The sequence below is a fragment of the Desulfonatronum parangueonense genome (assembly GCF_054656975.1).
The window spans coordinates 2,332,974-2,389,341 of record NZ_BAAHXH010000003.1 but is presented as its reverse complement, the minus strand read 5'-3'; the positions used below and the strand labels follow the sequence as shown (position 1 = coordinate 2,389,341).

Here is a 56,368-nt window from a genome sequence, read left to right as displayed (position 1 = left end):
CGCGAGATCCATCTTGTTCACGAAGAGGATCCGGTGGGATGTACCGCGTTTGGACGGGGCGTTCTTGAAAAGGCCGAGGGGATGGGTTGCCAGGCAAGCCAGGATATGGGCGTCAACTGGCCGGGCCTGCTCTGATTCGCATAAGATAGCCAGGCGTTCGCTGCGAAACACGTGTTCCTCGTCGACAGGTGCGCCTATGGCGTCCGCTCCGATAATTCCAATGACCAAGTCGCTTTTGGCGGGAATAACGGGCTCATGGTCCGCCGGCGCCTTGAGGGATCTGCCGCGTGCTCCGTCGGCCTCGACGAAAATGCGGTCCGCCAGTCCGGAAGCGGCCAGGAGATCCACGGTTTCGGGAGCAAGTCCGAGCAGCTTGCCCGTTGCCGGATCACGGTCCCGAACCAGGGTCAGATGTTTTTTGCGGAAGAGCAGTTCGCGAATGTCGGGCAGGGATGTTCCGGTTCCGTCCCAGAAAACAACATCGGTCGGTAAAATGCCATTCGGATCGAGAGCGGGGGACAGGATCTTCGTCGTGGTGGTGCTGATGACGGACTGCCCGGCAGCCACGGCATGTGCGGCCATGGCGGCCATGAGGCTGGTCTTGCCGCCGGCCCCGACAAGGGCCACGCGCCGGGCATCGGGCAGGTAGAGTTCGGCCGGAGAGGCGGGGATCAAGGCTTGTTTTCGGGTTCGGCCTGGAGGACTTGGCGCACGGCCTTGACAATGGTGTCGTATCCCGTGCAGCGGCAGAGATTGCCGGCGTGGCCGCGGCGGATCTCCTCGTCGGCGATCTCCCGACCGCGGTGCGTCTCCACGAAAGCAGTGCTGGTCATGACCAGGCCGGGAGTGCAGAAGCCGCACTGGACGGCGCCGGCGTCCACGTAGGCCTGCTGGACCGGGGAAAGCACGCCGTTTTTGACCTCGCCTTCCGCGGTCCGAATGCGCTTGCCGTCCGCTCTGACAGCTGGATAGATACAAGCGTTCACGGCCACGTCGTCCACCAGGACGGTGCAGGCACCGCATTCTCCTACCCCGCAGCCGTGCTTGACGCTGGTCGCTCCCAGGTCCCGGAGCATGTCCTGGAGGGAGGTTCGAGGATCGATGGTCATTTCATGGCGTTGACCGTTGATGGTGCAGGCAATCCTCAGCATGAAGCATTCCCCGTTCGTGCGGCCGCGGCCAGGATCATGCGCTTGGCCAGGGTGCGGATGATGTGCAGGCGGAAATCCGCCGCGGCCCTCCAGGACGTGCGGGGGCTGACGTCCTGGACCAGGGTTTCGCAGGCGGTCTCGACGGCCTGCTCCAGGGGCAGGCCGGTCGCGGCGGCCTCGGCCGCGGGACAGCGCACCGGAACCGGCGCGGCCACGGTAAAGGCCAGGCGCAGTTCCCGGACCGCACCGTCGCTGATGCGCACTCCCGCGCCGCAGCCGATGGTGGCGATGTCCATGGCCTGGCGCATGGAGTATTTGATATAGGACGTGCCCAGATTCCGGCACTCTTCCGTCTTGATGCGTATGGAGCGCAGGATCTCGCCCCGGCGCAGCTCCACTCGCCCCGGTCCGAGATGGAACCCGCGCAAGGGGATCAGCCGCTCTCCTTCCGGACCGATCAGATCCAGGTGGGCGTTCAGGACCAGCAAGGGGGCGGCGGAATCCGCGCAGACCGAGCCGTTGCAGATGTTGCCGCCGATGGTGGCCACGTTGCGGATCTGCGGCCCGGCCACCCAGCCCGCCGCCTCGATGAGCATGGGCGCGTGGCGGGCGGCCAGCGGCGAGGCCATGATGGAGGCAAAGGTCGTCCCCGCGCCGATGCGCAGCGCTCCCGCTTCTTCCGTAATCCCTTCCAGTTCCGACAGGCCGTGAATGTCCACGATGTCCGCATAGTCCTTGTGCCCCTCCCGCAACCGGACCAGGATGTCCGTGCCCCCGGCCATGGGCCGGGCAAAGGGATTGACCGCGAGCAGATCCAGGGCCTCGCTCAGGGTGCGGGCGCGATGGTAGGATTCGAAGGCGAACATAATTTATTCCTCGGCCTGGCAGTCGTTTTGTTCAGATCCATCTTCCAAAGCCATGAGCAGAGCAGCTTCTCGCAAATTTTCCTGCAGCTCCTCAATGGTTTCGCCCTGAGTCATGATCTCCGGATTGTCGCGAAGCGAGCCCAGCCAGAATTTTTCAGATTTCCAGCAGATCATGTTCATCGTGCGATTTCAAGCAGCCCGGCGTCCCGGAACAGGGGGAACAGGGCCTTGGGGGTGAGGGGGATGGCGTTGACTTTGACGCCGGTGGCGTCCCAGACCGCGTTGCGGATGGCCGGACCGGGGGAGAGCAGAGGCGGCTCGCCCAGGGATTTGTTGCCGAAGCCGCCGGAAGGTTCGAGTGTTTGCGCAAAAGCCACGTCCAGGTCGGGCAGGTCCGGGAAGGTGGGCATCTTGTAGTCCAGGAGGTTGTTGTTGCGCACCTGGCCGGATCGCGGATCAACCAGCAGTTCCTCGTACAAGGCCCAACCGATGGCCATGGCCATGCCACCCTGGACTTGTCCTCTGGCAGTGGCCGGGTTGATGACCACGCCGCAATCGTGAACGTTCAGGATGTCCGTAACCCGGACCCGGCACAGCGGAACGTCCACCTCCACTTCCACGAAGGTGCAGCCGAAGGAGGGAGCGTTGCTGCGGGTCTTCACGGAGCGTTCCGCCGTGAGCTGGCTGCCTCGTTCCTTATTGTAATAGGCATCCAGTGCCAGTTCTTCCAGACTCATGAATACCAGGGAAGCATCACGGCTCGAGACGATGAAGCCGGTCGTGAGATCCAGGGCGTGGGCCGGGAAGCCCGTCATCAGTGCGGCATGGTCCAGAATCCTGGAGCGCAGGTCCTCGGCCGCTGCTTTTACGGCCGGACCAGCCACATAGGTTTGTCGTGAGGCAAAGGCACCGGGATCAAAGGGCGCGACGTCCGTGTCCTGGGTGGAAACCACCCGTACGGCCTCCATGGGCAGGTCGAGCACGGAAGCAGCCATCTGGGCAAAGACCGTGTCCGCGCCCTGACCGATTTCCGTCGCCCCCACCTGGAGCAGGACGCAGCCGTCCTGGACCAGGGTCAGCCGCGCTCCGGACAACTCCACTCCCACGGGATACACGCCGGAATTGAAGCTGAAACAGGCCACGCCGACGCCGCGCCGGATGTCCGCTGCTTCATCGGTTCGGTTCTTATTCGCGGCTCGGCGTTCGTCCCAGCGAAAAAGCGCACGGCCCTTTTGCAGGCACTCGACCAGACCGTGGGTTTCTATGGGCCGCTTCGAGAGCGGATTCACGTCTCCCGGCCGCCCCGCATTTTGCAGCCGAAGATCCACGGGATCCATGCCCAGGGCCCTGGCTCCCTCTTCCATCAAGCACTCGAAGGCAAAGATGGTCTGAGGGGAGCCGTAGCCGCGCATGGCGCCGGCAATGGGCAGATTGGTATAGACCGTGGCGGCCTGGAAGTGCATGGCGCTGTGGGGATACATGCTGCAGAGCTTGCCGCCCCCGGCGGCGGCCACGGAATGGCCGTGGGAAGCGTAGGCCCCGGTGTTGGAGAGGACGTCCAGGCTTGCGGCCTGGAGGCGACCGTCCCGGGTAAAGCCCATTTTGGCGTGCATATGGAAGGCATGCCGGGTTCTGGTGATCATGGATTCTTCGCGGGTCAGGGCCAGACGCACGGGACGACCCAGCTTCCAGGCCAGAAAGGCGACCATGGGTTCGAGCACGACATCCTGCTTGGCTCCGAAGCCGCCGCCCACGCAGGGCTTGATGATTCGTACCCGGCTCCATGGAATGCCCAGAGCCTGCCCGACGATGCGTCGGCAGATGTGCGGGATCTGGGTGGATGTGACCACGGTGATGCGTTCCATGTCCTCCATGTAGGCGTGGGCCACCAGCGGTTCCATGTGGCAATGCTGGGCTATGGGCGTCTCATAATGGCCTTCCACGACCACGTCCGCGGCGGCTATGATTGCTTCGGCGTCTCCGCCCACATTGAATCCGCTGCGCTGGACGACGTTCCCTCCCGGATGGATGACCTTGGCTCGCGGGTCCATGGCCGCTACCGGCGTGGTCATGACCGGATATTCCTCGTATGCCACCTCCACAAGGGAAGCGGCTCGCCGCGCCGCAAGCTCGTCCCGGGCCACCACCACGCCGATCTGGTCGCCGTGAAAGCGGACATGCTCGGTCAGCAGCAGGGTGTCGGCCACGTCGGCATGTTCCGGATCCAGGGAATAGGGATGTCCGGCCGTGGCATAGAGTATCTTCGGAACATCGGCATGGGTGAAGACGGCTTCCACGCCGGGAACCTCCAAGGCGGCGCGAGTGTCCATGGAAACAACCCGGCCATGGGCCACTGTCCCGCGGATGTACACGGCGCTGAGCACGCCGGGAGGCAGCATATCCTCGGCATAGCGCGCCCGCCCCGTGACCTTGGCCTCGACATCCAGGCGCTTGACGGGCTGTCCGATGCTCATCCGGTCCTCCCGAGAGAGGCATGGGTGGCGAATTGTTCGGCGGGATGCGTCATGACGGCCAAGTCGGTAGGGCCTAATCGCATGAATTCGCCTGCCGCGAGTACGGCCTGAAGCACGCCCTGACCCACGATCAGGGCCTTGTCGGAAATGTGTCTGCAGCGCCAAGCCTCTCCTCTGGGGTCCACGTCGCCCAACTTTAATCCCTTGCGAACATGAAGACCGGAGCGCAGCAGCCCCCGGATCACTCCGCTGGTCCGGGCCGGCACCGGACAGGAGCCAACGCTGCCGACAACGTCGCCCTCTCGGACATGATCGCCGATGGAGCGGCAGGCCGTGAACAGTCCGTCCCCGGGCGCGCGCAACAGCCGCTCCAGGGTTTTGCCCGCCACCTCGCCGGGAATGCCGGTGTTCGGATAGGCTGCGCCGCTGAAGACAAGGTTGCCCATGCCGTGGCCGCGATGGGTTTCCACGACGCAGTGCACGTCTTGGCCGGCAACAAAGCCTGGCCCCAGGGCCACGACCAGGGGAGCCAGGCCGGGGTGAACGCCGTCATTGCGCTTGGCGATCAGGGCATCCACAAGCACCTGGGGCTTAAGTACTGCAAGGCAGGCCATGTCCGGGTCCACGATGACCGGGATTTCATCTCCGGCCCAGGCCGCTTCGGCCTGATCCACGGAATCGATCAGCATGGCCCGAACCCCCTCCACCTCGGTTCGGCCCAGGTACACGGCCTCGGAAAAACAGACCAGCCGGCGCACGGCCAGGGGCTGCTCTTGCTCCAGCAGCAACAGCCGCTTCAGCCCGGCCCTGAAGAGCACCAGCGCCACGCCGGTCGCCAGATCTCCGGCTCCGCGGATGAGGATGGTGGGTTGTGACGACTCAGTTATTGACATGGCACAGTAACGCTAGCCAGATTCTGTTCGATTATCAGTTTCTTCGGTGTCCACTCGGATGCCCTCACGCCGGGCGGACACGATGATGGTGCTGCCGTCGTCCGTTTCCCAGCGGTTCAATCCAACGGGAAGAGGTTCGATCCGACTGTCGGTTCTGGCCGCGGTGCGCCAGAGCAGATTGATGTCTTCTCTGCTGCATGAGGTATCATAGGCCTCGGATACGACGAGCACGTCAATGTCGCTCCATTGATGATAATCATCGCGAACATGAGAGCCGTACAGCATGCCAAAACTGACTGGAACCCCGAGATGGATCAGTTCCCTCAGGTACTTCATTACGGAGATTCGTGTTGAATCCTCAACCATGAGGCTCAAGGTTGATTTCATAAGTTTCCAGTATGTCTCCGAGAATCGTCACCAAAGAATATAGAGGATGTTCATTGTCATCACGGAAAACGTCAAAAAAGATGGTGAAGGATTTCAGTTGCTTGCTGATAGTCTTGTTCTGATTCGATATGCGCGATCGGAGCGACGGCCTGAACAGCTTGCCAGGCAGGAGCAAGTTTTTGCAGGTCTACCCGCATGTCCAGCGAGATCATCTCTGGGCTGTTTTCAGAAGATTCAAACGTTCAGCTACCCATACATTCACAAGGGTTTCCGGCAGCAGGCCTCGGGAGCGAGCGTTCGACTCAACCTGAGAGTATAGTTCCGGGTCCAAGGCAATGCGCCGAGTGCGATCCGTTCTCACTTCAAAATTCGCTTCCCTTGTCGTATCCCAATAGTCTGATAAACTGTGAGTATCCCAAAAAGATGCAATACCTTCCAGGGAACCAGCTTGAGATATGCTCGATTTGCCTGTTTGTTCATCTTTTTTCATAATATCTCCGTTCTTTCCTGTCCATGTCTCTCGCACTGATAATCAATGCAGCATGGTCTGGTTTGCATATAAAAAAGACTATCAAGTAGCGACCGGCATCTGTTTGTCCAAGGGCGGCATATACATCTTCGCCGGTTCTGTATCCATTCTCGACAAAACGGAACATGGGCGTATTAAAAAAGACACTTTCCACTTCGTCTTGCGAGACATGATGTTTAGCGAGAAGTTTTTCTACAATATCAGGCAGCCAGATAAAGTAGTCAAGATGCATGTCGTATAACCTCGCTTCCCTTTCGATGAAAACCAAGGGGAGCAGATTGACGGAAAATGATCAATATTGGATGTGCCACCCCAACATTATTCACTCTGAGAAGATTACCAAATAACTGCTCTGGAAATATTCATCAACCACACACTGACCACATTTTCATTGGTTTTTGAAGGGAAGAACAGCATGGTTACCGCATGCAGCCAAACGAAGGATTGAAGAGGACATGATCATGGTGTGGATCAAACCTGCTTCAAGTGCCGGTTCAAGGTCCGCATGGCTAATATTTTCCGCCAGATCAACCGTATGCGGATAAAGAGTCGCAGAGTCCAGGGTGAGGGTCAAGTTTTTGCTTTGATAGCGCAATCCGTCGATGGTTTTGGTCAGACTGGCGGGGATGCCGTTGCGCAGGATTTCCATCCGATCAGGGCTGGCCTGGAAATAGCCTTCCTTTTCGGCCTCGAAGCTGGCCCTGGTCAGGTGGATGCGGGGCTTGACCGCGAAGGGCGCGTCCGAGGACGGGCAGAAGGCGGCGCAATTGCCGCAGGCGTTGCAGAAGTCCGCCAGGATCACGATCTGGGTGCGGTCGGTCAAGGGGCGTTTTTGCGTGACCAGAATCTCGGGTCGGCCATCCGGGTTACGCTGGATTTGACCGGCGGCAAGGGGACCGGGGAAGGACGACAGGGTCGCAATGGCCCGGTTGGGACAGACCGTGACGCAGATTTCACACAGCGAGTCGCAGCGCAGGCAGCGGGAGGCTTCGCGAGCCATGGCCTGATCATCGGCATTCTTGCGGACGTTCAGATCAGGATCGGCGAATGGCCCGAAGTCGCGGAAGTGGCGGGACATGCGCAGCGCCGACACGTCCACATCGGGGCGTTGCGGCGCGGGAGGACTGGAAAAGCCTTGCTCCCGCAAATAGGCTTCCGCGGCCCGACGACCCTGATCCACGGCCCGGGGCAGGCTGCCGGAACCGGATGGCAGCGGAGCGTCAAAAGTGAAGACGTGTTCGAAGTCTCGTTGATTTTGACCGGAATGCTCCTGAACCAGCAGGCTCCCGGACGCTGAATCGTCCTCGGAATCGCTCCGGATGCACAAGGAGGCCAGATCCGCGATGTCCGCGAGCAGGGCGCTTCGGGCTGGAGAGGGAATGGTATCCTGATGCACGGCGTTATCCGGAACGAGCAGTGTCACGGGCACTCCTGCCAGGGCCAGGGTTCCGGCGCAGCTTGCAGTTCGGGCGTCCAGACCCTGCACCGCAACCCGGGCACCGGCTCCGGGACTGCCTGCGGCGCGAGTGGTAATCCGGGAATCTGCTCCCTCCGCCTTGCCCAGGCGGGCGGCAACGGCCTTGGCTTCCCGGATGCGCAAGGCGGAGTCCAGGTTGCTCCGGGTGCAGCGCGTGCGGCACCTGGCGTCGCAGGCCAGGCCCAGGTGGTGCGCCAAAGGATTCGTGTGCCGGATGGCGTCCAGGGCCGCCGGGGCATTGCTTCCGGCCAGATGTCCCAAATAGGCCGGGATGTCCTGGCCCGCGGCACAGGCCGCCATGCAGGGCGCGGTGAAGCAGTCCCGCCGGGGTAGCGGGCGGGGGATTTTGACGTCGGCATGCGTCTTGCGCGTCTTGGCGTAGCGGGAGCTTGCGGCCGTGATCTTGGCGTACTCCGCAAGGCTCAGCCCGTTGTTCCGGGCGTATTCCCGCCACTGCTCAAGGTTGCGGGCGCCGGCCGCGGACATGCGGTCGGACAAGACGTCCAGGTACTGGCGCAGCCTGGCATAGCCGCCGGGCTTGAGCAGATCGCTGCATGTAGTAACAGGCCCCAGTCCGGCGGCCAGCAGGTCCGGAGTATTGAAGGCGTCGGCCCCGGCGCAGAAGGAGATCGGGGGACAGCCAGGGGCGTCTTTCAAATTCTCGCGCAACAGCAGGGCAACATGCACGGCCAGCGGGTGCAGCGGCCGGCCACTGCAGTAGACCTGCTGCTCGGACCGGGGCAGGGCCGAACGGTTCACACAGGGCAGGGTGTTGGTCAGCTTGAGGTTGAACTCCACGCCATTCTTGCGGGCCGCGGTGGAAAGGTTGCGGATGATGGGCAAGGCCTGGTTCAGGGACAGGTCCTGGGTGAAAACCGCGTCCGGCACTTCCAGATCCCAGCCCAGCCCTTCGAGCAGGGCGCGCACTCGCTCCGGCCCAAGCAGGGTGGGGTTGAGTTTCAGGGTGGTGTGCAGGCCGCGGTCCTCGATGAAGTGCAGGGCGATGCGCTGCACCTCGTCCGGCGGGCAGCCGTGCATGGTGGAGATGGTCAGGCTGGTGCTGACCCCGTCGGGCAGGCTCACCTCATCGAGTTCAGGGCAGACGCGGGCGAGATTGCGGGCCGCTTCGGCCATCTCCTCGGGGCAGCGGGCCATGCGGTCCAAAAAGCGGGTCATGGCCGGACTGTTGATTCCGGCCAAATCATACCCCGCGCTCATGTTCAGGATGAAACCGGGGTCGCGTCCGTCCTCGCTGCCGGGGAAGCCCAGTCTGCGGCGCAGGGCCAGGATCAGCAGCAGACCGTTGAGGTACTCGGCAAAGGACTGCTCCAGCTTCAACTCCTGGGACCACTCGCAGTTGTACCCCTCGTCGCGCATGTCGATGCAAGGCCTGGGCAAAGTCAGTTCGTCCAGGATCTGGACGGTCTTCAACTCCAGGTACCGGCCGCCGCAGAGCCAGGCGGCCACGAGATTCCGGGCCAACTGGGTATGCGGCCCGGCAGCCGCGCCGACCGGTGTTTCCAGTCGCCGGTCATAGCGGGTCATGACGAAGGGATCAGCTGGGCTGGGAAGAAAGAAACAGGCCTTGGGAATGCCCAGGATCTGCCCATGTTCGAGTTCATCGAGCATGGAAACCAGAATTCGGTCGTGGGGGACGGGGTGAAAGCGGTCCATGATCATTTGTACGCGATTCCTTGACTTCGTGGCTCATGGGCTCAAAAAGAAGAGCCGACAATTCGGCAACCGGATAACCGCCATCGCTGACTTCATTGTTACGACATCATGCCTGTTCCCAGGCGAATCCGGCGATATTGCGCTCAATTGGTTCGAACTCCACGCCGATCAGAAAGATGCTTTTTCCCGAAGCCCGGTATTTGTCCGCATAGCCCCTGGACTTGATCTGTTCCAGTGCGGAACCGGGCCGGGCATCCTTGCCGAGCACCTTGAACTCGAAGATGAACACACGATCCTCCAGCTTGACCGTCATGTCGATGCGTCCCTGACTGGTGGCGTCCTCAGGGATGACTTCCAGTCCAAGAGCCGCGAAGTAGCAGTAGAAGATGGAGGCATAGTAGCCTTCGTAGCCGGCTATCTGGTTCTTGCGATACCAGTCCGAGGGGATGGAAGCAAAAAAGGACTGAAACACCTTTCGCAGTCCATCCAAATCCGTCGCGGCCAGGACGTCGTAGGCCGCGAATTTGGCCGCCTCCGAAGCGGCCAGCACGCCGGTCAGGTATGGCAGCAGCGCGTCGGTCAGGCTTTGCTTGACCTCCAGGTTGGGATAGTGCAGGTGGAAGCGTCTCGTCCCGGCCACCTGCTGCACGGTGTTGATGGTCAGGTAGCCGGTCTGGAAGAGCAACGTCTCCACCTCGATGCGATCCACGTCGAAGCTGCCCAGCATTTTTTCGCTGACAGCCAGCTCTTCCAGGGCGGGAATGTAATAATTTCCAGCCTGAAGCAGCTTGATCAAAAACGTCGGCGTGCCGGTCTCGAACCAATAAGGACGGAATTCTCTGGACTTCAAGTACAGCAGGATGTCGAAGGGGTTGTAGACCTCTTTGCCCAGCCAGTTGTAGCCGTTGTACCAGGTTTCGATTTCTTCCAGATCCAGCCCGTGCAGGCGCTCGGCAAAGACGGATTCCAGTTCGTCCTGGGTGTAGCCGCAAATACTCGAATACTCGGGATCGAGAGTGATGTCTTCCAGGTTGTTCAGGCCGCTGAACAGGGACACCTTGCTGAACTTGGACACGCCGGTGATGAAGACGAATTGCAGGTAGGGGTCCGCGTCCTTGATCACGGAATAGTAGTTCTTCAACTCGTCCCGGACCATCAGGGCCAACTCCGGTCTCTCAATATTGTCCAGGATCGGCTTGTCGTATTCGTCCACCAGAACGACCACTTTCTGGCCGTAGCGGTCATGCAGGGTCTGGATCAGTTCCGCGAATCGTCCCTTGCGGCTGTCCTTGGCGAATGACAGGTCATACGCCTTCTGATGGTCGTAGAGAATTTCGTCAAAGGAGACCTGCAATTCTTCGATGTCGCGAACGACGCCCGATCCGAAACTGACATGCACCACGGGATGGACGCTTTCCCAGTCCCAGTTGCTCTCCAGATACAGCCCCTGAAACAGTTCCCGCTTGCCCTGGAATGCGGCCTTGATGGTGCTCAGAAAAAGACTCTTGCCGAAGCGCCTGGGTCGGGACAGGAAGTAGTATTTTCCCCTGGACGCCAGGCTTGCCAGGTATGGGGTCTTATCCACGTAGCAGTACTGTTCCTGTATCAGATTCTGAAATGTCTGAATGCCTACAGGCAGCTTTTTCATAATGATTGCCTACGTTTTGCTTGAAACGCCCGGAGACAGCTTTCTACAAAATGACGAATCCAATCGGGAAAGGGGATTCGGCCAGTTCCCGCCCTTGAAGTTCGATGGGCTGACTAATATGACGCAACAGCGTTAGCAGACATCTGATAGACATTCTGATCAGTTTACTCAGGCTGCCTGCTTGGTAGCGGGAATCGACCGCGGATATACCACTACGGTTTCTGGACCAGCTTTCCGTCCAGGTACTTATGGACCAGGCTGGAAATGAAGGTCTGGTAAGGGATGCCTTCCTCCACGGCTTTGATCTGAATCCGATGGTAGTCCTTCTGTGAAAGGCGCAGGTTGATGCGTTTGTCTTTTCTCAACGTGTTTCGGGCGGTCAAACGGGCGGCGTTCAACTGCTTTTCCGAATCCGGAACGGACCGCCATTCCTCACGCTCCAAAGAATCCATCAGTTCCTTTTCCTCCTGGTCCAAAGGCTCGAAAGCCTTTTCGTCGAATCTGCTCATTCTTTTACCTGCAATCCATATTTTTTTGTAAAATTCCGGCTCGGGAAAGCGGTTTTCAGGAAGATTTTCCGGCTGTCTTCCACGAAAGGTACGATCACAGCGTATCCATCCATTTCCACTATATAGATTTTCTGATTCGGCCTGACCGGGTGCTCCTCAATGCCAAGCAGTCCCCCCATCTCAATGCACAAGACGATTTCCTCGAATGATAATCCGCGATCAGTCTTCAGGGTTTCATTTTTGACAGGAACCCAATCAAAATATTTCATAAAAAAATAGGCTGATGTCTGCCTTTCGTCAACAGGATGCCAGTGTGGCTGTCAGTAACTAATTCTATGACAAATGCATCGGAGAAATCGACTTGGCTAACGTAATCGATCCCATAATCGTGCGGCCTGTTCCCGGGCAAAGGCCAGGATTTCGGACTCGTCGCGGCTGACCAGGCGGCGGTTTTCGACCACGAGCCGGCCCTGGGCGATGACCGTGTGCACGTGGATGGCCTCCAGGCCGAACAGGAAATGGCCGAGCATGTTTTCCGGAGTCAGGGGGGTGGGGGAGTCGTAGTCCAGGATAACCAGGTTGTTGGCGCCGTCGCCGGGAGCGCCGATCTCCCGGATCAGTTCATGGGTGCGGCGCAGGCGGGCGTAGGCTTCCTGGAATCCGAGGCTTTCGGCGGACTGGCCGGCAATAAAGGCGGCCTTGAGCGCCCGGAGCATGTCCACGTGCATCCCGTCCGTGCCCAGGATCACCCGGGGGCCGAGATCGTCGTAGCGGCCCAGGCCGACGTTGTTGTTCAGGTTGGATTCGCTGGCCTGGGCCACATAGACCGGAGAATCGCGCAGCAGTTCGCGTTCGGCCTCGTCCAGGTGGACGCAGTGGGCCAGGAGGGTGTGCGGAGAGGCCAGGGCTCCGGCATCGGCCAGACGCTGGACGACCCGCTTGCCGTGGTGTTGCAGGCAGTGGTTCTGGTCGGCCATGTCTTCGGCCACATGCATGTGCAGGCCTGTGCCGTATCTGTCGGCCAGAGCCACGGCCCGGGCCAGCAAATCGTCGTCCACGGTGAAGGAGGCGTGCAGGCCCACTTGGCCGATGCGGCCGGAGGCGAGATAACGCTGCGTCTCCTCCAGCCCAGCTTCCTTGACCGCCTCTCCGTCCCGGCAGGACATTTCGTAGCAGAGCAGATGGCCCAGTCCTACGGATTCGAAGGCCTTGGCAATGGTTTCCAGACTGCCGGCCACGGCAAAGGGCGAGGCATGATGATCGATGACGAAGGTCACGCCGCGCTTGGCGCAGAGCAGGGCCGTGGCCAGGGCGCTGGCCTCGATCATGGGCAGATCCAGCCGCTTGTCCAGCCGCCACCAGATCAGGTCGAGGATTTCGGGGAAATTCGTGGGCGCTTGCGGCGGGGCGGGCATGCCCCGGGCAAAAGTGGAGTAAAGATGATGGTGTCCCAGGGCAAAAGAGCGGGTCACCAGCTTGCCCCCGCAGTCGATGACTCGGACCTGGGAACGGGTTTCGGATTCATCCCTGCCGTGAGCAGGCGGTGTATCGTGAAATTCCAGACAGGTCTCCGCATCCTCAAGATGACTGTTCTCGAGCTCTTTTTTTGGGCCCCCGTTAGGACTGGGCCGGACGCGCAGACACGTATCGCGGATGGTCAAATCATCCGGGTCAAGCCAGCGGGCGTTGGTCAGTAGCAGCTCCATATGGTGTCTCCTTCGGGGCTTTGGGCGGTTGCCCAATGCGTCGCGTACATGATCACATGGTGCGGGTTTTCGAGGTTGCAATGCGAAATAATTATGTCATGCAGACTCAAGATAGGCCAGAGATTTGCAATCACATTGAAATATAGGAATATATTTGTCATCGAGACAGAGCGGGATGTTTCCGAATAGGTAGGGTCGCATTGGGATATAATTTTCGGTACCCGGCGCGATATGGCTCGCTTGTCCAGAGAGCTTGGCAACTGCGTAGTACAGCAGTTCAGGGCCAAGCTTTTGATCGATCAGGCAAGTTAATTCATTGGTCAAAAGCAGTTGATCGTAACCAACCGTAAACTATTATGCTTTCACCATGAAAGCCTAATGATTGCTATTGTCCGCAAGTGCCACGGATGATTGATTATCAGCGGCCGCTCTCGCGCATAGATCTTGGACCCGGTTCAGACTTCCGTCCAGATTGTATTCACTCTGGCAATCCAAGTGAACAAAATTGTTTTCGGCGGTTCCCGTCAGCCCAAAAAGCTGATTCAACGAATCCACGGTTTCGGCATCCAACATCTGGTCACGCCTCCCACCATTGCCCATCGGAATGGGGTTCGACATTTTGAAACAGGTTTGCATACTGATCCGGGGCAAAGCTGTGTATCGGCACGACCCTGCGCGGGGACAAAGCCTCTACGAAAGCCTGCAATTCCGCGGTCCCGGCATGGCCGGAGGTGTGAATGTTTTGCTTGGCAATACCTTGGGACTCAAGCCAGGATTTGACATGATCGTACAGACCTCGCTCCCAGTATCCCTCCCACTGCGAGTAAATATAAGCCGCGCCGGAAAGACATTCAGCCCTGTCGAGGTCGCTCATGAACAGTGGGCGGAATAGTAGCGTGTATTCTTTCGGGTTCGCTTGGAGGTGTTGTCCATAGATTCGGTTCGCGGAGTGATGCTTGAGTTGGTCGAACCAAGCGTTCGTCTTGATCTGGATTCGCTGAGGCTGCGGAACGAACAGGGCAACGTCTTGCCAGTTGGATTGCGGGATGTTTGGATTCCCCGTGGCCTCAAGAATCGCCGCTGTGTAAAGGTCCATGACCATTTTCCTGCCGGTGCGTTTTGTCGCTCGCAGGATCGACACAATACGATCAATGTTCTGGCCCGAGACGTGGACCATGGCCAATCCATCGGTCGTGGCGAACACACTGGCAAGCTGCTCTTCAATCTCTGCTTCCGTAGGAAAGAGCTCAGCTTTCCCCAAACGTCCCAGCGAAGAACCTTCCAGCAACAGGACGTCGATATCTTGTGGTGGTCGGGTAAGGATGTTGTTGAAAAGTTTGGCCTTGCGGCCATGGCCGCGAAAATCGCCGCTGTAAAAAAGCCGCTTTCCGCCTGCCTCAATCAATAAGGCATAGGAGTCGTAGGCGGAGTGATCGACGAGATACGGAGTGATTCGGAACGGGCCGACCTCCAGGGCAGTCCATGCCTCATAGTCTTTTCCGGCTGGAAGATCGGGCCAGTTGCTGGGAAGAAAGGGTTTTGCGGCAGCAAGAATCCGACGCGCGGCAGGTCCCATGAAAACGGGAATCTTTGGAGAGACATGTTTGAGCAGTCCAAGGTGGTCAAGATGAGGGTGGGAAATGAAGATTCCCAGCAATGAGGGATCACCATTTATCAGGCAAGGCACGTCGGGCAGATACCCTGGTGTGTTGCTCTCAGCATCCAAAGGCAAACCGAGATCGACGAAGATGCGCTGCCCATCTTGTTCGATTTCCACGCAACTGCCGCCGATCTGGTTGCTGCCTCTGTGAATGCAGATGTTCATTTAGGGCTCCGATAGTAAAAAATGCTAGGTGACGATTCAGAAATTACATTACGGAAAAGTATGATATCGCTCTCAAGGTTTGGATGCTTGGACAAAAGGGTTTGGATATTGTTTTCAGCTAAACCTGAGTAGTGTCCTACAACTATTACACCTTCAACTTCATTTCCAATTTCGACTGCTTTTGGCCAAGTCTCATCACCAATAACACCTAATACTCGTTTTTGTTGATAATTTTTTTTATAACACTCTTTCATAGAATCAATATTGTTTTTTGCAAGAGAGATATAGCTTTCAATCTGATTAGCAACATTTCCAGATAATTCTGGATTGTTCCCAAGTTTAACTTCTAAAATAACAAATTTGTATATATTGTTGTGATTCCTTAGAGCAAGAAGGTCAATTTTTGACCTGTTGTTTCCTGGAAAACTAACTTGTCTATCTATTATAATGAAGTCTTTGTTTTTAGAATTATCAGTAATTAATGTTTGTTCAAAATACATTTCTTCGCTATAATTTGCATCTTTAATTTTTTTCATAATTTTTTGGATAACTTTAGATTGAAAAAATGCATAGATATATGATGATTCTACAACGGCAATATCAGATTTTCCATTTTCTGAAAAAATATTTTCTACAGGAAATCTTCTATCATTTAATCTTTCAATTATCGATTTGAGATGAAACTTTTTATCAACTTCAACCTTGTAGGAATTCTTAATTATATTTGGAGTTACTTTTGCGAGACTATTGCCTCTGTAATAAATATTGAAATAATTGTTCCTGATTTGAAAATCTAAATCTCCGCATGAGTTGCAAATTTTTGTAAAAAGAGATTGAAAATCTGATGCGACCATTTCAAGGTGTCTGTCTGAAAAAAAACGTGAGATGTTTTTGCCTTTTGTCACTTTGAACTCCTTTCGGATTGTTGAATGTTTACCCTGATATCATGTGTTAGGTTAGAAATGCTAGCTTCAAGCGAGGCAGTTCGTTCAAATGTCTCTTGAGATGGGATGCTAACCTCAACAACCCCTTCTTTCCATGAAAACCGTTTTGTACTTAAAGGCGTCTGAGGCTTGCACGAAGGGTACTTCTCACGCATGCGGAGCAGAACGTGCCAAAGCTCAGGAAAGGAGGCAAGTGACCCGCGAAAAATTGAAGTACACTTACCGCATATGCCTGTAAACCTATTAACACCGGATCCCGAAGAACCATGGGCATTAATGATGTATGCTTTTTCCCGGCACTCTGGACAAGTGGTTACCAACTTCTCCTCTTGCCAAAGCATGAGCAGGACTCCTAAAGGAATCTGCCAGTATAATCCAACTATGAGGCCGAGATATGCCGCATCAGAGGTAATGTTAAAATATTCAGGGCGAGAGAGAATGTATTCGGTATTTTCGATGAACAGCCCGAGGTTCTCCCTGATCAGTTCCAGATCACGTTCCCGGCTCTGAGCGATTTTTCGGCAATATTCGTCAAATTGGTGGTGTTGTCTTGTGTTGGACATGTTTTTGAATCCTCCACCTTGTGGGGGCAATAGTCGTTGAAGCGTTCGGATTAGATTTCCAGTGGAAGTTGAACAATAGGCAGTGCATTGTTGTTGCCGCCCGATTGTCCTGAGCTCCTCCGCCAGAACCTTCTGACATAGGGATGTGTCATATCTGGTCACAACACGAGATGGAGATGCGATGCGTGGAAAAGTTTTGCTGAATCTACTCAAGGCCATTGAGCTCCTGAGCAGGCCACAGGGGGCAACCATTCGTGAAATTGGGGAAAAACTCGAGTTGCAACGACGCAGCGTCTATAGGCTCCTGACCGCGATCCAGGATCTCGGTTTTCCCGTTTATGACGCCAAGGGTGAGAATGGTGCGACAAAGCAATGGAAAATGCTGGATGATTACATTGTCCGTCTGCCGAACATCACCTTGCCCAAGGTGGAACTGACGCCTTCTGAAGCCATGGCAATTCAGTTCATTGCCGCGGATAACCGGCTACCCAGGGCACCGTCACTACGTCGTAATCTGGAGCAAGCCCTGGCCAAACTCACGCTGCTCCTGCCTCGGAATGTTTCTCAGTCATTACGCAGAGTCGCGGAAACAAGTTTTGTTGTTTCGAAATTAACAAAGGATTACAGCCAGAAAGAAGAAGTCCTCGATGATCTGACGGAAGCCATGCTCACCTCAAAGACCTGCGAGGTAGACTATCATGCCTACAGCACCGGACAGATAAAGACCTATGCCGTGGAACCGCTCAGCATATGCGACCATGACGGCGGGCTTTATCTGTTCGTGCATATACCGCGGTACGAGGAAATCCGTCTGCTGGCGATGGAAAGGATTCGTGGTCTGCGCATCCTGGAATCATCGTTCGAATACCCTGGTGACTTTGATCCCCAAGAACGGCTGAAGACTGCCTTTGGTGTTTTTTTTGATGATCCGGTTGAGATCACGGTTCGATTCAGCTCTGCTGTCGCCAGATATGTAGAGGATCGCAACTGGTCGGTAGAACAGCGAATGACCAAACTAGATGATGGGCGTGTTGAACTGTGGATGCGCACGTCTGGAAAGACCGAGGTTCTGCGATGGGTCTTGGGCTTTGGACCGAACGCGGAGGTGCTGGCACCAGCGGAACTTCGAAGTGAAGTCAAGGCGATGCTTGAGCAAACTCTGCAACTGTACTGAACTATGCGCGAAATTGGTATTTCACTGGTGAGTCTGAAGGTCACGGTCACGCTGGGATGAGATATGCCATAATAATCAACATAAAAGATAAGTGGCATGGTTTGAAATGCAATTTGCTCAACAAGTCGAGGGTCTCTGAAAAGCAGCTTTCACAGGTAACCCAAAAACCGTGGCAGAACATTCAGCCTGCAGGTCAGTAGCAGCTCCATGTGGTGTCTCCTTCGGGACTTTGGGCGTCCTGGACGGGGACGCCCAGCGGTTCCAGGGGCAGGGTGCGGCGGGGGAGTCCGTCGAAGCGGTAGTAGGCAGCGGCAATGGCCGGTGCCGTGGGGATGGAGCCGATTTCGCCAACGCCTTTGGCGCCCAATGGGCCTTCCGGGTCCGCGTTGTCCACGGCGATGACCGTGATTTTGGGCATGGCATCGGCACGCAGCAGGCCCACGTCCCGGAATTTGTCTGAAGCAAGATAACCCTTTTCCAGGCGAAGCCGTTCGGAGACGGCCGCGCCCATGCCCATGAGCACTCCACCCTCGATCTGGCCTTCCAGCATCTGCCGGTTGACCACGGTTCCGGCGTCGTGGGCCGCCACCACTTCCTTAACTTTTCCGGCTTGATCCAGCAGCACCAGGTGGGCCGCGAAGCTGTAGGCCACGTGGCTACGGAACGTGCCCGGCTCGCCGCCCGGGGCGGTGTCCGTGCAGTGGTAGCGGCCTTCGTAGGTTCGCCCGGCCAGGGCCTCCAGGCTTCCGGCCTGCCGCAGGTCGGCCTTGATCCTGCTTGCGGCGTCCAGCACGGCCCGGCCCAGTTGGTAGGTGCCCCGGCTGGCCGTGGTGGCGCCGGCCACCGCGCCGTGGCGGGTGTCAGAGTCCACCTGGATTTGCGTCAGGTCGTCGATATTCAATTCATGGGCCAGGAACTGGGCGGCAACGGTATGGATGCCCTGGCCCATCTCGGACCAGCCGTGGTGCAGGACCAGGCGGCCGTTCTCGTGGATCTCGACCTTGGCCAAGCATTCTTCCACGAGGCCGTTGCCGATGCCGCAGTTCTTGATGCCGCAGGACAGGCCGGCCCGGCCGGACTTCTTCACCCGTTCCCAGGGCTCGCGTAGGGCCTCCAGACAGGCCCGCAGGCCGATGCCCGGCCCCAGGACCTGACCCGTGGCGACCATGCGGCCCTGATCCAGGGCGTTGTCATAGCGGAACTGCCAGGGATCGAATCCGCCGGCCCTGCAAAGCCGCTCCACCATGGCCTCCATGGCGAAGACGGCCTGGTTCACGCCAAAGCCGCGCATGGCGCCGTTGGGGATGTTGTTGGTGAACACGGCCCGGGATTCCACGTCCACCACCGGCACGTGGTACGCCCCTGTGGCATGGGTGGCGGCCCGGGCCATGACCGCCGCGCCCACCGAGGCATAGGCCCCGGTGTCGCCGAGAATGCGCGCCTTGAGGGCGATGAGCCGGCCCTGGTCGTCGCAGCCCGCCGCATACGCCAGGCGCATGGGGTGGCGCTTGGGGTGCATGCGCAGTGACTCAGGACGGGAGAGCTTCACCTTGACCGGGGCCCGGAGCAGCCAGGCCGCCAGGGCCGCGTGGTGCTGCACGGTCAGATCCTCCTTGCCGCCGAAGGCTCCGCCGCTGTCCACCATTGTCGCCCGGACCTGCTCCCTGGGCAGCCCCAGGACCCGGGCCACGTCGTCGCGGTCGTGGTAGAGGCCCTGTCCCTGGGTGTAGAAATGGATTCCGCCGGATTCCGGGTCCGGCAGGGCCATGGCGCATTCCGGCTCCAGGAAGCCGTGTTCGATGGGCGCCGTGCGGAAGGTCTCCGTGACCACGAAGGCCGATCGCCGCAGGGCCTCGTCTGCGTCTCCTCCGCGCTGGATGGTCTTGACGGCTAAGAGGTTGCCGGATTCGTGAACGAGGACATCGCTTGCCTCGGCCTGCTCCGGGTCGGTCAACGGCTCCAGAACCTCGTAGCTCACCTCGATCATGGCCGACGCGGCTCGGGCCTGCTCCATGGTGTCGGCCACAACGCAGGCCAGCACGTCGGCCACGGTGCGGGTGGTCTCTCCTTCGGCTACGTACATGGGCCAGTCCGGCACGATCATGCCCACATGACGTTCACCGGGGATGTCCGTGGCGGTGAGGATGCGCCTGACGCCCGGCGCGGCCAGGGCCTTGGATGTGTCGATGCGCAGCACCCGCGCCCTGGGATGGGCGCTGAAATGCAGCGCGCCGTGGAGCATCCCGGGGAGATGCATGTCGTCGGTGAAGATGTGCGAACCCACGGCGCGCTCGTAAGCACCGTAGCGGACGACGCTGGAACCGAGCCTGGGCGGGTCTGGACGAATGGAGGCCGCTTCCTCGCCGCGCAGAACGCGAGCCGCTTCCAGAATGGCGTCCACGATCTTCACGTAGCCCGTGCAGCGACACAGGTGCGGGCGCACGGCCTTGATCACTTCTTCGAGGGAGGGGGCGGCGTTTTGCTCCAGCAGAATCTTGGTCCGGGTCAAAAAGCCCGGCGTGCAGAATCCGCACTGCACCGCGCCCTTTTCGGCAAACGCCCGGCCCAGGGTGCGGCGCAAATCCTCGGGAAAGCCTTCCAGGGTCAGCACGCGCTTGCCGAGAAGCTTGCGCATGGGCGTGGAGCAGGCCAGGGCCGGTTTGCCGTCTATCTCCACCAGACACGCCCCACAGGCCGCCTGGCCGGAGCAGCCGTCCTTGGCCGCGGTCAACCTCCGGTCCTCCCGCAGCCAATTGAGCAGGGAGCGGTCAGGGTCGCCGTCGTAGATCACGGAGGTGTTGTTCAAGGTGAAGTTCATGGTGATGCCCCACTCTACAAAGGTTTTGAGCCGTTCATAGGTCCCGAAGACTGGTTTGGGAACAGCGCTGGAAACGTAAACCCCGGGAACGCGGGGCTCCGTACCCGCTCTTCAGGAACCGCGAGTGCAGAGCCTCGCGTTCCCAGCAAATGCCCGCCCATGACCCCGAAAGATTCTTCGATAAGTTCGAATATCGTGTTCCGTGGGCTTCTCGTCGAGCTTCAATCTTCAATTTCGTGTTTCAGCCCTCGGCGAGGTTCGGAATTGGCTTCGATGTCCTGTCGTCCGTAGGCGCCGGATGGTTCGTAGATGAGAGGGAAAATTCCAGGTTCCTTGATCGAATCCAGGGACAAATCAATATCGAGTTCAGGCCATCGCAAATGATCCCTTCCCTCTTCAATGACGCGAAAGATCTTCTGAACAGGTGCTTCCAGGAACCACGGAAATGCCTCGTAATCCAGAAAGTATTCCCTGCCCCCATACAAGATCCAGAGGCCGAACGGGGAAATATCGGTCACCTCAGGTCCTGAAGTGCTCGTCCCAGTGCTTGCGTATTTCATCGGCTTTTTCCTCTACGATCAGTTGCAATTCTCTCAATTTCCCCGAAGACTGGCCCATGAGCAACGCAGGAAACGCAAACCCCGGGAACGCGGGGCTCCGTACCCGCTCTTCAGGAACCGCGAGTGCAGAGCCTCGCGTTCCCAGCAAAGGCCAGCCCATGATCCCGAAATATTTCTTCGATACGTTCGAAATCAGTAGTGTTTCTTTGTCTCCCAGGCGTTTTCGCAGGTAAATCGAAGTTTCGCCGTAGCGTTAATCTCCATAGTAGGTCCTGGCTCTGATGACGAGTACGATCAACTCATCCTCAAGGATCGAGTACACGATTCGATCCTTGAATCCCAGGCGAACCGAGTAGTACCCCTTCAGGTTGCCCACAAGCGCCTTGCCCGAGTATGGATCAACGGCTAGGCGATTTCGAAGAATATCCTTTAATTTGTCCCGAAGTTTTGGAGTGAGCTTTTCAATGTCCTTGGCGGCCTTGCGAGTGAATCGAATCCGGTAGGTCACTGACTCTCCCCGAAGACTTCATCAAACGAAAGGGTCTCCCCTGTTTGGGCTTCCTGGCGGGCGGAGTTGAATTCCTCGCGAAAACCGGGAGTAGATAAAAGCTCCAGCGTCTCCTGGATGCTCTCATATTCATCTTGGGACATGAGAACCGCATCGCCGTTTCTGTGCCGGATATGATAGACCTCATGGCGTTCATTGACGCACTTGATCAGGTCGAAGAAATTCTTGCGGGCGTCCGTGGCGGTCATGGTGGTCATTTCTGTCTCCTTGTGTACATATTCTGGTACATGCTCAAGGTAGAATTTCCAGCACTCGATTGTCAAACAGCAACACGATTCTGTTGATTGCAACAGCGGTCAAGGGGGTAACTGTTTCAACGTATGAAAACGGGCGATTCGCCTTTCCACCGGATTCGGCTGGAAGAATTATTTCCCACCTTCCTGCTCTAGCTCGGCCAACAACCCCACACGCTCATTAAAAGCCTCGATCAATCGATCGATCTCCAGCAGTTGGCGGGGGATGCGATCCCAGTAGTCCTCGTCGTGCCACTGGGCCTGGATTTCCTCGAAGGTCTTGCCCTGCTGCTCGACCCAGGTGAAGTACTTCAGGTTGTGAACGCGCTTGCGGTCCCGGTGGTTCAGTTCAAGAAGGTTGTCCAGGCCCTGGCCCAGCAGGTGTCGTTCATGGGCCACGGCTGCGTTGACGGTCGTGAACGGCCCGCGTTCAGCGGTCAGTTCCTCCAGGCGGCTGTTGTACATTTCCATGGAGTCCGTGGCCACGGTGGCCACCACGTCCTTCGGACCCAGCTCGTACCATTTGGCGAACTTGGCTGCGGCAATGATATTCGACCAGCCGGAAATGCCGATCAGGTCCAGTTGTTCCACCAGGGAGGGAGCGACGCCCCGGGAGGACAGGTACTCGCGCCCGGCCTCTTCGTTGGCCAGACGGATCAACTGCATGGGGGCCTCGTCGTCGATGGCCAGGATCATGTCCGTATTTTTGACGTTGTGCACCCAGGGCACGTGCTTGTCCCCGATGCCCTCGATGCGGTGCTCGCCGAAGCCGTTGTAGAGCAGCGTCGGGCATTGGGCGGCCTCGCAGGCCGCGATTTTCAGGGACGGGAAGCGGGCTTTGAGGTAGTCGCCGGCGGCCAGGGTGCCGCCGGAGCCGGTGGCCAGGATCAGGCCGCGAATCCGGGAGGGCTTGTCCGTGAGGTCTGTCATGACCTCTTCCAGGGCCGGACCGGTGATTTCGTGGTGCCAGAGGTAGTTTCCGAACTCGTCGAACTGGTTGAAGATGACCACGTCGTCCCCGGAAGCGCGCAGTTCATGGCACTTGTCGAAAATTTCCTTGACATTGGATTCCGACCCCGGCGTCTTGATGATCTCTCCGGCCACTTTGGTCAGCCACTCGAAGCGCTCCCGGCTCATGCCCTCGGGCAGAATGGCGATGGAGGAGCAGCCCAGCAGGGCCGAATCGTACGCCCCGCCCCGGCAGTAGTTGCCCGTGGAGGGCCAGACAGCCTTCTGGGTGGTGGGGTCGAACTGGCCCGTGACCAGCCGGGGCACGAGGCAGCCGAATGCCGCGCCCACCTTGTGCGCGCCCGTGGGAAACCATTTGCCGATGAGCACCACGATCCGGCAGGGCGCTCCGGTCAGCTCCGGAGGCAGGACCAGATGATTGACCCCGCCGAACCCGCCGCCCGAAGGCGTGGGCGCATTGCGCCAGGTGATGCGGAAGAGGTTGGCCGGATCCAGATCCCAGAGCCCGAGCTGGGCCAGACGGCGCCGCATGGCCTGGGGGATGGATTCGGGGTCGCGCATCTGGGCGAAGGTGGGGATGATCACGCCCCGTTCACGGGCTCTTTCAACGGCCCGTGCAAGGCCGGCTTCATTGACGGTCAAATCTATGGCCGTGGACATGGCATTTCCTTTAGATGTGTTGGTTGGAGTTGAGTTTTTCTGGCTGGAGAGCAGTGCCGCTCGTTTGAGTGGCCGAATTTCCGGCCAGCCTGCCGGATGATGTATCAGGAGAAAGAACGTGCTTCAACCTCGGCTGGCTCGGCATTCGTACCTGCTCAGTAAAACAACAGGTTGCAGAGGTTCGACGTAAGTTCTCAAAAATTTGTGGCAATCAACGAGGTAAATAATGGAGCGCCGCACCCCAGTGCGGCAAAGGTGTAGCGAGCTCGGGCAAAGTTCCGGCTGGAGCATGAACCACGTGGCTTGGTCACGAAACTTCACATCAATGGGAATCCTTGCTCAGGAAACCTCATCACCCGATCTTTTTGAGCAGTTACGGTTCGAGGACGACGCAGTAAAATGGCTTTCTGAAGACATGCCACGAAGAGCACGAAGGACCCCGAGGACAGGTCCTGGTGGAAACCGGAACCTATTGATGAAAAACGGACGGCAGTCATTCGCAACTTCACAACAGCCGCTCGGTCATGTACATCCGGACCCTCGAAGTGAAACGGAAGCATGGGCTGTTCATGGTCCGTGCCATGCTCAGCCGGTTAATGGCGGAATGATTCAATCAGGAGCGCAGTTCATGACAGAAGAAGCAGGTAAGGCAAAAATCATCTATACAATTGTGGACGAAGCCCCGGGCTTGGCAACGCGATCCTTTCTGCCCGTGATCGCGGCTTATGCCGGGGCGGCTGGAATTGCCGTGGAAACCCGGGATATCTCCCTGGCCGGCAGGATCATCGCCAGGTTTCCTGAGCGGCTCACCCCGGAACAGCGCGTCCAGGACGACCTGGCCGAGTTGGGCGAACTGGTCCGTCAGCCTGAGGCAAATGTCATCAAGCTGCCGAACATCAGCGCGTCGATTCCCCAGCTAAAGGCCGCAATCAAGGAGTTGCAAGGCCAGGGCTACGATCTGCCGGACTACCCCGAGGCGCCAAAAAACGACGAGGAACAGCGGATCAAGTCCGTGTACGACTCGGTGAAGGGGAGTGCGGTGAATCCGGTGCTGCGGGAGGGCAATTCGGACCGTCGCGCTCCGGAGTCGGTCAAGAATTACGCCCGCAAGCATCCGCACTCCATGGGCGAGTGGTCCCGGAATTCCCGTTCCCACGTGGCCAGCATGAAGGACGGCGACCTGCGTTCCAGCGAACGATCCATCACCATTGCCGAGGCTGTGGCGGGAAAGGCCAGGATTGAATATCAGGGCCGCGATCAAGAGGTCAGAGTCTTGAAGGAAAGCGTTGCGCTGGCCCCAGGTGACATTTTGGACGCCGGTGTAATGCGCCGTCGGGCTTTACGCACATTCATCGCGGAGCAGATCGCCGACGCCAAAGAGCAGGATCTGTTGTTTTCCCTGCATCTCAAGGCCACGATGATGAAGGTTTCCGATCCGGTGATCTTCGGTCATGTGGTTTCGGTTTTTTTTCAGGATGTATTTGAAAAGCACACCGAAACCCTTCAGGCTTTGGGCGTGGATCCCAACAACGGCCTGGGAGACCTGTTCGCCATGGTGGCCACGCTTCCCGAAGCGCAGCGCACGGCCGTTGAGAAGGATATCCAGGGGACGCTGGCCAAGGGGCCGAAGCTGGCCATGGTGGATTCGGACAAGGGGATTACCAATCTGCACGTGCCCAGCGACGTGATCATCGACGCCTCCATGCCCGCCGCGATCCGGTCCTCGGGCCAAATGTGGGGGCCGGACGGCAGGCAGCACGATACCAAGTTCGTCATCCCGGACAGCAGCTACGCCGGGGTGTATCAGGCCGTGATCGATGACTGCAAGGCCAATGGCGCCTACGATCCGACGACCTCGGGCACGGTGCCCAACGTTGGGTTGATGGCCCAAAAGGCCGAGGAATATGGAAGCCACGACAAGACCTTTTTGGCACCCGGAGATGGCGTTATCCGGATCATCGGCGCAAATGGCGCGGTTCTTCTGGAGCAGGACGTGGAACAGGGAGACATCTGGCGGTCTTGCCTGACCAGAGACGTCCCGATCCGCGATTGGGTCAAACTGGCCGTAAGTCGGGCCAAAGCAACCGGCTGGCCCGCGGTCTTCTGGCTGGACGAACAGCGGGCCCATGACCGGGAACTGATCGCCAAGGTCCGGCAATACCTGACAGAACACGACACGGCCGGCCTGGACATCCGGATCATGGCCCCGACAGCGGCGACCAGATTCAGCGTCGAACGGATGCGGGCCGGTGAGAACACCATCTCAGTGACCGGAAACGTGCTCCGCGACTACCTCACGGATCTGTTTCCGATCCTGGAGGTGGGCACCAGCGCGAAAATGCTGTCCATCGTGCCGCTGATCAACGGCGGCGGCCTGTTCGAGACCGGGGCCGGCGGCTCCGCGCCAAAGCATGTCCAGCAGTTCCTGACCGAAGGCCATCTGCGCTGGGACTCCCTGGGCGAATTCCTGGCCCTGGCCGCCTCTCTGGAACATCTGGCGATCACCGCGAACAATTCCAAAGCCAGGATCCTTGCCGAAACGCTGGATAAAGCCAACGGTCGTTTCCTGGAAAGCAACAAGTCGCCGTCACGCAAATGCGGGGAGATCGACACCCGGGGCAGTCATTTCTATCTGGCCCTGTACTGGGCCCAGGAATTGGCCCGGCAGCAGGAGGACCCGGACCTGCGTGATACGTTCTCCAGCCTTGCGGCGACCCTGGAACAGAAGGAAACCCGAATCGTCGAGGAACTGCTGGCGGCCCAGGGGCGAACTGTGGACATCGGTGGCTATTACCGGCCGGAGGACGAACGGGCGAACAGAGCAATGCGGCCCAGCGCCACCCTCAACGCTGCCTTGGACTCCTTCAAAGATTGAAAGCTGAAAGGGCCGGTCGCGGGTAAGCAAGGCGGCCGGCCCTTTTTGGTATGCGAATTTCAACTGCCACTTGAAATATACATGTATATTTCAAGTGGCAGTTGAAATTCGCAAACAATTGTTCGCCCTGAAGAGTAATTCTAGGCGATATCGATGTTTATGGGGTACCAATGATTGGTATTGGTTCAGAACAGGTTGACAATTTTTTGCACGGGATCCCCCCTGGGACCGCCGCACCCCAGTGCGGCAACCTGTATGCTTTACGCGCAACTTCAGATGTGGCTCGCGGACACCGTGCCGCACTGGGGTGCGGCGATCCAGGTTTCGGCTCCTTGAGAGTGGGGCCACGGCAAGAGCCGCTATTCCGACGGCAGAGCGTCGAGAACCTGGTCCAGGCCGGGTTGGCCAGGGGGGATGGAGGCGGGGGCGAGGTTTTGCTCGGTGCAGGCCTGGATGGCCGAGGCCACGTCCTTCAGGCCGGAGCCGGTGATCAGGAGGCAGATGGTCTCGTCCGGGGAAAGTTCGCCGGAACGAGACGCGGTCAGGGCTCCGGCCAAGGCAGCCGCGCCGGCCGGTTCGGCGAAAACGCCGGTGGTCCGGGCCAGGAGTGGGATGGCCTGGAGAATCGCATCATCTTCCACGCGCAGATAGGCTCCCCTGGTCTCGCGCACCGCGCGCAAGGCCTTGATGCGGTCCCGGGGTAGGCCGGCGGAGATGGAATCGGCCACGGTACGGGCCTGGATGGCTGGTTTGGTCAGGACGTCCTCATTGTTGCTCCAAGCTTGGTACAGGAAGTCGCTGCCGGCAGCCTGCACACCCATCAGCCGGGGCAGGCGGTCGATGAGGTCCAGGGCGAGCAGGTCGGTGAAGCCCTTGTGCAAGCCGCCGATGATGCAGCCGTCGCCGACACCCACGAAGACGCGGTCCGGCACGATCCAATCGCGCTGCTCGGCGATCTCGAAAGCGGCCGTCTTCTTGCCTTCGGTCATGAAGGGATTGGTGGCCGTGTTGCGGTTGTACCAGGGCCGGGCGCGGCAGGCGGCCATGCACAACTCAAAGGCGTCGTCGTAACTGCCTTGCACTGAAAAGACACGGGCTCCGAAGGCCAGCAGCTGGGCCACCTTGGCCTGAGGGGCCGAGGCCGGAACGAAGATGACGCAGGTCAGCCCCATGGACGCGGCCATGCCGGCCAGGGCCGCGGCGGCATTGCCCGTGCTCGCGCAGGCCACGGTGGTCAAACCCATGGCTCTGGCCTGGGCCGCGGCCAGGGCGCTGGCCCGGTCCTTGAGCGAGGCAGTGGGCTGGCGGGTCTCGTCCTTGACGAGCACCCGGGCCACGCCAAGCAGATGCGCCAGACCTGGAGATTCGTACAACGGGGTGAAACCCGTGGCCAGGGGAGGTATTTCAGCCGACTCGGGCAGGGGGAGAAGCACCCGGTAACGCCAGATTGTTTGCGGTCCGGCAGTGAGGGAGGCCGGGGTAAACAGGGTCCGGGCAGCCTCATAATCGTATTTAATATCCAATATTCCATCGTCTCCGGAACAAGGGCAGGTCATGCTGTTGAGACTGATTTCGTCAGGCATGACGTTTTGACCGCAAACCCGGCAGACGGCTCCCGTGACATAGGGGCCTTTGGGAAAAGAAATTTGTTGCGCGCCCTTCATTGTTGCATTGGAGTGTTGGGATGTTGGTTGTGTTGAAGCGTGGTTGATGGTGGCGCTGTCGATTCGATTTCGATTTCGATTGCGATTTCGATTTTATTGGTTCAGTGCTTGGGGTTGGCAATAGATTCGCATCAGCGGCGGAAGGCCCAGGAGGTGGTGCGGCTTTCCAGGGCCGCGAAGAGGGCGTACATGCCGATGCCCATTGCCGCGATGACGATCAGCCCGGCAAAGACCAGGGGGACGTTGAACCGGGAGCTTGCGGACATCATCAGATAGCCGATGCCGGCGTTGGAAGCCACGGTTTCGGAGATGACCGATCCCACGAAAGCCAGGGTTATGGCGATCTTCAGAGAGGCGAAGAAATAGGGCAGGGAATTGGGAATGCCGACCTTCAGCAGAATGGTGGCTTTGGACGCGCCAAGAACCCGCAGGACGTCCTCCAGTTCCGGCTCGATGGTTGCCAGCCCCGTGGCCACGTTGACCACCACCGGGAAGAAGGAGATCAGAAACGCGGTGATGATGGCCGGGGTCGTACCGATGCCGAACCAGATCACCAGCAGGGGCACCAGGGCCACCTTGGGCACGGAGTTGAAGCCGATCAGGATCGGGTAGAAAGCCCGGTATAGGAGTTTGGAGGAACCGATGATTACCCCCACGAGCATTCCGAAGGCCACGGCCAGGGCGAATCCGGCCAGGGTTGTATAGAGGGTTTGCAGGGCATGGGTGGTAATGGGGCCGGCAAACTCGTAGCCAGCCATCATGGCTTCGCTGGGCGGCGGCAGGATGTAGCTGGGAATTTTGGCGATACGTGCCACGGCCTCCCAGGCGGCGAACATGAGTATGGTGACAATGAGCGGCGAGCTGCGTTCCAGGTTCTTACGCGACAGAATCATCAATGCCTCCAAAAGCGTCGGCGCAACGCACCCGCTCAATATGTCCACGCAGTTCGTGGACAACCTCCACGAAGGCGGACTCGTAGCAAATGTCCAGTGCCCGCGGCCGGGGCAGGTCCACATGGCGGCTGTACACGATGCGGCCCGGGCGGCTGCTCATGACGTGAACCGTATCGGCCAGAAACACAGCTTCGCGCAGGTCGTGGGTCACCAGGACCACTGTCAGTTTCTTTTCCCGGCGCAACTCGGCCAGGACACACCAGAGCTCCTCGCGGGTGAAGGCATCCAGTGCACCGAAGGGTTCATCGAGCATGAGCAGCCTGGGATCGTGGATCAGAGCCCGGCAGAGATTGGCCCGCTGCTGCATGCCTCCGGAAAGTTCCCACGGATGTTTGGCTTCATGAGCGCCCAGGCCCACTGTTCGTAACAGCTGCCTGGCCCGTTCCAGGTACGCTGCCTTCTGGCTGCGCAGATTGCTGCGGTGGGGCTCAACGATTTCCAGGGGGAGCATGATGTTTCGGAGCGTGTTGCGCCAGGGCAGGAGCGTGGGGTTCTGGAAGGCCATGCCCACGAAGGAAAGGGTGCCCTCGACCTGCTTGCCGTCCACGAAGATGTTTCCACGAGTCGGGGGCTTGAGGCCGGTGACCAGCTTGAGCAGGGTCGACTTGCCGCACCCGGACGGACCGACCACGGCCACGAACTCACCCTGCCTGATGCCAAGATTCAATCCTTGAACCGCAAGGCTTTCGTCGTCTTCGCTATACGCGAGATCGACATTGTCGATCTCGACAAAATACTCGCTCATGCGCCGTGCTCCGGGCCGCGGCGAAGCAGGCGACGGTCGGTCCGCTTGATGGAATGCATGGGTTAGAAGATCATCCGTGCTTCTTTTTCAGGCAGAAACGAGTCGTCGAAAATCGCTTCCGGAGCAGGCGTGCTGGGCAGGTTGAAAGCATGTACGACCTCGTCGATGGCCTTGGCCAGGCGGTCCTTGTCGATGGCGCCGATGCCGTTGGCCTTGGCGTTTTCGGTGGCTACGCTGGTTTCGATGGCCAGGTTCAAGCGCCGCAGTTCCAGGTCGACGTCGATCAATCCGTCACGCTGCCGGACGTAGGTGATGGCCGCGGCCGGATCCTGCAACGTATCTTTCCATCCCTTGGTCACGGCGCGCAGGAAACCTTTGACAACTTCGGGCTGCGCCAGCATTTGCGGGGAAACGACAATGGCGTTGCCGTAAAGCTGGACGCCGTAGTCGGCATACCGGAAGACAACGAGATCGTCGGCGGCAATACCAAGATTCTCAAGGTTGAGCAGGCTGGTGAAGTAGAAGCCGGAAATGGCGTCCACCTGCCCTCGGAGCAGCATGGGTTCACGGAGGGGAGGATCCATGGACATCCAGGTGACCGAGGCTTCATCCAGTCCAGTGGCAGCGGCAAAGGCGGAGAAGGTCTTGCGCGGGGAATCGAAAACCGGGGCGCCAAGGGTTTTGCCCGCCAGATCGACAGGGGTCGCAATCCCGCTATCCTTCTTGGCAAAGATGGCGAAGGGGGGATGGTCGTAGACCATGAATACGGCTTTGAGGGCCTGGTCCGGATTGTTGACGTTGAACTCGATCATGGCGTTGATGTCGGCGAACCCGACATCATAGGCTCCGGTGGCGACGCGGTTTACGGCTCCTGCTGATCCGCTGCCGGAATCAATGGTTACGTTCAAGCCTTCATCGGCAAAATAGCCTTTGGCTTGCGCCAAGAGATACGGCGCAATCGGACCCTCGAATCTCCAGTCCAATGTGAACCGAACGGGAGTTTTGGCGGCAGCCGTGGCGGAGATCACCAGAACCATGGCCAGAAGTACGGTTATAGACAGGATGAAGCGGCTGAAAGAGGCGATCAGGGGCTTGGACATGGAATTCCTCCGAAATGAATGTGAATTTTGATGACCTCAGCGTGGACGAACCTTAAAACCTGAATCGGTTTTTACCGTGACCCTTCGGAACGTTCGAGGGACAGGGGGACGGGTGCATGGAGGATTCAGATTTTCGTGTGCCGGGACTTTCCCAAATAAAATGAGTTTTTGCAAGCTGAAATCAAATGCGTGTGCCTTGCGCCTGCTCAATTTAACTTGCTGTTTTGTCGGTATGATCAACAGAACCGAATCAAGGGAATAGCGGGGAATAGCGGATACAGTGTTGACTCGAACACGGCTCTTCGATATTTGATTGTGTTTTCGCATTGTATACCGGTTCCTCATATGGATATTCCATGTTCGACAGCTTAGCGGATCGACTGCAGTCCGTTTTTAAAAAAATCCGCGGCCATGGCCGTTTGGATGAGAAAAGCGTTCAGGAAGGCCTGCGTGAAGTACGCCTTGCCCTGTTGGAAGCGGACGTCAACTTCAAGGTCGTGAAGGATTTCGTGGACCGGGTCCGTGATCGGGCCATGGGCCAGGACGTCTTGGGAAGTCTGACTCCCGGGCAGCAGGTGGTCAAGATCGTTCATGACGAAATGGTCGAGCTACTGGGCGGCGAACATCTTGGTCTGCAGTTGCAGGGCAAGACTCCGGCGATCATCATGCTGGTGGGCTTGCAGGGCTCGGGTAAGACGACCACAGCGGCCAAGCTGGCTCTGCATCTGCGGCGCATGAAGCGCAACCCCTATCTTGTACCCGCCGACGTCTATCGTCCCGCGGCCATTGATCAGCTGCATACCTTGGCCGGCCAGCTGGGCGTTCCGGCATTCTCCTCCACTCCCGAGATGAAGCCCGTGGACATCTGCATGCAGGCCCGGGAAGAGGCGGTCCGCAAGGGGCTGGACGTGCTTCTCGTCGATACCGCGGGTCGGTTGCACATTGATGAACTCCTGATGGAGGAATTGGCTGCCATCAAGGCGGCTGCCGGGCCCCAGGAAATTCTTTTCGTAGCCGATGCCATGACCGGGCAGGACGCGGTCAACGTGGCGGTCAAGTTCGATGAACTTTTGGATCTGACCGGAATTGTCCTGACCAAAATGGAAGGCGACGCCCGGGGCGGCGCGGCCCTGTCCATCAAGTCGGTCACCGGAAAACCCATCAAGTTCGTGGGCATGGGCGAAAAAGCCAGCGACCTGGAAGTCTTCCATCCGGATCGAGTGGCTTCGCGAATATTGGGCATGGGCGACATCCTTTCGCTGATCGAAAAAGCCCAGGGCTCCATTGATCAGGCCGAAGCCGAGGCCCTGCAGAAGAAGATGCAGAAGGCCGAATTCAACCTGGACGATTTTCGCATCCAGATGCGACGGCTGCGCAAGCTTGGCTCCCTGGAAGGCATGCTCAAGCTCATTCCCGGAATGGGCGATCTGCGCAAGCAGATGGGAGAAATGAAGATGCCGGAGAAGGAGATGAGCCGCATGGAAGCGATCATCAACTCAATGACTCCGGCGGAACGCAAATCGCCCAAGTTGATGAACGCCAGTCGCAAAATGCGGGTGGCCAAGGGAAGCGGCGTGAAAGTGCAGGACGTGAATGTCCTGCTCAGAAATTTCGAGCAAATGCAGAAAATGATGAAGAAAGTAATGACCGCGGGTCCCGGAGCCCTCAAGGCGCCGACCAGCCCCGGCCTGCCGCCGGTCATGCCCAGGAAGAAAAAGGAACGGCGGAAAAAGAAACGCCGTTGACCCCCAGAACATTTTTGAACGCAAAATGAAGCGAGGAACGCAGCAATGGCAATGAAAATCAGATTGACCCGGATGGGCTCCAAGAAGAAACCCTTCTATCGCCTGGTGGCCGTGAACAGCGAAACCCGCCGTGACGGTCGCGCCCTGGATTTCTTGGGATACTACAATCCAATGAAGGAGCCCAACGAAATCAAGATCGATACCGACAAGGTCCGGGACTGGATGGCCAAGGGCGCCAAGCCTTCCGAGACGGTACGGTCGCTGCTGAGAAAGGCAGGCTACAACGAGCCGCAAGCCTAGTGTCTGAAGATTTCCCTGCTTTTCAGGCAGGGTCGTCAACAGGCCCAAGGAACTTCAAAGCACTCCGATGCGGTTGATTTCGCATGCTGGAGGCAGAAGCCATGAAAGATCTCATCGAATATATCGCCACCTCCCTGGTGGATCATCCGGAATCCGTTCAGGTCTCCCTGGTTGAAGGCGAGCAGTCCTCCGTCCTTGAGTTGCGTGTTGCCAAGGAAGACCTTGGCAAGGTCATTGGAAAGCAGGGCCGTACTGCCAAAGCCTTGCGGACAATTCTGACCGCGGCTGCAGCCAAGGCCGATAAACGGATCGTGCTGGAAATACTTGAGTAGATGGAAATGAAATGGCCGGACGATCGCTGATCCTCGTCGGTGAAGTGATAAAGCCCCACGGTTTGACAGGGGAGTTCAGTGTCAAGACACATGTGGACTCCCCTGATTTTTTTGCCCGTGTTCCGAGACTCTATCTGCGTCAAGGGCCGGACGCTCCTGCGCGATCGGTGAAGGTTGCCTCATGGAGGATGCACAACGAACGCTTATTGTTGCGGCTGGAGCATGTTTCGGGGCGGGATCAGGTGGAGGGAATGCGTGGCGCACAGTTTCTGGCCCGTTCCGAGGATTTGCCGAAACGTTCCACGGACGAGATTTATATCGAGGAACTGCTTGGCATAGCGGTGCAATTGCCCTCCGGAGACTTGCTGGGCCGGATCACGAAGGTGGACGCCGGCACCGGGCAAGAGGTCTGGACGATCACCACCGATTCAGACCTGGAAGTGCTTTTTCCAGCCCACCAGGATTTCATCGTGGATGTCGACATGGATGCGAAAATCATTCGTATTGATCCCCCACCGGGGTTGCTGGAATTGTACCTGGGTGAGCAGTTGCCCAGCTGAGTCCTGGTTTCACCACTCAGGCAGCCGTTTGGTTTCCTGATCTCCCCGACTTACAACGATTCCATACCTCCAAAATTCAACGCTTCTTTGATGCAATTCAACATCGTCACTCTTTTTCCGGAGTTTTTTTCTTCAGCGCTCCAGTGCGGTCTGCTCGGCAAGGCCCTGGATCAGGACATGGTCCGGGTACGGCTGATCAATCCCAGGGACTACGCCACGGACCGGCACCGGAGCGTGGACGACCGCCCTTATGGCGGAGGACCGGGGATGGTCATGACCCTGCCGCCCTTGGCAGCTGCTCTGCACACCCTAGAGCCGGCCGGCCGGACGCTCATGCTCTGTCCGAAAGGGCGTCCCCTGGACCATGAGCTGGCCTCTTCCCTGGCTCAGGAACAGGACATCACCCTGATCTGTGGCCGATATGAAGGGATCGACGCCCGGCTGGAGCAGTTGTTTCCATTGGAAAAGATCAGCGTGGGCAATGTGGTGCTCAACGGGGGGGAAACGCCGGCCCTGCATGTCCTGGAAGCGGTATCTCGCCTGCTGCCGGGATTCATGGGGCATGGCGAGTCCTTTGAAGAGGAGAGTTTTGTTCAGGGCGTGCTGGAATACCCGCACTATACGCGGCCTGAATCCTTCGAGGGACTGGAGGTGCCGCAAATCCTGCTCTCCGGTGATCATGCGAGAATAGCGGCTTGGCGGCGGGAAATGGCCTTGCGAACCACCTTGGAGCAGCGGCCGGATCTGCTGGCCAATGCTCCTCTTGCTCCCAATGATGCCAAAGCTTTGCGTTCCATGAACAGCGAACGTCGTCGAGTTTCGAAAAATTGTTTTATCGCCCTGGTTCATGCCCCGGTCTTGAACAAGTTTGGCCAAAGCGGAGCGGTTTCTTTGACAAACCTGGACATCCACGATATTGCACGCGTTTCTCGCACATACGGGATGGGCGGCTATTATATCTGCACGCCGCTGCAGGACCAGCAACGTCTCGGAACGCGCCTTCTCGGGCATTGGCTGAGTGGGCCCGGGCAATCCGCCAATCCGGATCGCGGCTCCGCACTGAGTCTGGTGCGCATCCTGGACAACCTTGAGCAGGCTGTCGAGGATATTGCCGGTCAATGCGGCAAATCTCCGATCCTGGTAGCGACATCAGCCCAGGGGATGGGCGAGCTGTCCTTTCCGCAAGTAAGACGGATATTGGACGATAACCCGGTTCTTCTTGTTCTGGGTACCGGATACGGGCTGGCCCCGGAAGTCCTGAAGATGTGTTCCGGAGCATTGCGCCCGATCAGATTTTTCAGTGACTATAACCATCTTTCCGTGCGTGCTGCCGCGGCCATCATTGTGGACAGAATACTCGGCGATGATGGCTAAGGAACCCTGTCGCGCGTCGTATGCTTCAGACCTTTTACGTTGACGCATGTTTCCGGCCTTGGAGTCGAACCTGGGTCGAGACAGATATTATTGCATGATTTACAAGGAGAGCAGGTCATGGATGTAATGAAGAAGATTGAATATTCGCAAATGCGCATGGACCTCCCGGCATTCAAGGCCGGGGACACTGTCAAGGTTCACGTCCGGATCATCGAAGGCGACAAGGAACGAATTCAGATGTTCCAGGGTGTGGTCCTGTGCAGACATCGCGGCACCACCGACGCGACGTTCACGGTCCGCAAAATGTCCGACGGCGTCGGGGTGGAGCGGATTTTCCCCCTGCACTCTCCGTTTATCGAGCGTGTGGAAGTTCTCAGCGAAGGCAAGGTCCGACGCAGCCGCATTTACTATCTGCGCAAGCTCCGGGGCAAGGCCAGCCGGATCAAGTCCAAGAATACCTGGGACAACTAGGTTCCGCGAACATGGTGGGCGGAGAAAATCTCCGCCGCATCGGCCAGGTTGCAGGTTTGGACGAGGCCGGCCGGGGATGTCTGGCCGGCCCTGTCGTGGCCGCGGCGGTGATCCTTCCTGAATCGTATTCATTGCTCGGTCTGACTGATTCCAAGAAGGTTCGCGCTGAGCAGCGTCTGAATTTGGCCAAAGCCATCCGCGAGCAGGCCGTGGCTTGGTCGGTGGGTGTTGCCTGGCCCCGAGAAATTGAGACGCTGAACATTCTGCGCGCTTCTTTAATGGCCATGTGCCGTGCTGTTCTGGCGTTGAAGATCCGCCCGGACGCCTTGATCGTGGACGGCCCGCACAAAATCCCCCTGGATACTCCTCAGCAGGCAATTATCAAGGCGGATGAAACCATTCCAGCCGTCTCCGCCGCCTCTATTCTGGCAAAAACCTTTCGCGACAAACTATTGACTTCTCTGGATCGACGTTATCCTGGGTATGAACTGGCCCGGCACAAGGGATATGCCACGGCGCTGCACCTGGAGGCCTTGCGTCGTCTCGGTCCTTCACCCACGCACCGTTTGACCTTCAAAGGTGTTCGTGGTGAGGGTGCATTCCCGAAATGTCAGGAGCGTCAATGGTTGCCGGGCATCTGAAGTGCGGGCATGCCGGTGAGGATGCCGCGGTTCTTTTCCTGAAGGAATTGAACTATCAGATTCTGGAACGTAATTTTCGATGCAAGTCCGGCGAGGTTGATGTAATCTGCCTGGACGGCGAAACCCTCGTCTTTGTCGAGGTCCGTACCCGCGCCGCTCGGTCCCTGTCCACGCCGGCTCAGAGCGTGGGGCAGGCCAAGATCACCAAGCTGACCCGGGCAGCCAGCTATTTTCTCAGCCGACGCGACTGGTGGGAAAAACCCTGCCGTTTTGATGTGATCGCGGTAGTGCACACTGCCCAGGGGCTCAGACTGGAGCACATTCCCAATGCCTTTCACTTCCCCCCGACTGTGGGTCGTGGCCGTACCCCTTGGCAACCCTGGTGATTTTACTCCCAGGGCCAGGCAGGTGTTGCAGGAGACCGAGCTGATCCTGGCCGAGGACACCCGGAGGGCCGGTCTGTTTTTTCAGCGCCACGGCGTCACTCAGCATGGGGCGCTGCGCAGTTTTTTCGAACATAATGAGAGCGAGCGCATTCCCGCTGTCTTGAATGCACTCGAGCAAGGCCGCAGCGTTGCCTTGATTTCGGATGCCGGAACGCCGCTCATCGGCGATCCCGGATACCGACTGGTAAGGGCTTGTCGTGATGCCGGATTCAGCGTCACGCCTGTTCCGGGTCCTTGTGCCCCCATCGTTGCTCTGTGCGCTTCCGGACTGCCTCCTTCTCCGTTCACATTCCTTGGATTCCTGCCGCGACAATCCGGAGATCAGAAGCGCTTATTTCGTACATGGGCCGAGATGGCGACCACGCTGGTTTTTTTTGAGCGCAATTCTCGCCTTTCCGCGACCTTGGATGTTGCCCATGAATGTTTGGGACCGCGGGAAATCTGCGTTGCTCGCGAATTGACCAAGGAACACGAGGAGTTTATTCTGGGCCGTTTGGAAACGCATCAGGACATGCAATGGGATCCCCGCGGCGAAGTGACGGTTATCGTCGGCCCACCTGAGTTTTCCACGAAGACACAGGAAGTGGATATGGATCGTATGCTTCGGGAGGAACTGCATAGCGGCACACCGCGGGAAGTGGCTTCCAGAGTCGCGGCCCAAGCACGCGGCTGGACATCCAAGCAGGTTTATAACCGGTTGATTTCCATTTCCAAGGCCAATCCCGGATCGAGAGACGCATGACATCCTCGGAGAAGAATTCTGCCTTGAGTTTTCGGCTCATGCTGCGGACGTTTCTGCGTTGCTATCTTGTGGGAGCGAACTTCAATACACGGGGCATGCAGAATGTCGGGTTGGCCATGATCCTGGAACCGGGACTGAAAGTCATCCACCAGGATGCCAAGGAACTGCAGAAAGCCCGACGACGTTCCCTGCAACATTACAACACCCACCCCTTCTGGACGCCGTTGCTGGCAGGGATTTTTCTGTCCCTGGAGCGCGATATTTCCCGCGGCATCCTCCCCGCTCCCATGTTGCAGCGTGTCAAGAACACGACGACCTACACTCTCTCTGCTTTGGGAGACTCTTTTTTCGGGGGAGGGGTTCTTGTTTTCTGGTCCCTTGTTCTGGTCATGTTGCTTGTAAACGGCTGGATGGTGTTGGCCTGGCTCTGGCTTGCGAGCTGTTTTTTGAGTTTGCAGGTTTTCAAGGTGATGACGTTTATCGGCGGATTCCGCGATGGAATCGGTTTTTTGAGCCGGCTCAAGCGGTGGGATCTGATCAACTGGGGCCAGCGGATCAAACTGCTCAACGCCGCACTTCTGGTTTTGATCTGGCTGCAACTCTGGCCTGAACTCGGTTCCGGTTGGGTGTGGGCTTTCTGGACCGGCGCCGTCGTTGTGGCCGCGATTTCAGTTTTTTATTTACGTCTGTCCCGAAACTGGTTCCTTTTGGCCTTTGCCGGCTATTGGGTCGCATGGATCGTTTGGTTTTGAACATCTCACGAGTGGGATTTTTCCCGACCGCCAATCAGGTTGCGTGATGCATGGAAACTGTTGATTTTGTCAGTCGAAAGGTTTTTGTGACCAACGAGCAGGGGTTGCATGCCCGCCCTGCTGCCCGCTTGGCCCGAGAGGCTCAGAAATATTCTTCTCGGATCACGTTGCTCACTGCGGAACAGGAAGTGGATGCCAAGAGTATTCTGGATTTGCTGACATTGGCCTTGGGACCCGGGTGTTCCGTGGAACTCAAGGCCCAGGGCGAAGATGCGTTGGCTGCACTGGAACAGCTGGAGCTGTTGTTCGCGAATCGCTTTGAAGAGGAGCGCTAGTGGCCAGGAAAGTTCTCCAAGGTATACCCGTTTCCACAGGCGTGGCTTTGGGGAAGGCCTTTTTTCTGAATCGGGGCAGATCCCGCAATATCCCGCGCCATAACATCCCGGACAGCGATGTGCCGGCCGAGATCCAACGCGTGGAGCAGGCATTCGCCCAAGCACTTGCCGAGCTTGAGGATATCCAGTTGCGGGTTCCCGCCGAACTGCTGGAGCATGCCCGGATCATCGACTCGCACATCATGATGCTCCAGGATCCGAAGCTGTTAGAGTCCTCAAAGGACTACATCCGGAGGATGCATCTCAACGCGGAATGGGGTCTCGAGAAGTCGGTCGCGGATATCGAGGCGGTTTTTCACAGCATCGAGGATTCTTATATCCGCGAGCGAATTCAGGACGTGCGGCTCGTGGCGGGCAGGGTCCAACAGCACCTGCTCGGCGAATCCGGCAACAACCTGCGTTCCATAACCACCAGGATCATCCTGCTGGCCCATGATCTGAGTCCCGCGGATACGGTGGAACTGGAAGTGGGCAAGATCATGGCCTTTTCCACGGTCACCGGCGGCAAGACTTCTCATACCGGCATTCTGGCCCGGGCCATGCAAATCCCGGCCATCGTGGGCGTAGCCGACTTGGAGGAAGCCATTCGCGACGGCGAGGTGATCATCATCGACGGGCTGCAGGGACGGATCATCATTGATCCGGACGAGGAGGAACTGGCCAGTTTCACGGACCTGAAATACCAGTTCGAGCAGTATCAGGCAGGCATCAACCGTTCCAGCCATCTGCCCGCGGAGACAATCGACGGCTACCGGGTCAAGGTGTTTGCCAATATCGAACTTTTGGAAGAGGTTTCTTCCGTGCTGGGCAACGGCGGCGAAGGGGTCGGTCTGTACCGTACGGAGTATTCCTACCTGAACCGGGTCAAGCTGCCTGACGAGGAACAGTTGCTGGAGGAATACCAGGATCTGGCCTCAATCATGTTTCCGGGCAAGGTCGTGCTGCGCACGCTGGATGTGGGGGCGGACAAGTTCATGCACCACTATGGTGGACTGGATGAAGCCAATCCGGCCTTGGGGTTGCGGGGCGTGCGCTTCTGCCTGCACCATTCGGACCTGTTCCGCGTGCAGTTGCGGGCCATTCTGCGGGCCAGCCTCCACGAGAATATTTCGCTGATGTTTCCCATGGTTTCCGGACTGGGGGAACTTCGCCAGATCAAGGCCGTTTTCCACAGCGTGCAGATGGAGTTGAAAAAGCAAGGGCTGAAGTACAATCCGGAGATGCCCGTGGGGATGATGATCGAACTGCCTTCGGCCATGATCACCGCGGACATTCTGGCCACGGAGGTGGACTTTTTCAGCATCGGCACCAATGATTTAATCCAGTACAGTTTAGGTATCGACCGGACCAATTCGTATGTTTCATATCTGTACCAGCCGCTGCACCCGGCCTTGGTGCGGATGATCAAGTATGTCGTGGACGCCGGCCATCGGGCCGGCATCGAGGTGAGCATCTGCGGGGAAATGGCCGCTGACCCCTACTGCATCCCCGTGCTGATGGGCATGCACGTGGACTGCCTGAGCATGAATCCTCAGGCCATGCCCGTAATCAAGCATATTGTCCGGCAGGCCACCATGGAAGAGTGCAAGACCCTGCTCAAGGAAGTCCTGTCCAGCAAGACCGTGGGTCGGGACAACAAGCTGGTCAAGGACAGCATTTTCCGTCGTCATCCCAAAGAACTGATGTTCTACTCCTCCCTGCTGGATGAAGGATATTGATGAAACCGCAAGCGGAAGGAACCCGCCTGATCGCCTCCAACAAAAAGGCGCGGCATGAATATGAGATCCTGGACACCCTGGAAGCCGGCCTGGCGCTGATGGGGTCGGAGGTGAAGTCGTTGCGTGACGGCAAAGTCAGCTTCAAGGACGGGTATGTCCGGTTCACAAACGGAGAAGCCATTTTGGTGGGGGTGCATATCGCTCCCTATGCCCATGCCGTCCACACCGGGCATGAGCCGGAAAGACCTCGCAAACTTCTTTTGCATCGCCACCAGATTGACGCCTGGAGCGCCAAGATCGGCCAGAAAGGTCTGACCGTGGTGCCCCTGAAGATGTACTGGAAGGCGGGCAGAGCCAAGATCGAGATCGGGCTGGCCAGAGGCAAAAAACTCCACGACAAGCGCGAAGATCTCAAGAGCCGTGCCATTGAGCGGGACCTGGCCCGGGAGAGATGAGGGGAACGGATTTCCGTCGCCCAACAAATTTCCTCGATCCTAGCCCGAATCTTGAGATCTGCGATCTGAGGCTGGAGTCTCGAGATCTGAGACTGAGTTTGAGGCTAAGACTTGCGATCTGAGCTTGGGGACGAACTCCTGAATTTTGGCTCCTGACTTGCAAATCTTAAACCCGTCTCCTCAACTCTCAAATCTCAAATTCCAACTTCCATATCTCAAATTTCAAATCTCAAATTTCAAATTTCAAATTAAACATACATCCTTCCCCCCCCATGTCTCCTTCCGGCCTGACAACCAGCCAACGCAACTATCTTCAAGGGATTTTTCCCGGAGAAGACTACCTGGACACGCCCGAAGCCGCCTGCGTTTACGGCACGGATGCCAGTCGCCGATTTGCTCTGCCCTGGGCCGTGGTGCGTCCGCGGACCGTGGATCAGGTGCGGGAACTGCTGATCTGGGCGCATCGGGAGGAGATTCCCGTCTTTCCTCGGGCCAGGGCGACCAATGTGGTGGGGGGGTGCGTTCCCCAAGGCGGGGGCGTCGTGGTCTCATGTCTGGCCATGAACCGAATTCTGGAGGTCCAGGAGGAGGATTTCACCGCGGAGGTCGAGCCCGGTGTGGTGACCGCCGCATTCCAGACGGACCTGCAAGCCCGAGGGTTGTATTATCCCCCTGACCCGGCCAGCGTGCGCTTCTCCACCCTGGGCGGCAACGTCGCGACTTGTGCCGGTGGAATGCGCGCCCTGAAATACGGCGTGACCAGGGATTATGTCCTGGGCATTGAGGCCGTGCTCCCCGGCGGGGAGATGATTCATACCGGCTCGAAAACCCACAAGAACGTGGTCGGTCTGGACCTGACCCGACTGCTGGTGGGATCCGCCGGCACTTTGGCCTTTTTCACCAGGTTGACCCTCAAGTTGTTGCCGCTGCCTCCGGCCCAGGCGACATTGATGGCCGGATACAGGACTCTGGCCGATGCCCTGGCAGCATCCCAGGCGGTGTTTCAGGCCGGAATCCTTCCCGTGGCCATGGAGTTGATGCCGGTGGATGTTTTGGACTGCGTCGCGAAGATCACCACGCCGCCCTGGAACGATTCGACCAAGGCTGTACTGCTGCTCAAGTGCGACGGACGTCCGGAGGGACTGCGGGAAGAGCTGCGTCTGATGCGCCTGGCCCTGGAAAGCAGGAACCCGCAATTTATCGAAGTGGGCAGGGATGGGAATGCGGAGGAGCGGCTCTGGGAGTTTCGGCGGTTGATCAACCCAGCTTCGTTTCGACTGGGCAAGGACAAGATCAGCGAAGACGTCACCCTGCCGCGAAGCAAGGTCGTTGAAGGCATCCTGGGCATCCGAGAGATCGGACGCAACCACGGTCGACCGATTCTGACCTTTGGGCACCTTGGAGACGGCAATATCCACACCAATATCATGTTCGACGCGGACGATGAAGAGCAACGCCGCCATGCGGATCTGGCCCGGGATGAAGTCCTGAGCCTGGTGCTGCGCCTCGGCGGCGTCCTCTCCGGGGAACACGGCCTGGGGCTGACCAAGCGAAGGTATCTCGAGCGTCAGGTCGGACCGGTGGAGCGGGGGCTGTTCGCCTTGATCAAAAGGGCGTTCGACCCAAAGGGGATCATGAATCCGGGGAAGGGGTATTGAGTGGGTGGTTCTCAGGAGTGGAGGATATCTCCTGTGAAGTAATATTGAAAGATTGTAACTGTTCAGCATGCTACTGCCCTGCGGACTTTGGCATCGCAGTCGGCGACGGTATCGGGATCGGGATCGCAGGCGAAGCCATGGATAGGTCTTCTCAACATTTTTCGAAACCGATTCCGACCCCGACACCGACCCCGATATCGGAGGCAGATCGCACACCATGTACTGAATAGTTACGAAAGATTTTCCGATTTCGATTTCGATGTTGAAGGTGGTTGAATTGATGCCTATGGGGACGGCTGGGGGATGGACAGGGAACGGGATTGTATTTTTTGCGGCAAGTGCCTTGAGGCGTGTCCGCTGTTCGGAGTGACCGGGCGGGAGGAACTGGGTCCGCGGGGCAAGTCGTTTTTGATCCAGGAAGCTCTGGAAGAGCGCAATCTGGGAAATCCCGCTGCTGCTCGCAAGCTGCTGGGGATGTGTCTGGGGTGTGGCAGATGCGCCGAAGTCTGTCCCCAGGAGCGGAATCTGCCGGAAATGTTGCGGCGGATCAAGGCCGGACATCCGGGGTGGCAGGCCTGGGTCTGGCGGGCCTGGATCAGCAATGCCAGGCATGTCTGGCCGCGGTTGGGCGGATCCGCGAAACTGCTTCCCGGCAGATCGACCGCCGGTTCCCTGGCCGCGGTGGTACACGCGATGACCTCGCGCCCACCTGAAATGGCAATGTTCCGCGGGAGTGCAAAAGTTGGCTGTTTTTCCAGACCGGCCGTTCTTTTCCCAGGATGTATGGCTCGATATGCCAAACCCGTGTGGATCCAGGCAGCTGTAAGGATCATGGGGGCGGCGGGTGAGGGGCTAGGTGAATTTCCGGAATGGAGTTGTTGCGGTTTTACCCTGGGTCAGGCAGGATTAACGGGTTTGCGATCAGATGCATGCGCTGGAAATATCGAAATTTGGCGAAATCTGGACCGTCCGGTGATACTGACCGTATGTGCCACATGCACCACTGCCCTGCGTGATTCTGGAAAAGAATCCGACTTTTTCTCGGATGAAGACGAGCAGCGGGCATGGACCGAGTCCGTTCAGCCCTTGAGCGGTTTTCTGAACCCTCGGGATTTTCTTCCGCTGACGGACGCCTATTTGACGTATCATCGTCCTTGTCACGCTCCCAGGCCCGATCCGGATGAAGCCTTCTTGCGGGAATTGTTCGGGCAACGTTTGCTTGCCGGCGCACAGGGATCATGTTGCGGCATGGGCGGCGTGATGCGGCTTGGCGCTCCGGAACTCTCCGCTCAGGTTGCGACGTCCTGCTGGGAGGCTTTGCGAACCCATGTTTCAAGACGCGTGGTTTCGGGATGCAGTGGCTGCGTGCTGCAGCTCACGGCAACAGCCCCGCCGGAAAAAAGCGTGTCCCACTGGTTGGAGCTTCTGGCGTTGTGACGCTTCGAGATTTTAGATTTTTACGTCAATCATGAATACATGAACAGAATGAGATAATTGCCTTACGATCCAGCCCGACATGAATCAGGGAGAAGTAAATGTTTCAATATATTGTCAAAAAAGTAATCGGTTCAAAAAACGAACGGTACATCAAGAAGCTCAATCCGCTGGTGACCAAGGTCAATGGCTATGAAGAGCAGATGCGGGCCCTGCGCGACGAAGACTTTCCAGTCAAGATCCGGGAATGGAAGGAGCAGGTAGCCAATGGACGGTTGCTGGACGACCTTTTGCCGGAGACCTTCGCTCTGGTCCGGGAAGCCTCCTGGCGGGCTCTGCAGATGCGCCACTTCGACGCCCAGTTGATCGGGGGAGTCGTCCTGCACCACGGCAAGATCGCCGAGATGAAGACCGGTGAAGGGAAAACCCTGGCCGCGACCCTGCCGGTGGTGCTCAACGCCCTGGCAGGCAAAGGCGTGCATGTGGTCACGGTGAACGACTACCTGGCCCGGCGCGATTCCGAATGGATGGGGCAGATTTATCGTTTCCTCGGTCTTGAAGTCGGGGTGATTCTGCATGGTTTGACCGATCCCGAACGCCAGACGTCCTACAATGCCGACGTGACCTACGGCACCAACAACGAGTTCGGCTTCGACTACCTTCGCGACAACATGAAGTTCCACATCCAGCACTTGGTGCAGCGGGATCTGTTCTTTGCCATCGTGGACGAAGTGGACTCCATCCTGATCGACGAGGCGCGAACCCCGCTGATCATCTCCGGTCCGGCCGAGGATTCCACTGGCCTGTACATACAGATCAACGCCCTGATTCCCAAGCTGCAGAAGGAGCGAGACTTCACGGTGGACGAGAAGGTCAAGGCCATTCTGCTCAACGAGGAGGGCGTGGGGCGATGCGAGGAACTGCTCGGCCTGGACAATCTGTACGATCCCAAGAACATCCGGTTTCAGCACCATATTCTGCAGGCGCTCAAGGCCCATCATATTTTCAAGCGGGACGTGGACTATATCGTCAATGAAGGACAGGTGGTCATTGTCGACGAATTCACCGGGCGGACCATGCCCGGGCGCCGGTACAGCGACGGCCTGCACCAGGCTCTGGAAGCCAAGGAACACGTCAAGATCCAGGCCGAGAACCAGACCCTGGCGTCCATCACCTTCCAGAATTATTTCCGGATGTACGACAAGCTGGCGGGCATGACCGGCACCGCGGATACGGAAGCCGTGGAATTCAAGGAAATCTACAATCTGGACGTGTCCGCCGTCCCCACCCACAGGCCCATGGTCCGGGAAGATCACCCGGACATGATCTACAAGACCCAGGACGACAAGTACAAGGCCATTGCCCAGAGCATTCACGACCTGCACGTCAAGGGGCAGCCGGTGCTTGTCGGCACTGTGTCCATCGAGAAATCCGAGATAGTCTCCAAGCTGCTCAAGCGCCACGGCGTGCCGCACTCCGTGCTCAATGCCAAGAATCACGAGAAGGAAGCCGAGATCGTCGCCACGGCCGGTCATCCAGGCCAAGTGACCATTGCCACGAACATGGCCGGCCGCGGCACGGACATCGTGCTCGGCGAGGGCGTGGTGGAACTGGGCGGACTGCATATCATCGGCACGGAGCGCCACGAAAGCCGACGCATCGACAACCAGTTGCGCGGCCGCAGCGGCCGGCAGGGCGATCCGGGGAGTTCACGGTTCTATCTGGCGCTGGATGACGATCTGCTGCGCCTGTTCGGCTCGGAGAAGATTGCCGGCCTGATGGGCAGGCTGGGACTGGAGGAAGGCGAGGCCATCGAGAACCGTATGGTCTCCAGGGCCATTGAGAACGCCCAGCGCAAGGTGGAAGCGCACAACTTCGAAATCCGCAAACAGCTTCTGGACTTCGACAACGTAATGAACCAGCAGCGCGAAGTCATCTACACCCAGCGCCGGGAGATCATGGCCAACAAGGACCTCGAAGAAATGGTCGAGGCCTTTGTGGAAGATCTGGTGGAAGATATCTACACGCCCCTCAAGAGCAAGGAGCCGGACGAGGAGGCCCGGCAGGAAGTCCGCGGTCGATTGGGAGAGGTGTTCGGTCTGGGACGGGTCCATCCCCTGACAGAGGACAAGCTTCCAAACGAAGATGGGGCCATAGAGCAGGTCAATGCCGTGCTGGAGCGGCTCAAGGCGGATGCCGGGCAGCACTATCAAGAAATTCTCCGTTACTTCCTGCTGGACAGCCTGGACCGGGACTGGAAGGAGCATCTGCTGAACATGGACGGCCTGCGTGAGGGTATCGGGCTGCGCGGTTACGGCCAGAAGGACCCCAAGCAGGAGTATAAGCGCGAGGGATTTGAACTCTTTCAGACCATGCTGCACCTGATCAAGGAACACACCCTGCGCAATCTTTGCCATCTCAAGCTGAACGTGGTCCGGGAGGAGCAGTTCCAGCACGAGGAAAAACCGCAACGGCTGCAATACTCCGGAGCCGAAAAAGAGGCCGCCCCGGCCAAACAGCCGGTGCGGCGCGATCAGCCCAAGGTCGGCCGCAACGATCCCTGCCCCTGCGGCAGCGGCCGGAAGCACAAGAAATGCTGCGGAGCCGCCGGGTAGAAGGAACGGAGATGGGTAGTCCATGACAGTCCCATCTTGTTCACTTTACATAAAAAGTAGCTATTCAGCTGCATTCCGGATTGTCTCGATTTTTCGGCATCGCAACTCCTTCACCGGCTTCGTAACATCGAACCATTGCTCGAATAAACCTCATCTGGCGCTTCGGGCGTTCGGCAATGGTTCGATGAACGAGTCCTGGCTCAGTCAGACAGGCGATACCGAAAAATCGAGACAATCCGGAATACTTCAGTCCTATCCCCTGAAACTGCTGAGTAGTTACCATAAAAAAGGGCGCCAAAGGCGCCCTTTTTTATGGGATCAGATTTTCGTCATCATCACGCCATCATCAGGCACGCAGGATTGTTTCAAGCTCCTGGATCAGGCTTTTCTTCGCAGGCTCATCGGTCACCAGTCGAATCTGCTCCGGACCGGAGGCGCCGAGTCCGATTTCCGCGGCACGGGCGATCTGCTCCTGCTGGAACACCGGTATGTTCATGATGTCCGGCGTCGAACCCAGATGTTTGAGCATGCTCACGCCCACCGCGTCGATGGCCACCGGATCCCTTGAGCAGAGGGTTGTTCCGGCATTGACGCGTTTTCCGGTGGCCGGACCGCCGCTGGTGAAGGCCTCCACCCCGTCGATGATGAACAGGTCCGGACGGTAGGCCAGATTGATCTCGGCGATCATCTTGCGCATGTCGCGGGAGCCGTGAAGTTCGCGCATGTAGGTGGTGCCCTCCCTGGGGATGATGCCCACGCCCAGCTTGAGAGCCATGGTGAAGACGCCGTTGAATTGATGCGTTTTCAAGCATCCGGCGGCAATGATGTGATCAACGTCGTAGAGCACCTTGGGTACGAGAAAGCCGTCCTTCCAGTGCAGCCGATCATCCTGAAAACGGACCAGCTCATCCTCTTTCAGGAGATCGAAATTCACGATCCGCACGTCTTTTTGCGCGGCAAGTTCAAATATCCCCTTTTCGCGCATTACTTCCTGGGTCACCGGTGGGCTGCTGCGTTCGCCGATAATCACTTCCCGGGCTCCGCGTTCCCAGATTTCATCGATCAATGTCGCCAGAGTGTCATTATGGGTGGACCCCGGCGCGGGATCAGCCGTATTGAAATTCGGCTTGATCAAGACCTTCTTTCCTGCCAGTTCCGGCAGGGGAGTCAGTTGAAGCGCCCGATGCACCGCTTCCTTGCGGTCCATGGTCCTGATCAATCCCACTTCGGAGGTCTCCCCGGCCAAAAGCCTTCCTCCGGACAACAGGGGAGACAATTTCAATCCAGCCGTCAAAACGGCTGCTTTGGTCAAAAAGCTGCGCCTGGTAAATTTTGAGAATCTGTTCCAGGTTTTTTTCAACATCATTCACCTCCAGGTTGAAGAGCGTCCTGCACGGAAGGTGTAGGAGGAGTCGGAGTATCCGCCGTGTTGCCGGGATGTGGATATGGGCGGACTCCTCCTGGATTAATTGAACTTGATCATGTCGTCGTCAAATTCGATGGAGGCCTGTAACGACTGATTCTTTTGGGCCGTACCCGTTGCAACCTTGGCATGGGCCTCGGCCAGTTTGCCCAGGGTGGCCAAGTGTTGCATGGAAAGCAACTGGCAGTAAGCCATGGGCAGGGCTCCAGCCTGTCGCAGTTCCAGAAAGGCCTCGCCGGGAAGTTGATTCAGGGCTGTTTCGTCGATCTGATAAAGTCCCTCAATATTTCGATCACCTGAAGAGGTTTTGAGCGTAATCACCCATGGCTTGATCACGCCATGCTTGGTCAGCATCGCGCACATCATTACTGTTGACTGCTGATTTTCTTCTACTTTTTGAAGGAAATCCAGCACGGCCTTTATCGGCTTCGATGGGCTGCCGGATTCGTCAAAGAACGGCTCGCCTTCAGGTCCGTCTGTAATCAATCCGGAATCCTGATCCACGCAGAGAACAAGCTGAGTGTTTTCGGTGCGTGCCAGTTTGAAGGGATAACCTCGCAAGGCTGAAGGCACATATGCGCCTATCCACTGACCATTGGCGGAAACGTACAGGTTTTTGCCCTGCTCAAGACTGAGCAGGGCCACTGGAAAGAATGCATCATTCTGCTGGATAAAGGCGATGGGGAATGCTGTTACAGCTTTCGGCAGTTCAGCAGCCACCAAAGGCAGGAATATTTCCTTGCTGGCAAATGCGTATGATTCAAATCGGGTCCAGCGTTTTGAACCGTGGTTCTCTTTGCTGACGGGTAGATAGTTGGGCATGAGGTCTCCTTGAATAAAAACAAAGTGTACCCCTTCAACAGTTGGAGATCAAACAATGATGAAATTAATCAGTAGCTACTCGGCAGTACCGGAGAAGACCTGGATAGCGATAGCGCCGGCCTCGCCGGCATGACTAAAGAGGAAAAGGGTGCTCCGTTCGTCATGCCGTCGAAAGCCGGTATCCAGTGCTGGAGAATGGTCATGCGCCGTATGTGCTGAATAGGTACATGGTTTGGCGTCGCAACGCAGGGGGAACAAAGCCTGGGGCAATCAGCCACGTCAACGGATCGTCAATTCCGCTCGGGTCATTTCCAGGGCCGGCACTTCAATGCCCTCGATTCCGAGTCCATCGGCCACCTCCTGGCTCATGGACCGGTACATCAGGCGGATCAGGACCTGGAGTTCTCCGTCCGTCTCGGAAGCCGGAATCCGGAACACCTGTTCATCATGCCCTTTGGCCGGGATGCGGTGGTCGTAGCCGATTTCTTCGGCAAACCAGCTCTTGGGGGTGAGGTTGCCGTCCGCGTCCTTGAAAATCTTGCGATAGAACTTGGCTTCCGGATCGACGCGGTTGCCCTCGACGATGTGACCGGAGCGGAAAACGTCCTCGCCCGAGCCATTGGTCGCGGTGACTTCCAGCCACATCTTGCGGATATAGGTCACGCCCGTGGGAATCTTGTGGCCCGCGCCCACGTTCTTTATCCGTGCGAGGATCTCAACCGAGTCCTCCGCGTGCATGACTTCCGTTTCCAGCTCAGCGGCCGCCTCGAGCATTTGCCTGGCCAGGGCCGCTTTCTCGTCGTGGCCCATTTTTTCATGGAAGAAGACGCTGCCTCCCTGAAAATTGTGGGTGGCCACATGATCCCTGTCCTGACCCATGAAACTGGATCTTCCAGGATTCTTTGCTACTCCCGGTCCCGGCGTCATATGGCAGTCCTGGCAGCGTATGCCTTCCTGGGCGTATGGCCCCGCTTTCCAGTCGTCGTAAGTGTCGATCACCACCGCGCCGGAGGTCGGATGCACCACGTTGTGGCAGGCCCCGCAGAAAGCGGGGTCGGTATGGATTTCAGAAAAAACGATCTCGTGATACGGCGCCCAGCCGTCCCCCTTGGGGCCGCGTTTCAAGTCTCCCGGGTCCGAAATGGTCTGGACGTTGAACGGCTGAACCACCTTCTTGACCGTATGGCAGTAGTCGCAGGAAACGCCTTTTCTGGATGTCGCGTCCATTTGGCTCCCGTCCGGCGGCGGGAGCTGACCGGTCCTTACCCCGACAGGCGCATGACATTCTCCGCAGAAGATATCAGTGAACCCATCTGTTTCCCGACTGGCCTGCAGATAATCCGGCTGATAGAACATGTCCTCCCAGGCATACCGATGCTTGCTTTGGGACCAGGCGTCAAAAATCTCCTGGTGACAACCCTCGCAGTTCTCCGGGTCGTCGAAAGCTCCTGGCTGAAATCGGTTGATTTCCGAAAGATCCACGTCGGATATCTCAGTAACTCCATTGGCGGAGCCCTGCATCGCCGATACGGACTTGTGAACCACAATACCGACGGCCAGCATCAACCCCGCGCTCAGCATCAAGACCATAATGGCGCCGAATCTCCATTGGTTGCTTTTCCTGTCAATTGGGGAAATCTGGTGAAGCGTTTGTTGCATGGGAGTTTCTCCTTTTCATGAAACGTGACCAAGGGAATTTCATTTTGCTTGGTTTTGGTAACTACTCAGCAGAGGTCCGGCTTGCCTTGATTTTTTACGACCTCGCAAGCTCCTTCGCCGACTTCGTAACATCGAACCATTGCATGAATAAACGTAACTGCTCAGCAGAGCCAGAAAATACCTGGATATTGGCCTTCGCCGGTATGACTAGCGTGGGAAAGGCTTGCCCAGATAAGTCATTCCGGCCAAAGCCGGAATCCAGTGCTGGAGAATGATCATGCACCGTATGTGCTGAGCAGTTACATTTCATTTTGCTTGGTTTTTGAACAAACTGCCGGAAAAGAACTTTCTCAACTCTCTGTTAATGAGGATTTTGTTTCGTGTGTTCCGCGTCAGTCTTCCCCGAGGCTTCGCCGCCATTGTTTTTCGCAAGAATCACCAGAGCGTTGGGACTGACGTCCGGCTGATCGAGATATGCCTTTCGCCCTGCGCTTTCCCCGATAATACCCAATGGAAAGGTGACATAGTGGGTGCGGTTGCTGGCGTGGTCGTCAAAGATTGAAAAACCGGCGGTCAGTCCAGAGTCCGGATCAAAGACGTGGTCCGTGGTCTTTTGGCCGTTCACGGAGGGTTCTCGGTCGCGGACCAAGACCACGTCGTATGTTTGGTCAGTCCAGGCGACGAAAGCCCTGACCATGTTCCGGGCGCCGTCCGCTTCGCGAAGCACCCGCCGTGGAACAAGATCCCCCTCGCGCAAAAGATTTGCAGCCAGCAGATCGCCTTCGGAAGCAATGATGTTTCCTTCAAATTCAACGTCTTGGGTCAGCCGGAAGTCCTTGTTCTCATTATCCCAGGCAAACAGGTCGTCGTCAGCCAAGTGCACCGCATTTCCGTCCGCGCCCTCGGTGATAAGCGGGCCGTGGCCGGCTCGCATCGCTTCGGCAAGATTGTCTTCATGGATTGCCCAATAACCGGTGATTCGGGCATCATAGATCCACGGCATGTGGTCGGCGTATTCCGGATCAGGTCGATTGTTGAACCAGTTCGCGGTTCCGCTTTCCGCCCAATCATCATGGTCATCGAGACCCTGATTGTTGTGGAGTCGGTAGTGGTAGACGTAATCGGCCGAGGCGTGGCCCATGGGAACGGAGCGGGCCGTACGGGCCTGCCAGAGGTCGATGAAGTTGCCGGCCTCCAGGTCCGGAACGACGGTCTCGGCCAGATATTGTTCGAAGGATGCCGGAGAGCCGGCGAATTGCGTGCCGAATCGATCCCGCGGGCTGCTGTCGGGGTTCGCCGCGCGACTACGCAGAATATAATGGCGCAGGTCGCTTTCATCCATTCCTTCCTTGCCGAGAACCGGATCGTCCGCAAAATGATAATCCTCCACCTTTTCAAGGTCGTACGGCATGTTGCGCATGTCGTCGTGGCAGGCCATGAAACATCCGTGAGCATTGAAGCTTGCGCCATGGACATCCGTAAGATTGGTTGCGGCCGGGACGAACATCCCGGCCAGGCGCTCTTCATAATTGAACCGATCGCCCGGTTCGAGATGTTCCACATGGTCCAATTCGATTTCAGTAGGCCCGGCCATACGTCCTTTGCCTTGGTTGGAAAATCCGGCGCCGTCGTATCTGTACGTCTGGTGCGTGATCACCGGGCCGATGGAGTCCGGCAGGCCGCGCCCGCTGGCATCCGTAACGGATTTCCACCGCACGTGGAGATAGAATCGCTGGTCGTCATAAGCGGCACGCAGGCGCAGTTCGAGGGTGTTCGCCTTTTCATATCCGCTGTTCCCGCCCAGGTCGGTCCTGCCGGTCCATGGGCCGTCAAATCCCCTTTCAAAATGGCAGGAGACGCAGGCTATCGTGTCGGTGATCGTATTGGCCCCCACCGAATGCGACTCCGCGGCCCCGGCCTGATAGCCGCTGGGACCGTCCCGGCCGCTGAGCCATTGGTAGCTGATCTGATTCGGGTAGAAAGCGGTGGTCCGGGTCCATTCTCCCCATTCAAGATCCTGGATCCGATTGATCATGTTCACTGCGTCCGGATCGCTGATCAACGACAGGTTGAATTCCGGCATCTGATTGTCTTCCAGTGTCAATGACTGCATCGCGATCGCGGATTGGAGCACAAGGACGCTTGCGGCCATGACCAGGCCCGTGCCAAGAATCAGGGCCGGGAGCATGAATCGGTACGGGATCTCTTTTCGATTTTTCCGGGAAAACAATGGGGTTCTTTTCATGACAATCCTCCTTGTTCATCCAGGTTACAGCATCCGGAGCGCCGTCGTACACGCGGTCGTGTTCCCGTTGTTGTTGGGCGTACATTGTCACAAGGGGAAGCGGGACCATCTGGAGAGATGGTAATCCCTGAAGAGAAGGGGTCAAATTCAAAAACAGCGCCAGCCGCATGGACAAGGATGTGATTGAAATGTCGGCAGGTTTGCGCCTGGTCCAGGAGATGCCGACGGGTGACGACATTTTCGATACTTTCTGCGCCACCTCACATCAATCTTTCGAAATTCCGTAACTATTCTGCATAAGCTGCCGTTGCCCAGTTCGGCTCGCTGTCGGTATCGGTATCGGTATCGGGATCGGAAGCGAAGCCGAGCGGAGGGAGCTTCAACGTTTTCGAAAGCGATTCCGATACCGACTCCGACCCCGATTGCCGGAGGTAGATTCACATAAAGCGTGCTGAGTAGTTACGAATTCCAACGTTTACACCAAACTCATATTCGGGCATCACTCCCCGATGCATATGACTCCATCACCCCTTCCATACAAATTGACTTTGGTAAAGACCGAATCCGCCACAGGTTACTTTGCGTGCCTGCCGCCCGCGGAAATGACCATTGACCAATGTCTGGCCTATTTGGAAGCGCACCCCAACGACGTGTTTATGCGCCAGCACATGCTGCAGCAGATCGGAACATGGGAACCGCAAAAAATCAATAAAGCCCTGCGGGAGTCAGCGGACGCGCGAAGTCCCCTGGAGTCCGTATTTATCGAAGCCGTGATGCTTTCGGAACGGCTTCGTCCGCTTCGCGAGGATTTGAGCCGGGAGCACATCGAGCGGTGTGCCGGAGATACCCCTCTGATCCATCCGCGGGCCATGATTCTGCCCGACCACGAGTTGCACAAGAGCTGGATCGCGTTGTTTCGCGCCAACATGCTCCAGCATGAGCCTTTGCCTCCGCCGAACGAGGCGGGTTTGGCGTTCCCCGTTCAGGCGCCGCTTTCCGGACCGGCGACCCCGCCGGATATCAATGAAATCCGCAACCGCATCCTGGCCGCCGGCCCATCGCCGGGCCAAGAGCGGCCCACGCCGGAGGAGACCGCCCGCATCGGCCTGGAAAAGCTGGAGCGACTGGGCGTCATCCACGGCCCGATGCAGCGTCACGAAGCCTCGCTGAGCCCCATTGCCCTGCTCCGGCAATGGCAAATGGAGGTGGAGGTGCGCAACGGACGCCTCGACTACTCCCTTTCCGGAATCCAGACCTCCTACGGCCGGGGACTGGTCCTGGAGCATGCCCGGGCCGCCCTGGTCATGGAAATGGTGGAGCGCAAATCCTCCTTTGCGTCGTTTTCCAGTGAAAGGGTCGAGGGCTGTCGCCGGGAACACCGGCTGGCGCAGGGGAGCTATTCCAGGTTGCGTAGGGCGGAGATGGAGGTCCTGGACCCCAACAGCCTGAGCCTGGAGGTTCCATACCGGGACGAGCCGCTGACCTGGATCTCGGGCGAGCGGATCGGCGTGAACGGGCCGGAGCCAATGCTGGTGCCGGCGCAGTGCGTGTTCCTGTTCTGCAACCTGGACGAGGTACAGCTCTTCAGTGGTCTGGGTTCCACGGGCCTGGCCTCGGGCAATACCATGGAGGAGGCCAAGGTCAGCGCGCTGCTGGAAGTCATCGAGCGGGACCACGAAGGCGTGACTCCCTATGATCCCCGCCGATGCTTCACCGTCGAAACCCGCGACCCCTCGTTGGCCGGGCTGCTGCGGGCCTACGTGGAGCAGGGCGTGTACGTCCGGTTCCAGGACCTGACTTCGGAGCTGGGCGTTCCCTGCTGCAAGTGCTTCGTGGTGGACCGGGAAAACCGCATCGTCAAGGGCTGCGGTGCAGGCCTGGACGCGAAAAGAGCCCTGCTTTCGGCCCTGACCGAAACGCCCTTTGCCTTTCCTTCGGGCCCACCTTCAAGGCTGCCATCGGATCTGACCCCGGACAAGCTGATGCGGGTGCCCGTGGAAAGCCTGCCCAACTATTCCACCGGCTCCGCCGCCGGGGATCTGGCCCTGCTCGAGGCCGTACTGGCGGCCCATGGCTTTCAGCCCATCTATGTCGACCTGACCCGGGCGGACATCGATCTGCCGGTGGTCCGGGCCATCGTCCCGGGCATGGAAATTTCGGCGGAGTTTGAATGGCACAACCGGGTGCATCCCCGCTTGTTCCGGAACTATTTGCGGATGATGCAGCCGGAATCACGGAATGGCTCAGCGGAATAGGTTTGCGTTAGTCAACTAGAAAACTATTCAGCAAACACGATGTATGAGCCATCCTCCAGCACTGGATTCCGGCTTTCGCCGGAATGACATCGCGTATCATGTCGTTTTGTGTCAGTCATACCGGGCGAAGGCCGATATCCAGTTCGAATATTCGCGGATGAGCTGAGTAGTTACGTCAACTACTCAGTTAATGTTTTGCGATCTGCCTCCGACATCGGGGTCGGAGTCGGGGTCGGAATCGGTTTCGAAAAATTTGAGAAGACCTACGCATGGCTCCGCCTGCGATCCCGATACCGACGCGGACAGCGATGCCAACTCCGCAGGGCAGTAGCATGCTGCATAGTCAGTGCGTCAGTTACCCTTTTACGAAGAAACGATGGTCATTGAGCGAGGATAGTGATGAAGATTCCCTATTATCAGGTTGATGTGTTCACGGATCGGCTCTTCAAGGGCAATCCGGCGGGAGTATGTCTTCTGCCATCGGGCTGGCTTTCGGACGAGACGATGCAGAACATCGCGTTCGAAAACAACCAGTCGGAAACGGCTTTTGTGGTTGAGCAGGGGGATCGTTTCGGTCTGCGCTGGTTCACGCCGACGCTGGAGATGGACCTGTGCGGTCACGCCACCGTGGCCCCGGCGCATGTGCTGTTCACGGAAATAGGTTTAAAGACGGAACGAATCGCATTCGAGACCAGAAGCGGAGAGGTGAGCGTGACCAGAGAGGCAGGCAGGCTGGTTCTGGATTTTCCCTCCAGACCCGCGGTGCCGTGCGGGAGTCCGGCGGAAGTGGAGCGGGTTCTGGGCATAGTGCCCATCGAAGTTCTACGTTCACGGGACTATCTGATCGTGTTCCAGGACGAGGACGACATCCGAAACATGCATCCCGATTTCGGGCTGATGGATAAATGGGACTGCCTTGGGGTCATCGTCACTGCGCCGGGAAAAAAGGTGGACTTCGTGTCGCGCTTCTTCGCGCCCGGCGCCGGGATGAACGAAGATCCGGTCACCGGCTCCGCGCATTCGACATTGATCCCCTACTGGGCCGCCCGGCTGAAGAAAAAGGATCTGCATGCGCTGCAGCTGTCGGCCCGCGGCGGGGAGCTGTTCTGCCGGGATGAGGGCGAGCGGGTCAAGATCGGAGGCCGGGCCGTCACCTACCTGCGCGGGGAGATTGATCTGTAAATGCGCCTTTGGCTAGTCCACTCTATCCCCGTCGATGAAAGGGTTGAGGATGAGCATTCCTTCAATGAAATGTCCGGAATTGAAGTCTTCGCTGATGACGGTATTGGCCCCGGCGTTGGAGGCGGACACGATGATCATGGCATCCCAGAACGAAAGACTGTTTCGTTCCTGGACTTCGG

The 56,368-nt window shown here is 58.0% G+C and carries 53 protein-coding genes (2 of these 53 only partly in view); 21 read left to right on the top strand and 32 right to left on the bottom strand.

Translation table 11 applies throughout. The features are described 5' to 3' along the window. From yqeC to ACYQ15_RS10900, 18 genes are all read right to left on the bottom strand, one after another. Nucleotides 1-675: the 5' portion of a selenium cofactor biosynthesis protein YqeC gene (yqeC, locus tag ACYQ15_RS10985; RefSeq protein WP_459937556.1), read on the bottom strand. It extends 132 nt beyond the left edge of the window; only the first 675 of its 807 coding nucleotides appear in the window; it begins with the start codon at nucleotides 673-675; its stop codon lies beyond the left edge, outside the window. After that, on the bottom strand, nucleotides 672-1,151 hold the full coding sequence (gene xdhC / locus ACYQ15_RS10980) for a xanthine dehydrogenase subunit XdhC (protein ID WP_459937555.1): 480 nt from the start codon (nucleotides 1,149-1,151) through the stop codon (nucleotides 672-674). The genes yqeC and xdhC overlap by 4 nt, the downstream gene beginning before the upstream one ends. After that, nucleotides 1,145-2,017, bottom strand: coding sequence for a xanthine dehydrogenase subunit XdhB (gene xdhB, locus ACYQ15_RS10975; RefSeq protein WP_459937554.1), 873 nt, complete (start codon nucleotides 2,015-2,017; stop codon nucleotides 1,145-1,147). The genes xdhC and xdhB overlap by 7 nt, the downstream gene beginning before the upstream one ends. 3 nt (nucleotides 2,018-2,020) lie before the next feature. Beyond that, entirely contained in the window at nucleotides 2,021-2,197 is a 177-nt protein-coding gene (locus tag ACYQ15_RS10970; RefSeq protein ID WP_459937553.1) for a type II toxin-antitoxin system HicB family antitoxin, read from the bottom strand. Beyond that, nucleotides 2,194-4,491 (bottom strand): xanthine dehydrogenase subunit XdhA, encoded by a 2,298-nt coding sequence (xdhA, locus tag ACYQ15_RS10965; RefSeq protein ID WP_459937552.1) that lies wholly within the window; start codon nucleotides 4,489-4,491, stop codon nucleotides 2,194-2,196. Before xdhA ends, ACYQ15_RS10970 begins: the two co-directional genes overlap by 4 nt. Further along, nucleotides 4,488-5,384 carry a selenium-dependent molybdenum cofactor biosynthesis protein YqeB gene (yqeB, locus tag ACYQ15_RS10960; protein WP_459937551.1) on the bottom strand — a complete coding sequence of 299 codons (897 nt, stop codon included), beginning with the start codon at nucleotides 5,382-5,384 and terminating at the stop codon, nucleotides 4,488-4,490. Before yqeB ends, xdhA begins: the two co-directional genes overlap by 4 nt. Before the next feature lie 12 nt (nucleotides 5,385-5,396). Beyond that, the gene (locus ACYQ15_RS10955; protein ID WP_459937550.1) at nucleotides 5,397-5,771 is read right to left on the bottom strand and encodes a nucleotidyltransferase domain-containing protein; all 375 of its coding nucleotides are present in this window, start codon (nucleotides 5,769-5,771) and stop codon (nucleotides 5,397-5,399) included. A gap of 71 nt (nucleotides 5,772-5,842) precedes the next feature. Next, the gene (locus tag ACYQ15_RS10950; RefSeq protein ID WP_459937549.1) at nucleotides 5,843-5,983 is read right to left on the bottom strand and encodes a hypothetical protein; all 141 of its coding nucleotides are present in this window, start codon (nucleotides 5,981-5,983) and stop codon (nucleotides 5,843-5,845) included. After that, nucleotides 5,980-6,261: a hypothetical protein gene (locus tag ACYQ15_RS10945; protein ID WP_459937548.1), complete on the bottom strand. Its 282-nt coding sequence runs from the start codon at nucleotides 6,259-6,261 to the stop codon at nucleotides 5,980-5,982. The genes ACYQ15_RS10950 and ACYQ15_RS10945 overlap by 4 nt, the downstream gene beginning before the upstream one ends. Beyond that, nucleotides 6,248-6,532, bottom strand: a complete 285-nt coding sequence (locus ACYQ15_RS10940; RefSeq protein WP_459937547.1) for a BrnT family toxin — start codon at nucleotides 6,530-6,532, stop codon at nucleotides 6,248-6,250. Before ACYQ15_RS10940 ends, ACYQ15_RS10945 begins: the two co-directional genes overlap by 14 nt. 156 nt (nucleotides 6,533-6,688) lie before the next feature. Next, complete coding sequence (locus ACYQ15_RS10935; protein WP_459937546.1) at nucleotides 6,689-9,457, bottom strand: hypothetical protein; 2,769 nt, start codon at nucleotides 9,455-9,457, stop codon at nucleotides 6,689-6,691. A gap of 100 nt (nucleotides 9,458-9,557) precedes the next feature. Next, nucleotides 9,558-11,099, bottom strand: coding sequence for an ATP-binding protein (locus ACYQ15_RS10930; RefSeq protein ID WP_459937545.1), 1,542 nt, complete (start codon nucleotides 11,097-11,099; stop codon nucleotides 9,558-9,560). A gap of 212 nt (nucleotides 11,100-11,311) precedes the next feature. After that, nucleotides 11,312-11,608, bottom strand: coding sequence for an antitoxin (locus ACYQ15_RS10925; RefSeq protein ID WP_459937544.1), 297 nt, complete (start codon nucleotides 11,606-11,608; stop codon nucleotides 11,312-11,314). Then, nucleotides 11,605-11,877 carry a toxin gene (locus ACYQ15_RS10920; RefSeq protein ID WP_459937543.1) on the bottom strand — a complete coding sequence of 91 codons (273 nt, stop codon included), beginning with the start codon at nucleotides 11,875-11,877 and terminating at the stop codon, nucleotides 11,605-11,607. Before ACYQ15_RS10920 ends, ACYQ15_RS10925 begins: the two co-directional genes overlap by 4 nt. Nucleotides 11,878-11,973: 96 nt before the next feature. Beyond that, on the bottom strand, nucleotides 11,974-13,314 hold the full coding sequence (locus tag ACYQ15_RS10915; protein ID WP_459937542.1) for an amidohydrolase family protein: 1,341 nt from the start codon (nucleotides 13,312-13,314) through the stop codon (nucleotides 11,974-11,976). 577 nt (nucleotides 13,315-13,891) lie between these two features. Next, the gene (locus ACYQ15_RS10910; RefSeq protein WP_459937541.1) at nucleotides 13,892-15,139 is read right to left on the bottom strand and encodes an MBL fold metallo-hydrolase; all 1,248 of its coding nucleotides are present in this window, start codon (nucleotides 15,137-15,139) and stop codon (nucleotides 13,892-13,894) included. Next, complete coding sequence (locus ACYQ15_RS10905; RefSeq protein ID WP_459937540.1) at nucleotides 15,136-16,044, bottom strand: hypothetical protein; 909 nt, start codon at nucleotides 16,042-16,044, stop codon at nucleotides 15,136-15,138. Before ACYQ15_RS10905 ends, ACYQ15_RS10910 begins: the two co-directional genes overlap by 4 nt. After that, nucleotides 16,041-16,646, bottom strand: a complete 606-nt coding sequence (locus ACYQ15_RS10900) for a hypothetical protein (protein WP_459937539.1) — start codon at nucleotides 16,644-16,646, stop codon at nucleotides 16,041-16,043. The genes ACYQ15_RS10905 and ACYQ15_RS10900 overlap by 4 nt, the downstream gene beginning before the upstream one ends. 181 nt (nucleotides 16,647-16,827) lie before the next feature. Here ACYQ15_RS10900 and ACYQ15_RS10895 point away from each other — a divergent pair, with 181 nt between their 5' ends. Next, nucleotides 16,828-17,820 (top strand): helix-turn-helix transcriptional regulator, encoded by a 993-nt coding sequence (locus tag ACYQ15_RS10895; protein ID WP_459937538.1) that lies wholly within the window; start codon nucleotides 16,828-16,830, stop codon nucleotides 17,818-17,820. Between the two features lie 193 nt (nucleotides 17,821-18,013). On the opposite strand, the gene xdh is transcribed toward ACYQ15_RS10895, so the two are convergent. The 5 genes from xdh to ACYQ15_RS10870 all read right to left on the bottom strand — a co-directional run bounded on the left by xdh (nucleotide 18,014) and on the right by ACYQ15_RS10870 (nucleotide 23,628). Then, entirely contained in the window at nucleotides 18,014-20,638 is a 2,625-nt protein-coding gene (gene xdh, locus ACYQ15_RS10890; protein WP_459937537.1) for a selenium-dependent xanthine dehydrogenase, read from the bottom strand. Between the two features lie 221 nt (nucleotides 20,639-20,859). Beyond that, a complete protein-coding gene (locus ACYQ15_RS10885; protein ID WP_459937536.1) occupies nucleotides 20,860-21,156 on the bottom strand; it encodes a DUF2442 domain-containing protein in 297 nt (98 codons plus the stop codon). A 295-nt stretch (nucleotides 21,157-21,451) separates the two neighbouring features. After that, nucleotides 21,452-21,706, bottom strand: a complete 255-nt coding sequence (locus tag ACYQ15_RS10880) for a type II toxin-antitoxin system RelE family toxin (RefSeq protein WP_459937535.1) — start codon at nucleotides 21,704-21,706, stop codon at nucleotides 21,452-21,454. Next, nucleotides 21,703-21,963: a type II toxin-antitoxin system Phd/YefM family antitoxin gene (locus ACYQ15_RS10875; RefSeq protein ID WP_459937534.1), complete on the bottom strand. Its 261-nt coding sequence runs from the start codon at nucleotides 21,961-21,963 to the stop codon at nucleotides 21,703-21,705. The genes ACYQ15_RS10880 and ACYQ15_RS10875 overlap by 4 nt, the downstream gene beginning before the upstream one ends. 168 nt (nucleotides 21,964-22,131) lie before the next feature. Continuing rightward, nucleotides 22,132-23,628 carry a pyridoxal-phosphate dependent enzyme gene (locus ACYQ15_RS10870; RefSeq protein ID WP_459937533.1) on the bottom strand — a complete coding sequence of 499 codons (1,497 nt, stop codon included), beginning with the start codon at nucleotides 23,626-23,628 and terminating at the stop codon, nucleotides 22,132-22,134. A 628-nt stretch (nucleotides 23,629-24,256) separates the two neighbouring features. Between ACYQ15_RS10870 and ACYQ15_RS10865 the strand changes: the two genes are divergently transcribed. Then, complete coding sequence (locus ACYQ15_RS10865; RefSeq protein WP_459937532.1) at nucleotides 24,257-26,503, top strand: NADP-dependent isocitrate dehydrogenase; 2,247 nt, start codon at nucleotides 24,257-24,259, stop codon at nucleotides 26,501-26,503. A gap of 359 nt (nucleotides 26,504-26,862) precedes the next feature. Here the strand turns inward: ACYQ15_RS10865 and thrC are convergent, their stop codons facing one another. From thrC to ACYQ15_RS10845, 4 genes are all read right to left on the bottom strand, one after another. Continuing rightward, entirely contained in the window at nucleotides 26,863-28,086 is a 1,224-nt protein-coding gene (gene thrC / locus ACYQ15_RS10860; protein WP_459937531.1) for a threonine synthase, read from the bottom strand. Between the two features lie 212 nt (nucleotides 28,087-28,298). Beyond that, nucleotides 28,299-29,060, bottom strand: coding sequence for an ABC transporter permease (locus tag ACYQ15_RS10855; RefSeq protein WP_459937530.1), 762 nt, complete (start codon nucleotides 29,058-29,060; stop codon nucleotides 28,299-28,301). Further along, nucleotides 29,044-29,865 (bottom strand): ABC transporter ATP-binding protein, encoded by an 822-nt coding sequence (locus tag ACYQ15_RS10850; protein ID WP_459937529.1) that lies wholly within the window; start codon nucleotides 29,863-29,865, stop codon nucleotides 29,044-29,046. Before ACYQ15_RS10850 ends, ACYQ15_RS10855 begins: the two co-directional genes overlap by 17 nt. 62 nt (nucleotides 29,866-29,927) lie before the next feature. After that, nucleotides 29,928-30,965 (bottom strand): ABC transporter substrate-binding protein, encoded by a 1,038-nt coding sequence (locus tag ACYQ15_RS10845; protein WP_459937528.1) that lies wholly within the window; start codon nucleotides 30,963-30,965, stop codon nucleotides 29,928-29,930. A 356-nt stretch (nucleotides 30,966-31,321) separates the two neighbouring features. On the opposite strand from ACYQ15_RS10845, the gene ffh reads away from it, so the two are divergent. From ffh to secA, 16 genes are all read left to right on the top strand, one after another. After that, nucleotides 31,322-32,710 carry a signal recognition particle protein gene (gene ffh, locus ACYQ15_RS10840; protein WP_459937527.1) on the top strand — a complete coding sequence of 463 codons (1,389 nt, stop codon included), beginning with the start codon at nucleotides 31,322-31,324 and terminating at the stop codon, nucleotides 32,708-32,710. A gap of 45 nt (nucleotides 32,711-32,755) precedes the next feature. Beyond that, on the top strand, nucleotides 32,756-33,010 hold the full coding sequence (gene rpsP / locus ACYQ15_RS10835; RefSeq protein WP_459937526.1) for a 30S ribosomal protein S16: 255 nt from the start codon (nucleotides 32,756-32,758) through the stop codon (nucleotides 33,008-33,010). 101 nt (nucleotides 33,011-33,111) lie between these two features. Next, nucleotides 33,112-33,342 (top strand): KH domain-containing protein, encoded by a 231-nt coding sequence (locus ACYQ15_RS10830; protein WP_459937525.1) that lies wholly within the window; start codon nucleotides 33,112-33,114, stop codon nucleotides 33,340-33,342. An 11-nt stretch (nucleotides 33,343-33,353) separates the two neighbouring features. Next, nucleotides 33,354-33,902 (top strand): ribosome maturation factor RimM, encoded by a 549-nt coding sequence (gene rimM / locus ACYQ15_RS10825; RefSeq protein WP_459937524.1) that lies wholly within the window; start codon nucleotides 33,354-33,356, stop codon nucleotides 33,900-33,902. Between the two features lie 90 nt (nucleotides 33,903-33,992). Further along, the gene (gene trmD / locus ACYQ15_RS10820; RefSeq protein ID WP_459937523.1) at nucleotides 33,993-35,276 is read left to right on the top strand and encodes a tRNA (guanosine(37)-N1)-methyltransferase TrmD; all 1,284 of its coding nucleotides are present in this window, start codon (nucleotides 33,993-33,995) and stop codon (nucleotides 35,274-35,276) included. A gap of 117 nt (nucleotides 35,277-35,393) precedes the next feature. Then, nucleotides 35,394-35,747 carry a 50S ribosomal protein L19 gene (rplS, locus tag ACYQ15_RS10815; RefSeq protein WP_459937522.1) on the top strand — a complete coding sequence of 118 codons (354 nt, stop codon included), beginning with the start codon at nucleotides 35,394-35,396 and terminating at the stop codon, nucleotides 35,745-35,747. A gap of 11 nt (nucleotides 35,748-35,758) precedes the next feature. Next, complete coding sequence (locus ACYQ15_RS10810) at nucleotides 35,759-36,388, top strand: ribonuclease HII (protein WP_459937521.1); 630 nt, start codon at nucleotides 35,759-35,761, stop codon at nucleotides 36,386-36,388. After that, nucleotides 36,370-36,774 (top strand): YraN family protein, encoded by a 405-nt coding sequence (locus tag ACYQ15_RS10805; RefSeq protein WP_459937520.1) that lies wholly within the window; start codon nucleotides 36,370-36,372, stop codon nucleotides 36,772-36,774. Before ACYQ15_RS10810 ends, ACYQ15_RS10805 begins: the two co-directional genes overlap by 19 nt. Continuing rightward, on the top strand, nucleotides 36,716-37,576 hold the full coding sequence (gene rsmI, locus ACYQ15_RS10800) for a 16S rRNA (cytidine(1402)-2'-O)-methyltransferase (RefSeq protein WP_459937519.1): 861 nt from the start codon (nucleotides 36,716-36,718) through the stop codon (nucleotides 37,574-37,576). Before ACYQ15_RS10805 ends, rsmI begins: the two co-directional genes overlap by 59 nt. Continuing rightward, nucleotides 37,573-38,328: a PTS system mannose/fructose/sorbose family transporter subunit IID gene (locus ACYQ15_RS10795; RefSeq protein ID WP_459937518.1), complete on the top strand. Its 756-nt coding sequence runs from the start codon at nucleotides 37,573-37,575 to the stop codon at nucleotides 38,326-38,328. Before rsmI ends, ACYQ15_RS10795 begins: the two co-directional genes overlap by 4 nt. A gap of 50 nt (nucleotides 38,329-38,378) precedes the next feature. Further along, a complete protein-coding gene (locus tag ACYQ15_RS10790) occupies nucleotides 38,379-38,663 on the top strand; it encodes an HPr family phosphocarrier protein (protein ID WP_459937517.1) in 285 nt (94 codons plus the stop codon). Then, a complete protein-coding gene (ptsP, locus tag ACYQ15_RS10785; protein WP_459937516.1) occupies nucleotides 38,663-40,441 on the top strand; it encodes a phosphoenolpyruvate--protein phosphotransferase in 1,779 nt (592 codons plus the stop codon). Before ACYQ15_RS10790 ends, ptsP begins: the two co-directional genes overlap by 1 nt. Next, nucleotides 40,441-40,896, top strand: a complete 456-nt coding sequence (smpB, locus tag ACYQ15_RS10780) for an SsrA-binding protein SmpB (RefSeq protein ID WP_459937515.1) — start codon at nucleotides 40,441-40,443, stop codon at nucleotides 40,894-40,896. Before ptsP ends, smpB begins: the two co-directional genes overlap by 1 nt. A gap of 272 nt (nucleotides 40,897-41,168) precedes the next feature. Beyond that, nucleotides 41,169-42,554 carry an FAD-binding oxidoreductase gene (locus ACYQ15_RS10775; RefSeq protein WP_459937514.1) on the top strand — a complete coding sequence of 462 codons (1,386 nt, stop codon included), beginning with the start codon at nucleotides 41,169-41,171 and terminating at the stop codon, nucleotides 42,552-42,554. 303 nt (nucleotides 42,555-42,857) lie between these two features. After that, on the top strand, nucleotides 42,858-43,991 hold the full coding sequence (locus tag ACYQ15_RS10770) for a (Fe-S)-binding protein (protein ID WP_459937513.1): 1,134 nt from the start codon (nucleotides 42,858-42,860) through the stop codon (nucleotides 43,989-43,991). A gap of 98 nt (nucleotides 43,992-44,089) precedes the next feature. Beyond that, complete coding sequence (gene secA / locus ACYQ15_RS10765) at nucleotides 44,090-46,603, top strand: preprotein translocase subunit SecA (RefSeq protein WP_459937512.1); 2,514 nt, start codon at nucleotides 44,090-44,092, stop codon at nucleotides 46,601-46,603. A gap of 346 nt (nucleotides 46,604-46,949) precedes the next feature. Here the strand turns inward: secA and ACYQ15_RS10760 are convergent, their stop codons facing one another. The 3 genes from ACYQ15_RS10760 to ACYQ15_RS10750 all read right to left on the bottom strand — a co-directional run bounded on the left by ACYQ15_RS10760 (nucleotide 46,950) and on the right by ACYQ15_RS10750 (nucleotide 50,507). Further along, on the bottom strand, nucleotides 46,950-47,969 hold the full coding sequence (locus ACYQ15_RS10760) for a DUF362 domain-containing protein (RefSeq protein ID WP_459937511.1): 1,020 nt from the start codon (nucleotides 47,967-47,969) through the stop codon (nucleotides 46,950-46,952). Nucleotides 47,970-48,068: 99 nt separating this feature from the next. Beyond that, the gene (locus ACYQ15_RS10755; protein WP_459937510.1) at nucleotides 48,069-48,848 is read right to left on the bottom strand and encodes a SapC family protein; all 780 of its coding nucleotides are present in this window, start codon (nucleotides 48,846-48,848) and stop codon (nucleotides 48,069-48,071) included. Between the two features lie 279 nt (nucleotides 48,849-49,127). Further along, on the bottom strand, nucleotides 49,128-50,507 hold the full coding sequence (locus ACYQ15_RS10750; RefSeq protein WP_459937509.1) for a multiheme c-type cytochrome: 1,380 nt from the start codon (nucleotides 50,505-50,507) through the stop codon (nucleotides 49,128-49,130). 17 nt (nucleotides 50,508-50,524) lie between these two features. Here ACYQ15_RS10750 and ACYQ15_RS10745 point away from each other — a divergent pair, with 17 nt between their 5' ends. After that, a complete protein-coding gene (locus ACYQ15_RS10745) occupies nucleotides 50,525-50,782 on the top strand; it encodes a hypothetical protein (RefSeq protein WP_459937508.1) in 258 nt (85 codons plus the stop codon). Between the two features lie 86 nt (nucleotides 50,783-50,868). Here the strand turns inward: ACYQ15_RS10745 and ACYQ15_RS10740 are convergent, their stop codons facing one another. Next, a complete protein-coding gene (locus ACYQ15_RS10740) occupies nucleotides 50,869-52,752 on the bottom strand; it encodes an ethylbenzene dehydrogenase-related protein (RefSeq protein WP_459937507.1) in 1,884 nt (627 codons plus the stop codon). A 602-nt stretch (nucleotides 52,753-53,354) separates the two neighbouring features. On the opposite strand from ACYQ15_RS10740, the gene ACYQ15_RS10735 reads away from it, so the two are divergent. Continuing rightward, nucleotides 53,355-55,007 carry a YcaO-like family protein gene (locus ACYQ15_RS10735; protein WP_459937506.1) on the top strand — a complete coding sequence of 551 codons (1,653 nt, stop codon included), beginning with the start codon at nucleotides 53,355-53,357 and terminating at the stop codon, nucleotides 55,005-55,007. Between the two features lie 399 nt (nucleotides 55,008-55,406). Next, nucleotides 55,407-56,189, top strand: coding sequence for a PhzF family phenazine biosynthesis protein (locus ACYQ15_RS10730; RefSeq protein WP_459937505.1), 783 nt, complete (start codon nucleotides 55,407-55,409; stop codon nucleotides 56,187-56,189). 12 nt (nucleotides 56,190-56,201) lie between these two features. Here the strand turns inward: ACYQ15_RS10730 and ACYQ15_RS10725 are convergent, their stop codons facing one another. Further along, on the bottom strand, nucleotides 56,202-56,368 hold the 3' end of the coding sequence (locus tag ACYQ15_RS10725) for a PIN domain-containing protein (RefSeq protein ID WP_459937504.1). The gene runs 271 nt beyond the window's last position; only the last 167 of its 438 coding nucleotides appear in the window; its start codon lies beyond the right edge, outside the window — the gene reads right to left on this strand; the stop codon is at nucleotides 56,202-56,204.

Excerpts from the sequence above, each read along its gene's own strand:
- xdhC (WP_459937555.1), bottom strand. The coding sequence starts at position 1,151 with ATGCTGAGGATTGCCTGCACCATCAACGGTCAACGCCATGAAATGACC.
- xdhB (WP_459937554.1), bottom strand. The coding sequence starts at position 2,017 with ATGTTCGCCTTCGAATCCTACCATCGCGCCCGCACCCTGAGCGAGGCC.
- ACYQ15_RS10970 (WP_459937553.1), bottom strand. The coding sequence starts at position 2,197 with ATGAACATGATCTGCTGGAAATCTGAAAAATTCTGGCTGGGCTCGCTT.
- xdhA (WP_459937552.1), bottom strand. The coding sequence starts at position 4,491 with ATGAGCATCGGACAGCCCGTCAAGCGCCTGGATGTCGAGGCCAAGGTC.
- yqeB (WP_459937551.1), bottom strand. The coding sequence starts at position 5,384 with ATGTCAATAACTGAGTCGTCACAACCCACCATCCTCATCCGCGGAGCC.
- ACYQ15_RS10955 (WP_459937550.1), bottom strand. The coding sequence starts at position 5,771 with ATGAAATCAACCTTGAGCCTCATGGTTGAGGATTCAACACGAATCTCC.
- ACYQ15_RS10950 (WP_459937549.1), bottom strand. The coding sequence starts at position 5,983 with ATGATCTCGCTGGACATGCGGGTAGACCTGCAAAAACTTGCTCCTGCC.
- ACYQ15_RS10945 (WP_459937548.1), bottom strand. The coding sequence starts at position 6,261 with ATGAAAAAAGATGAACAAACAGGCAAATCGAGCATATCTCAAGCTGGT.
- ACYQ15_RS10940 (WP_459937547.1), bottom strand. The coding sequence starts at position 6,532 with ATGCATCTTGACTACTTTATCTGGCTGCCTGATATTGTAGAAAAACTT.
- ACYQ15_RS10935 (WP_459937546.1), bottom strand. The coding sequence starts at position 9,457 with ATGATCATGGACCGCTTTCACCCCGTCCCCCACGACCGAATTCTGGTT.
- ACYQ15_RS10930 (WP_459937545.1), bottom strand. The coding sequence starts at position 11,099 with ATGAAAAAGCTGCCTGTAGGCATTCAGACATTTCAGAATCTGATACAG.
- ACYQ15_RS10925 (WP_459937544.1), bottom strand. The coding sequence starts at position 11,608 with ATGAGCAGATTCGACGAAAAGGCTTTCGAGCCTTTGGACCAGGAGGAA.
- ACYQ15_RS10920 (WP_459937543.1), bottom strand. The coding sequence starts at position 11,877 with ATGAAATATTTTGATTGGGTTCCTGTCAAAAATGAAACCCTGAAGACT.
- ACYQ15_RS10915 (WP_459937542.1), bottom strand. The coding sequence starts at position 13,314 with ATGGAGCTGCTACTGACCAACGCCCGCTGGCTTGACCCGGATGATTTG.
- ACYQ15_RS10910 (WP_459937541.1), bottom strand. The coding sequence starts at position 15,139 with ATGAACATCTGCATTCACAGAGGCAGCAACCAGATCGGCGGCAGTTGC.
- ACYQ15_RS10900 (WP_459937539.1), bottom strand. The coding sequence starts at position 16,646 with ATGTCCAACACAAGACAACACCACCAATTTGACGAATATTGCCGAAAA.
- ACYQ15_RS10895 (WP_459937538.1), top strand. The coding sequence starts at position 16,828 with ATGCGTGGAAAAGTTTTGCTGAATCTACTCAAGGCCATTGAGCTCCTG.
- xdh (WP_459937537.1), bottom strand. The coding sequence starts at position 20,638 with ATGAACTTCACCTTGAACAACACCTCCGTGATCTACGACGGCGACCCT.
- ACYQ15_RS10875 (WP_459937534.1), bottom strand. The coding sequence starts at position 21,963 with ATGACCACCATGACCGCCACGGACGCCCGCAAGAATTTCTTCGACCTG.
- ACYQ15_RS10870 (WP_459937533.1), bottom strand. The coding sequence starts at position 23,628 with ATGTCCACGGCCATAGATTTGACCGTCAATGAAGCCGGCCTTGCACGG.
- ACYQ15_RS10865 (WP_459937532.1), top strand. The coding sequence starts at position 24,257 with ATGACAGAAGAAGCAGGTAAGGCAAAAATCATCTATACAATTGTGGAC.
- thrC (WP_459937531.1), bottom strand. The coding sequence starts at position 28,086 with ATGCCTGACGAAATCAGTCTCAACAGCATGACCTGCCCTTGTTCCGGA.
- ACYQ15_RS10855 (WP_459937530.1), bottom strand. The coding sequence starts at position 29,060 with ATGATTCTGTCGCGTAAGAACCTGGAACGCAGCTCGCCGCTCATTGTC.
- ACYQ15_RS10850 (WP_459937529.1), bottom strand. The coding sequence starts at position 29,865 with ATGAGCGAGTATTTTGTCGAGATCGACAATGTCGATCTCGCGTATAGC.
- ACYQ15_RS10845 (WP_459937528.1), bottom strand. The coding sequence starts at position 30,965 with ATGTCCAAGCCCCTGATCGCCTCTTTCAGCCGCTTCATCCTGTCTATA.
- ffh (WP_459937527.1), top strand. The coding sequence starts at position 31,322 with ATGTTCGACAGCTTAGCGGATCGACTGCAGTCCGTTTTTAAAAAAATC.
- rpsP (WP_459937526.1), top strand. The coding sequence starts at position 32,756 with ATGGCAATGAAAATCAGATTGACCCGGATGGGCTCCAAGAAGAAACCC.
- ACYQ15_RS10830 (WP_459937525.1), top strand. The coding sequence starts at position 33,112 with ATGAAAGATCTCATCGAATATATCGCCACCTCCCTGGTGGATCATCCG.
- rimM (WP_459937524.1), top strand. The coding sequence starts at position 33,354 with ATGGCCGGACGATCGCTGATCCTCGTCGGTGAAGTGATAAAGCCCCAC.
- trmD (WP_459937523.1), top strand. The coding sequence starts at position 33,993 with ATGCAATTCAACATCGTCACTCTTTTTCCGGAGTTTTTTTCTTCAGCG.
- rplS (WP_459937522.1), top strand. The coding sequence starts at position 35,394 with ATGGATGTAATGAAGAAGATTGAATATTCGCAAATGCGCATGGACCTC.
- ACYQ15_RS10810 (WP_459937521.1), top strand. The coding sequence starts at position 35,759 with ATGGTGGGCGGAGAAAATCTCCGCCGCATCGGCCAGGTTGCAGGTTTG.
- ACYQ15_RS10805 (WP_459937520.1), top strand. The coding sequence starts at position 36,370 with ATGGTTGCCGGGCATCTGAAGTGCGGGCATGCCGGTGAGGATGCCGCG.
- rsmI (WP_459937519.1), top strand. The coding sequence starts at position 36,716 with ATGCCTTTCACTTCCCCCCGACTGTGGGTCGTGGCCGTACCCCTTGGC.
- ACYQ15_RS10795 (WP_459937518.1), top strand. The coding sequence starts at position 37,573 with ATGACATCCTCGGAGAAGAATTCTGCCTTGAGTTTTCGGCTCATGCTG.
- ACYQ15_RS10790 (WP_459937517.1), top strand. The coding sequence starts at position 38,379 with ATGGAAACTGTTGATTTTGTCAGTCGAAAGGTTTTTGTGACCAACGAG.
- smpB (WP_459937515.1), top strand. The coding sequence starts at position 40,441 with ATGAAACCGCAAGCGGAAGGAACCCGCCTGATCGCCTCCAACAAAAAG.
- ACYQ15_RS10775 (WP_459937514.1), top strand. The coding sequence starts at position 41,169 with ATGTCTCCTTCCGGCCTGACAACCAGCCAACGCAACTATCTTCAAGGG.
- ACYQ15_RS10770 (WP_459937513.1), top strand. The coding sequence starts at position 42,858 with ATGGACAGGGAACGGGATTGTATTTTTTGCGGCAAGTGCCTTGAGGCG.
- secA (WP_459937512.1), top strand. The coding sequence starts at position 44,090 with ATGTTTCAATATATTGTCAAAAAAGTAATCGGTTCAAAAAACGAACGG.
- ACYQ15_RS10760 (WP_459937511.1), bottom strand. The coding sequence starts at position 47,969 with ATGATGTTGAAAAAAACCTGGAACAGATTCTCAAAATTTACCAGGCGC.
- ACYQ15_RS10755 (WP_459937510.1), bottom strand. The coding sequence starts at position 48,848 with ATGCCCAACTATCTACCCGTCAGCAAAGAGAACCACGGTTCAAAACGC.
- ACYQ15_RS10750 (WP_459937509.1), bottom strand. The coding sequence starts at position 50,507 with ATGCAACAAACGCTTCACCAGATTTCCCCAATTGACAGGAAAAGCAAC.
- ACYQ15_RS10745 (WP_459937508.1), top strand. The coding sequence starts at position 50,525 with ATGAAACGTGACCAAGGGAATTTCATTTTGCTTGGTTTTGGTAACTAC.
- ACYQ15_RS10740 (WP_459937507.1), bottom strand. The coding sequence starts at position 52,752 with ATGAAAAGAACCCCATTGTTTTCCCGGAAAAATCGAAAAGAGATCCCG.
- ACYQ15_RS10735 (WP_459937506.1), top strand. The coding sequence starts at position 53,355 with ATGACCATTGACCAATGTCTGGCCTATTTGGAAGCGCACCCCAACGAC.
- ACYQ15_RS10730 (WP_459937505.1), top strand. The coding sequence starts at position 55,407 with ATGAAGATTCCCTATTATCAGGTTGATGTGTTCACGGATCGGCTCTTC.